This window comes from Pontibacter virosus (assembly GCF_003096355.1).
GTDB lineage: Bacteria > Bacteroidota > Bacteroidia > Cytophagales > Hymenobacteraceae > Pontibacter > Pontibacter virosus.
In genome coordinates this window covers 115,344-168,275 of the sequence record NZ_QEKI01000008.1, presented here as the reverse complement: position 1 = coordinate 168,275, position 52,932 = coordinate 115,344, and the positions used below count along the sequence as shown (strand labels likewise).

The following is a 52,932-nucleotide window of genomic DNA, read 5'->3' as shown; positions in this document are numbered from 1 at the left end:
CCCCAACGGATTGGGCTATGATATGGCATAGCTATATTATAGCTGTGGTTATGCAGCGTTATTCTTTCCTACTCTACCATTCATCAAATTCATGATACTTTATCTCTTTCCCCTTGAGAGACTGCTCATATGCTTTGATTTCCTTGTATGTCTCCTCAACGATACCTTTTGTTTCATACCAGATATCATCTGCTGGATAGTAACAAATTCCATTTGTTAATTCAGTTAAAATCGCGCTGGTTAGTGACGCAAACCTTAACTCAAAGCTATCACCTGCGTGCCAAACGAAGGTAATAACCTTATCAAAATTTTTAAGCTTATCTTCAATTGCAGGGCTTGCAAATGGAATTTCTGTTGTTTTTTTACCTATTAACTTGTCAATAAAGCTAAGCTTTGGTTTCAGCTTTTCCTTCTCCTCTTGCAAATTAAAGTCGTCAATGTAGAGTTCAAACCCACTTATCAATTCCTTATCATTGAGAACTTCAAGGGGAGGATTTTTTAATCGAAATTTGAATGGAAGAAAGCCTGTCTGGTTCTCAAAGGAAAAGTCGGGATGTACTTCAACAACCATTTCATAGTCATTTAGCCTTTTGACAATTTGAGGTATTATGTCGTCCGATAAGTCTTTTGTATAGACGTTTATATCTAAACTCATATTTAATTTTTTATTATAAATGCCGCATAACGGATTAGCACATAAAACGAGCGAGGTATACCGAAGCTTGGCTTATGTGCAGGGTTATATCATGTACTTTTTCAGTTTTTCTCCGGTTCTTTTATTGCCATTTTCTTTAAGCCACCAATATTCAGGTATAGCGTGATGAATACGAGGATAGCTAAAGCAATTAAAGTATAAACCCCTATATCCAAGGATTTATCAATCATTCTTGTGATACCTGTTATAGTTCCCAAAGCAAGTGGGGAACACGATAATGTCAATAGGATAAATAGTTTCTCTTTATTAATCCTGATTTTAAGGAAATCTTTCAGAATCCAAGTAATAAGATTACTGATAGACATTGTGGCGATATTATACCCTATACCCCAGAAGGTAAAGCCAATAATTATAATAAGAAGAAAGCCTGCTTTACCAATGTCACTTCCTGCTTCTGGGGGAATGATATTAGATATAATCCCAAACCCGATGAAGAACCCTAAGATGATAGCAGCCTTAAAGGTAGATACCTTCTGTTTTAGCTTATTATTTAATTCTTCAAGTTGTTTCATTTCTCTTTGTATGAGATATAACGGTTCGTGTAAGCGGTGACTAGGCTAACAGCCGAAGGTACCGCTTACACCATGTTAGCCTCCGTAATTTTTATTATAATCCCATCAACTATACAATTCCATCAACCCAATTATAATAGGAACAATTAAGTTTAATGGCACCAGAAACTCACTAAGCGCTGTATCCCTTCTCACAAAGAAGCTTAAACTGGGAATAAGTAATAATACAGGAATTAATGGAAATAGATTATAAAGACTAGAGAAAGCAACCCTAGTAACTTCATCGTTAACCTTGAACCCGTATAGTCTATTTAACATAGTTGTTTTCACAACAGTCACTGTATCACCTCTATTGGTTTTTGTAAAAACTAATCCATCTACACTTATTTTCTTTCCTTCAATTGTCAGGAAATAATTGTAGGGATGGGCTGATGAACTTCTGGTTCTACTGCTTTCTATCCTTGTATCTGTTACTCGTATATTTTCTTGTTTCTTTGGCAGATAGAAGTCAGCCATCAATGTTAAACCAGCGATAACACAAGTTCCACAGTAAAGTAGATACAGAATTCTTTTAGGATTCATGTTTATTATCAAGGCTAACGGACTTGGCCATAAGGCGGCGTAGCTGGCTTATGGGTGTGGTTATGAAATGTCATTTTCTACTTGAAAAGATCTCACACTCAATCTTTAAATCACCATTAGTAGCTGACAAAGGCTCAAACTTAAAAAAGCAGGTGTCACTATACCAATCAAGCCTTTCAAAGTAAATATTGAAGTCTCCGTTTATTGTGTCAGAACGATAATATGAAGAATCACTCCATCCAAACTTCAGTATTCCTTGTCCATTTAAAGAACCAGTCATTCTTAATTCCATTGAATTAGGATGAATTGCCTGTTTATCAATTACAATAAAAGTTTCTTTTGCTCTGTCATCTAACTTCATATTAATTGTTCTTGAAGTTACCCAAAAACTATTATCAATTGATAGTAAGACGTATATGAAACCACCTATCATTATGACTACAACTATAGCACTTACTATACCTGCAATTTTTAGTAGGTTTCTATTCATTCTTATTTTTCATAACGGACTTGGCCATAAGGCGGCGTAGCTGGCTTATGGGTGTGGTTGTGTGCTGCCGGTTTTACTCGACTTTTAATTTTCTCAACATCTTTACGAATTCTTTTAAGTGACTCACCAGACTTTCATAGGTCATTTTCTTTACGTCACTTACTTTTAAAGAAGTCGCTATCCCATCTCCGTCATACTCAAACCTTACATGCCTGAATGATTGCTGAATGGAATCAATGTCTTTATCGTCCCACGTATCCAAATGGTCATAGTTTGTCTTTGCTATTACTCGAAGTCTACCGTTTTCAACTTCACAAATCATGTGGTAATTGTCAAACTGTCCCACAATAATTAGTTTAGACATGAACCATTTGCTTTCCTTTTCGGACAAGTTTTCTTTAAATCCATTTTTCAATAGCTCACCCATCGGAATGCTATTAAAAAACTCCTTGGTTCTTCGATATTCAATGTAGCTCTGTATTGTCTCTATTGTTATTGAAAATGTCGGCAGGATTAACAAAGTTGTGGCGATTCCAATAATGAAGTCAGCACTGTTATAGCAATTTCCGCTATCACAGTTGTTATAGGTCCAAATGCAAAACGCGGTCGTAAGGATTATTGCTGTCCAAACGAAAGTCCTAATTAACTTGTCTTTATTTAGTAAGATATAACCTGTCATTGATTGTTCAGATTGACCTAAGCTGGTTGCACACAACGGCCGCGTGCTTAAGATGCCGCAGCGTGAGCGAGGTAACTTAAGCATTGTGTTGTACTTTGTAGTTCTTAATAGATTCCTGTTGTTTTAGTACCCCAGCCTTTGTCAAGTTCTTTGCAGAACTCAATAGAGTGAGGCTTTAACTTCCTTGTGAACCTTTCTATTGGAAAGTCTCTTTCACCGTCACTATTGGTAATGTTTTCCAAAAATTCATACTTAGCCGCCCAGCGCACTTTTTCATTTCCTTCAACCAACATCTGTTCTGCAAAGTCAGCAAGCTTGTTTACGTCTTCATCTGTTCCACCTTTTATTTTATCAAAGGCAAATGAAGAGAATTGCGCCATTTCTAGGCCAAATTCATACTCGTCATCTTTCCAGAAATTTCTATGTTCTTCAAGCTTTGCCTTAAAATCAGGAAAGAGCTTCAGCATAATTTCTATACTATCATGTTCACTTATCATTCCTGTTTTCCATAATTTCTATAAAGTACAACGGTCTCGCCTAATAAGGTGTGCAAGGCGCAGCCGAAGCATAACTTATAGGCTTGGTTGGGGGTTGTTTTTCTTTAATGATTAGATTCTACCTTGATTAATTTATTCCAGAAAGTAGGTACACGCTCTAAATACTTTATTCCCAAATTCTCTCTTAATTCTATAAATTCCTGATAATAGTAATCATGAATTTTGGCTAAAACTTTTTCATTATGGCCAACAATCAAAATAGTATAGCCATTTTTAAAGGTGTCTTTGAATCCTTTGATGTCCTGTCTGATGATTTTCCTTTTCCGCTTTGTAAATACATTCACAATTTCAATTGATGAATCTGTGATTGTAATTTGGTTTATCTCGGTCAATATTTTATTCCAGATAAATAGGAGGCCAAGTGAAATTACCACTCCGACCAAAATGACTGTTCGGACTTCTTGACCCGTAGTTATAGCCTTTATGAGAAGTCCAACAGCTAATGCAAGCATAAAAAGCCCAAGAGCTACTATAAAGCCCGTCTGCCCAAACAATTTAAATTTTGATTTGTACATCATTATTATTTACTCTTAATTCAAAATACCCCCCAACGGATTGGGCTATGATATGGCATAGCTATATTATAGCTGTGGTTATGCAGCGTTATTCTTTCCTACTCTACCATTCATCAAATTCATGATACTTTATCTCTTTCCCCTTGAGAGACTGCTCATATGCTTTGATTTCCTTGTATGTCTCCTCAACGATACCTTTTGTTTCATACCAGATATCATCTGCTGGATAGTAACAAATTCCATTTGTTAATTCAGTTAAAATCGCGCTGGTTAGTGACGCAAACCTTAACTCAAAGCTATCACCTGCGTGCCAAACGAAGGTAATAACCTTATCAAAATTTTTAAGCTTATCTTCAATTGCAGGGCTTGCAAATGGAATTTCTGTTGTTTTTTTACCTATTAACTTGTCAATAAAGCTAAGCTTTGGTTTCAGCTTTTCCTTCTCCTCTTGCAAATTAAAGTCGTCAATGTAGAGTTCAAACCCACTTATCAATTCCTTATCATTGAGAACTTCAAGGGGAGGATTTTTTAATCGAAATTTGAATGGAAGAAAGCCTGTCTGGTTCTCAAAGGAAAAGTCGGGATGTACTTCAACAACCATTTCATAGTCATTTAGCCTTTTGACAATTTGAGGTATTATGTCGTCCGATAAGTCTTTTGTATAGACGTTTATATCTAAACTCATATTTAATTTTTTATTATAAATGCCGCATAACGGTCTCGCCTAATAAGGTGTGCAAGGCGCAGCCGCAGCATAACTTATAGGCTTGGTTGTACAAAGTAATTTTACCTATTTCTGTGGGATTCTAATTCTTCTTTTCTTATTTCAAGCAATGCGGCTTTTGAAAAGTATTCCCATTGTTTAATACTTCTATTATAGACAAGTCTAGCTTCAGGTACATAACCCATTGTCCCACCACAACCAAAAGCATAGTTAATGTTCTTTGTTATTAATCTGCCTTCGTGAATTTTAAGAACCCTTTTTACTGTGACACTCCAGTTATTAATGATAATGTCCATTGTGTCGGGACTAATTTCTTTTAAGGTTATTTTATTTAATGTCCCGCTTTTACCTTTTGTTCTTTCTATTTTTTTGATTCCTTCTCGTTCAGTAACAGGGAAAAGTATAAAGTTTGGGTATTTTACCCTCAAGCCTTCTGGCAAACTGTCGTTTAATATTAAGTGTTCCCGATTTGTTTGGTTGAAAAAAGTTTGTGAGTAGTAATCACTGATTGCTGATTCATAAAAGCTCAATAATTCTTTCCTGGTGAGCTCTTGCCCAAAGCCAAACTGACCAAGTGTCGTTAAAACTGCTATGAGAAAAGCTTTTTTCATATTTCTTATTTTGTACAACGATTAGTCCAGATGGTGTTTCGTTGGAGGTTCGCTGTGCTCAGCAAATTTCCTCCAATGGCATCTGGACAGTGTTGGTCGAGGTTGTTTTCCCTTTTTTCTCCCGGTACTGTGTGTTTTTTATTTAGGGAAAACAGCCTTTCTGGTTGGGTTATTTTCTCCGCTTATATTCCCTTCTAAGTGGCGCTTTAGCCGGAGGCAATGCCGTTAATGCTCTATTGGCGACGTTGCAGAAGGCGTCAGGCCCGGGGCTGGCCACCATCCAAAGAAAGACTAATTCAATCATTGGCCTCTCTATTGCCGGGCAACACTCTGAAAAAGAGCCACCTGGCCGAAGTCAGCCCCTTGACTTTGTCAATTCCCAACGCTAACTTCGCCCCACCAAAGTCTTGCCTGGACGCCCCCGTCCGAAAGCGCTGGCTTTCTCCCGGCACCGCCGAAGCAAGACTTCAGGCCCAAATTCCATTTATGCCTTTGGCTCTTTTCCTGATCGTTGCCCGCTTTAGTGGCCTTTGATGCCGCCCAGCCCCTAAAAAGCCTGAAAGACACGCCACTTTTGAAATCTGAAAATAATCCCAATCACGGCCAACTATAGTATATACGACAACATACGCTTATCTGCACTATGTGCGCAGTTGCTGCAGCGCGCATTCGCGCTCATTTGCTTGCTGAATCTGTTACTTGTGGCTGTGGTGCGCATGAGTCTATATCGTTAAGCTAATATAGGTGATTGCTAGAGATTATCCAACGGACTGACAATTTTATCCAGCGCATGGGTGGTGATGTGGGTATAGATCTCGGTGGTCTTGCTGCTCCGATGTCCCAGTAGCACCTGGATATACCTTAAATCTGTTCCCTGCTCCAGCAGGTGCGTGGCAAACGAATGGCGCAGGGTATGTGGCGTGGCAGGTGCTTTCACGCCCGCCTTCTCCTTACTGGCCCGGAACACGCTGCGAATGCTCTCCACCGTGTACTGCCCGCCCGTCTGCCCCTCAAAGAGCCACACCTTGGGCCTGTACTGTTTGTAATAAGCACGCAGGCTTTCCAGCAGCTTTTGGGAGAGCAGCGTGGTGCGGTCTTTCTTGCCTTTGCCCCCACGGATCAGCAGCAGGTTGCGCTCTGACTGCACGTCTGTCAGCTTCAGGTTGATCACTTCGCCAATGCGGAGGCCTCCTGCGTATAGCAGCTGCAGCATGCAGCGGTGCTTGAGGTTCTCGGTCACGGAGAGGATTTTGAGCACGTCCTGCTTGCTCAGGACCTGGGGCAGCCGCTCGGGCTTTTCGGGCCGCTCCACCTGGCCCAGCTGCACCTCGTGCCGCAGCAGCACGCGCTGGTAGTAGAATTTCACCGCGTTGATCGACTGGTTCACAAACGACACGGAATAGGTGCCGGCCTGCACCATCTGGCGGTGGTAGTGGTTGATCGCCTCTTCTGAAAAGGCATGTATGCCCTCCAGCCCGCTGTCCTTGTGCGCGTTCAGAAAGCGCAGGAGCAGGCTGTGGTAAGTGCGGATGGTACTGAGACTGTAATTCAGCAGAAACAGCTTCTCCACGTAGGGAAGCGGGCAGGCAATATAGCCGTCGCCCTTCCGGTAGCATTGTTCCCAGAGCCGGGCCTGCAGGGCCATGTCCTTCACCTGCATGGTCTGCGCCAGCCACACCTGGGCTACTCGCTCTACCTCGGTTAGCAGCGTGTGCAGACTGCTGCTTTCGGTGCGGATGACAAAGAACTGCATGTCGTGCAGCCACCTGGCCACTTTGCTTTGCTTCAGGCAGGAATAGATCTCCTGGTTGTATTGGTAGCTGAGTTGTACATACGGCCTGCCCTGGTGTTCCAGGGGCTGCAGGCGCACGACGGGACGTGCAGGCACCTTTTCCAGTGGTTCTGCCACATGCCTGTCCTGTTGCAGGATAACGGCTCCTTCCGCCGGACGCAGGCGCCTGGGCCGGAACAGGTACCTTGTGTCCACCTTGGCCAGCCCCTGGAAGTGCTGGTGCGTCATCTCAATGGCCTGGCTGCTGCGGTGCATCACAAAGCACTTGTAGGTTTTGCTGTACTTGATCCAGCCAGCCTCCTTCAGTCGTTTGGAGAGGAAGGGGTTGGGCTTGTGCCAGATACGAATATAAGCCCTGCCTGCGTGCTCCAGCGGGTTCAGGTACAGAATAGGTTTTTGATCGGGATAAGCCATGGAAAAGGAGACAGTTACTGAATGCAAAAGTAAAACCTTTCTAAACCGTAGCCGTGTTATTACGCGAGTATACACGGATATACGCGAGTACAAACGCGGGTAAGTTATGAGCCAAGCCAGAACATGCACTCAGTGCGGAACAGCCATCGTGGGCAGAAGCGATAAGCGCTACTGCTCTGACTCCTGCAGACACCTGGCCAACAATATGGTCAAGGTACAGAACCAACACGAACGCAGGATTCTCCAAATCAATGCTGCATTAAGAAAGAACCGCAGCATTCTCAAACAGTTCAGTCCGCAGGGTAAGATCACCCTCCCTCGCCAGTACCTGGAGCTGGCAGGCTTTGATTTCCGCTACCTGACACAGGTTTACCGCACCCAGAAGGGAAACACTTACCATCTCTGCTATGACTATGGATATATGCTCCTGCCTGAGGAGAAGGTGCTGATCGTGAACTGGCAGCCCTACATGGAGAAGTAAGGAAAATATTAGTTAATACCTGAGTTACACAGTTCTGTTGGATGTTTTGTTGGAGCTAGGTAATGAAAAGAGAAAAAAATATTAACTTTGTTTTTCGACTTGACAGTGATAAACTATAAGCGAATTTATCCTGTCCCCCAATTGTACCTAATCAGTCGCATACACCAACTAAAACACTGTATTTCAACACCTTGCATGTGCTTATTACTTTCTGCATCGGAAAGTAACAACCACAAGTAGCGTCATACCTACTTATTCACAAAGAACCCTGTAAATAATAAGTTTACAGGGTTTTTTGTTCTCGACACCGAATAACCTGAGTAATAGGAATGCTATTTGTAGAAAAGAATAAGAGCTTTCTGAGATAATAAAACTAGCCAAAACGAAGTACTTAGTCTCCACTCCTGTCCATACCGTCAGTCTCGTCTTTCTTTTTGGATGTATCGCGTTTGGCTTTTTTTGCTTCTGCTTTAAGGCGCTCCAGGTATTCTTTCCTTTCCTGAAATTCTTTTTGGCGTTGCTTCTTCTGTTGGTTTTCTGCCCTGGTGCTCATAATCTAATGCAATTATTGTTTAGCTAATAAGTGTAAGTGTATACATTATACCCTTAATTTTTATTTCAGATAGTTATTGTAGGTACATCTTCTCTTGCAAGAATATTTATTTCATTAAATACACCCGCCTAAACTATCGCATAAAAGGGGTTGCCTCTCAGAAGTAAGTCTATTTAACCCTTAAACAGGGCAGCCGGAACACAAGCTTCCTCCACTATTTGCTGCGCTTCCAGCAGGGCGTCCGCATAGGGCTGATACAACACTCGTTCAGGCAATTCTCCGGGCTCTTCCTCCGCGTCCCAAAGTCCTGCCCGGTGCCAGGGAGAAAGATGGTCCCAGTCGGGTCGGTCGATGATGGGGTACAGACAGATTCCCCACAAAGGTATACCTGCCTGTAAAACGGCGGCGCACTCTTCTGCGACAAATCGGATCCAGTGCGGACGGTCTATGCCCGGGTGGCTTGTTTCTGTCAGAGCGATGGGTTTTTGGTAACGGGCATAGGCCATTTGCAGCAGATTCCGCAAAGGCTGCCACCGCTCATCCTGGTGCTCGTTCACCCAGCTCAGTTGTGCGTGTGTACCGAGTTCCCACTGGTTGCTGTAATAGTAGTTGAGCCCCAGTATATCGAGGTACTCCGGCCTGCCACCCAGTTCCGGGCAAATACGACCGCACAGCATATCCACCGCCTGATACTGGTGCTCATGTGCCAGCTGTGCCTCGGCCTGCAATTCTGGCGAGCAATCGTGTGGAGCTACGATGTTCACCAGTGGCTCTGTAGTCAGTATCCGCACGTTTGGATCGGTTTCACGCATGGCCGCTACCCCCTCTATGTATGCCCGCATCAAAGCATACTTCACCTCCCAACCCTGTTTGGTGCAGTACGGCGACGTGCCCCGTACATCTCCCCCAAGCCAGGCGATAAAACTCACCTCGTTGATAGGCGTGACCACCAGGGGGCCCTCCGGGAAATGAGTGCGATAAAACTGCACAAACGCACGGCACATGGCGGCAAATCGTCTGGCAAACATGGGGTGCAGTGGTGTCAGATCATCCGGATACCCAAAATGGCAGAGGTCCCATACCTGCTGTATGCCCAAGGCCCTGCCCTGCTTCAGCATGGTGCTAACGGTGGTCCAATCGTACTGGTAAGGCGCTTTCTCCACCTGGCTCCACCGTATACCTTCACGCACGGTTCTGATATCAAAGGGAGCCAGATTTCTGTAGTCCTGCCTGAGCAGCGCGAGGTGGCCCGTCAGGGTAAGGAAGTCTACCCGGTTACCAAAGGCATTGAGTTTATCGGTGCACTCAAAACCAGCCATCCAAAAAGATTGAAAAGGACTATCCTCTAAGATTGAGTTTTCTGCCATAAGCCAAGGAAATAAGTTCTGCCTGCTACCTCACATGCAGCCGGCGGTTTGGATCATTATCTTGATCAGGTGGCTTTGCCGTTGCTCTTTGTCTCAACCTGAAGCCCTACCCCGTTTAATTTTACGCTATGCCCGTTGTGACCGATCGAAGCACCATCCAAAAAAGGTAACACTTCTTCCTGGCCGGCCAGTTTTTTGTAAAGCGTGAGAGCCTGTGCCACCACCTGGTCCATGTTGTAGTACTTGTAGGTAGCCAGCCTGCCGACAAAATGAACCCCCGGCGTAGCATCCGCCAGCTTTTTGTACTGGTTGTAAATGGCCGCATTTTCGGGGCGTGGCACCGGGTAATACGGGTCTCCCTCGGCTTGCGGGTATTCGTACACCACGCTGGTCTTGGAATGCTGCTGCCCCGTCAGGTACTTAAACTCAGTGATGCGGGTATAGGCGTGCTCGTTCGGGTAGTTGACCACCGCAGCAGGCAGGTACACCAGCGTATCCAGCGTTTCGTGCTTAAACCCGAGCGAACGGTAAGGCAGTTTGCCAAACCGGAAGTCAAAGAACTCATCCACCGGACCGGTATAGATCATCTCTTTGAAAGGTATCACGTTGAGTATTTCGTGGTAGTCCGTGTTGAGCATGATCTTGATATTGGGATGCGCCAGTAACTTTTCGAACATACTCGTGTAGCCGTGCAGCGGCATGGCCTGGAAGGTGTCGGTAAAGTAACGGTCGTCGCGGTTGATGCGCACCGGCACGCGGGAGGTCACGGATTTATCCAGCTCCGACGGATCCATGCCCCACTGTTTGCGGGTATAGTTGCGGAAGAACTTTTCGTAAAGCTCGCGACCCACTTTGCTCACCACCACATCTTCGGAGGTACGCACCGGCGATACTTCCTCCGCCACGGATTTAAAAAAATCATCCACTTCAAAGGACGTCAGACTCAGGCCATACAGTTTGTTAATGGTATCGAGGTTAATGGGCATGGGTACCAGTTGTCCGTCCACGCTGGCAAGCACCCGGTGCTCATAAGGGCGCCAGGCCGTAAACTGCGACAGGTAATCGAATACCTCCTTTGAATTGGTGTGGAAGATATGCGGCCCATACTTGTGCACCAGTATACCGTCCTCGTTGTAATGGTCGAAGGCGTTGCCGGCAATGTGCGGGCGCTTGTCAATGATGAGTACTCTTTTATCCAGCTGTGAGGCCAGGCGCTCGGCTAGTACACTGCCGGCAAACCCCGCTCCCACGATCAGGTAATCGAACATAAGATTTAAGACTATAAGGTAAGTGAGGGACTCCTGATCAGGATTTCTGCTGTTTCTTTAACTCCAGTGCCTGAGTGACCAGATTCGTCATGCTGCTCCAGGTGTTGTCCCAGGAAAGGTCGGCCATAAAACCATCCACCGCGGCCAGCCACGCCTCGTCCTGCTGCTGCAGCAGGGCATCTTCGACAGCGGTGATAAAGGCTTCGGGCGTGTCGGCAATGTGCACTAGGCCGGCCTCGCCATAAGGTCGCATCACATCCCGGATAGGTGTTGACACCACGGGCTTTCCGGCTGCCAGGTACTCGGGTGTTTTGGTTGGGCTGATAAACTCAGTGGACTCGTTGATGGCAAACGGCAGGAGCGCTACATCCCAGCCGCTCAGGTAGGCCGGCAGTTCCTTGTAGGACTTTCCTCCCAGGTGGTGAATGTTGGAGTGCTGGGGCAAAGTGGCTGGGTCGATCTTCACCACTGGTCCGATCATGATTAGTTGCCATTCTGGTCGGGCAGTTGCCAGGGCTACTAAAAGCCCGAGGTCCATGCGCTCGTCTATTACCCCAAAGAAACCGATGCGGGGGCTGGGTATACCTGCCTGATCAGCGGGTTCGGACAAAGGAGTGCGCGCCTGCGCAAAGTGTGCCTTGTCGATGCTGCTCGGAAAGGCATGGGCCTGCGGATGTTGCTTTTTCTTAGCCTCGTACAGACTCTGACCTCCCGTAAATACCAGATCAGCCTTTCGGAAAAGTGCCAGTTCGCGCTCTTTAAGCTGGGCAGGCGCAAACTTAAAGGCCGAAAGCTCATCCATGCAGTCATACACGGTAAGCGCAGGCGTAAAATGGTCCGTGAAGCCCAGGGCCATGGGGGTGTAAAACCAGAAAAGGTAATGTGCGATTTGGTGCTCGGCAAATAGTTGGTCGAGCAGGCGCCGCTGGGCTGCTTCTATTGCTTCTGCGGCCATGCCGTGGGGTATGTGTGGCACCACTAGGTGCACCTGCCCTTCCCGCTCATCTACCTGCAGGTATGGCTCCTGGCAGTCAGTGAACAGGGGCTCCTCCACAAAGAAAACACGCACGTGTTTGGCAAAGCGCGAGAGTAAATGTTGTGGCCGCTGGTACACAAAATCCCAGCGCAGGTGCGAAAGGCAAACCACATCTGGCAGGTTCTGAAACCTGGTGGATGATGCCCCGTCACTCCTTTTATTTGTGCGTGATTCGGTTTTTGTAATTGGTACAACAATAGAGTTGTCTTCGTCGGTAGTTACCGGCACAGTTGATTCAGAGTTTGTTTTAAACATAGCATTGTATTAAGGACAGTAAGGCCAGGCTACACGATAGCATATAGAATTTGCCTACCTGATGATTAGGGATTCTCTAACTACGTTATTTGTGCTAAATCAGCTTAAGAAATTATACGGATAGGCACCGGTTTTTACACTTATTTCTTCTATTGTTTATACCTACAGAAGAGCGATGTTGAATTACATTTAGCCGATTAACCAGTTTTAAGACAGAATGTCTATTTTGCATCCTGATAAAGAGGAAGGCAGGTATGGATCAATCACAGGCAGCAGCTAAAGACAGTGCAAAGGGGAATGGCATCGGCATGCGCAACGAGCGCTCGCTGCATGCTGCCCTGAAGCAATGGTACGCCCAGCCAGGCGACTGCTTTGAAGTACCTGTTGGTGGTTTTGTTATAGACCTGGTGCGTGGCGAGCAGTTGGTTGAGATACAGACCCGTAATTTCACCGCCATCCGGCAGAAACTGCAGACCCTCGTACAGCAGCACCGCGTGCACATGCTGCATCCGATCACGTTCGAAAAATGGATCGTGCAGATAGACAAGTCCGGGGGCACAACCTTGTCCAGAAGAAAGTCCACGACGAAGGGTGCGCTTACCGATCTGTTTGAGGAACTCGTGCGCCTGCCAGAGTTAATGAACCATGACAATTTCTCTATTGAATTTCCGCTGATACAGGAAGAGGAAGTGCGTTGCAAAGATGGCAAAGGCAGCAAGCGTCGCAAACGCGAAAGCCTGAAAGACAGACGATTGGTCAGTGTCGTCTCTTCCAGGGTGTTCAGCAAGAGCACCGATTTCCTGGAGTTTCTTCCACCTTCCCTGGTGCAACCCTTTTCTAACAAATGCCTGGCACAAGCTACTGGGCTGCCGATGCACCGCTGCCGCCAGATTACGTACTGCCTGCGTAAAATGGATGCGATTGTGGTCGTGGGCAAAAGAGGGAACGAGCTGCTCTACGAGTGGTAGTACGTAAAAAACAAAATTAAAGCATCCTGATAACTTCCGGAAAAACGCTATATTGTCATACCTTATACACCATAATAACCCACATACTAACGTATACCTGAATGCCATCCATTACGCCCATTACCACCGAAGAGGCTGTTTCACAGTCTAAAGAAACGCCGCGGGACTATAAAAACTATACCTCCCCGCTAATTGTCGTAACGCTCCTGTTCTTTATGTGGGGCTTCATCACCTGCATGAACGACATCCTGATCCCGAAACTGCAGGAGGTGTTTACGCTGCAGCTCTGGCAGGCCATGCTCATCCAGACGGCCTTCTTTGGGGCATACTTCATTGTGTCGTTCTTTTACTTTATGCTTTCCATTACCAAAGGCGACCCGATCCAGAAAATCGGGTATAAGAACGGCATCATCATCGGTCTGATCGTAGCGGCGCTAGGCTGCACTTTGTTCTATCCGGCAGCTGAGTTTCATAGCTATGGTCTTTTCCTGATGGCCTTGTTTGTGCTGGCCTCGGGCATCACGGTGCTGCAGATCACGGCCAACCCTTATGTGGCGATCCTCGGCCCGCCTGAAACATCTTCCAGCCGTATGAACCTGTCGCAGGCGCTGAACTCCTTCGGTACCACCATCGCCCCTATCATCGGGGGTTACCTGATCTTTGACCAGGTGGCATCTGCCCAGATAGATACCGCTGACTCTGTAAAACTCCCCTACCTGGGACTTGCAGCGCTGCTGCTGCTGTTGGCATTACTCATCAAGGTGGCAAGACTTCCACGACTGGAAGGCAGCGGGAAAATAGAAACCGGTGCAGTGGCTGTGAAGCACCCGCATCTGGTACTGGGCATCATCTGCATTTTCATGTATGTAGGTGGTGAGGTAAGTATCGGCAGTGCCTTGATCAACTACATCAAACTTCCACAGATCACCGGTTTGTCTGAATCGGAGGCGAAGCATTACCTGGCCTTCTATTGGGGCGGAGCCATGATCGGTCGCTTCTTTGGGGCTGTGGCACTAAGTACTTTAAAGCGCGCGGGTAAGTTTGCAGTTATGGCCCTCATTGCGGTGGTTACTTTCGTGACGGTTTACGCGCTGTACGACCTGAACCAGGCGCTGATCATCCTTGGTTTGATTGCGCTGAACGTGGTCGTGTTGATGCTGGCTCGCTTTATACCTAACCGCACCGTAGGTTTGTTTGCCATGGCCGTGATCGCACTGCTGCTGATCGGCGTGTTGGCGGAAGGTTCGCTGGCCATGTGGGCGATCATCGCCATTGGTCTGTTCAACTCCATCATGTTCCCAACCATTTTTGACCTGGCCATCAAAGGGCTCGGCCGCCATACTAGCCAGGGTTCTTCGCTCTTAGTTATGGCTATCGTGGGCGGTGCCATCGTGCCGCCACTGCAAGGCCTGTTCGCCGACGTAACCGGCGACCTGCAGCTTTCCTTCATCATCCCGATGATCTGTTATGCCTACATTGTATACTATGGCTTTGTGGGGTATAGAGTGAAGGAGGTATAGGTATAACCGACAGACATTAAATTTCAAAAAAAGAGACCGTGGGATAAACCTGCGGTCTTTTTTTTGTCTGAATCAGGATTTACAGGATTTTTAGATTGACAGGATTTTCGCGCATGATTGTCATGCCCCTGGCGACTTCGAAGGGAGACTTTTTCGTTACTGCTTTCCCGTCTGTCATCCTGAAAGGATCTTGGTTGCAGGGGGTTAAGGCAGTTGCTATAACACACTCTTGCCCCTCTCTTTATAGAGGACCCTACCCCGATGGAGAATTTCTGCTACTACCACTACCGGGTTAGAAGCGTTGTAGCTGCTGCAGAGCTCTTATGCTCTACCGGGTCCAACCACCCCTGCCCCTCCTTATCCAAGGAGGGGAGTTTTGGCAACTACCAGTTCGGAGGTCTAGGCACTGTTGAGAACTACTGCTGGCAGGTATAGCAAGACTAACTTGCACCTCAGCTATGGAATAGATTACATCAGCCCGGTGCACCAGCGACTATTTTGTGTTGGGGGTGAAGGGGTCCCCCTGTCAAGAACGGTCAGCGAGTGGGGGTAGGGGCCCTCGATTTTCATCAAGGAAAAAAGTGAGGCCCGCCCGGCCAGGGCAAGCTATGAAACAGAACAGAATAGGTATAGCTATACAGACGCTACGCCAGGTATAGGCATACCAGACCAAGGGGCCGGATGCCCCACCATAGCCGTCACGAGCGTGGACGCTCGCGCCCTTGATAATACTTATCCTCAATAATACCTATACCTCATTACGGCGCTACAGAAAAAAACTTCTTATTCGGCTTACTACCCATGTAAAAGATAATCTTCCCACCATTCATAATCTCGTCGTGCGTCAGGTAAGTACGATTCACAGGCTTCCCATTCAACTCCATTTTCTGCACATACACATTCTTATCACTCTGGCTTTTCACATCGATGGTGAAGGTCTTACCGTTCTCCAGGTTGATCGTGGCGGACTTGATCGCCGGACTAGTAATGGCGTACTGATCCGAGCCGGGAGCGACCGGATAAAAGCCCAGGGCGCTGAAAATGTACCAGGCACTCATCTGCCCGAAGTCGTCGTTGCCGCCCAGGCCGTCGACTGTTGGTTTGTACATGGCTTTGAGCACCATGCGGGTGCGCTCCTGTGTTTTCCAGGGCTGGTCGGTCCAGTTGTAGAGGAAAGGCACGTGGTGCGAGGGCTCGTTACCGTGCACGTAGTTGCCGATGATGCCTTCTCTGGTGATGTCTTCGGTATTCTCGAAGTACTTGTCCGGCAGCTCCATCGTGAAGAGCGAGTCCAGGTGCTGGGCAAAGCGGGTCTTCCCTCCCATCATGGCAATCATCTGCGCCGGATCGTGCGGTACGTAGAGGCTGTAATTCCAGGAGTTGCCTTCGATAAAGCCCTGTCCGTGCGTGTCCAGCGGGTCGAATTCTTTCTTCCAGGTGCCGTCGCTCAACTTAGGTCTCATAAAGCCGGATTTGGAATCGTACACATTCTTGTAGCTTTCGGCACGCTTGCTGAATTCTTCGTAAATGTCCTGCCGGTTCAATTTCCTGGCCATCTGCGCAATGCACCAGTCGTCGTAAGCGTACTCCAGCGTTTTCGATACGGAAGAGCCGTTCTTGTCCTCCGGCACGTAGCCCATGTCCATATAGTACTCCAATCCATCGTAGTAGCGGGTGCGGGCGGTCTGCACGCAGGCATCCAAGGCGCGGTTCGCATCAAAGTTTCCGTTTCCTTTCATCACGGCATCCGCAATAACGGGCACGGAATGGTAGCCGATCATACACCAGTTTTCGTTGGCGTAGTGCGACCAAACGGGCAGCATTTTGTGTACGCTCTGGTCGTAGTGCGCCAGCATCGACTTGATCATGTCGTTGTTGCGGGCGGGCTGCAGGATGTTGAACAGCGGGTGCAGCGCCCGGTAGGTATCCCAGAGCGAAAAGCTGGTGTAGTTGGTAAAGCCGTCGGCCTGGTGCACGTTCATGTCAATGCCCCTATACCTGCCGTCCACGTCCATGTAGGTGGTGGGTCCCAGAAAGGAATGGTACATGGCGGTATAGAAATTCACGAGGTCATCCTTACCAGCATCAACCACCACTTTGCTGAGTTCTTTGTTCCAGGCGGCCTGCCCTTCACGCTTCACCCGCTCAAAGTCCCAGTGCGGAATCTCGGCTTTCATGTTAGCCAAAGCGCCTTCGGTACTCACCGGTGACAAGGCAAATTTGATCTTGATCTTCTCTCCTTCCTCGGTCTTGAAATCGAAATAGGCACGGATCTTTTTGCCGGCGAACTCGGGGAAGTTTTTGGTCTGGTCGAACTTGCGCCAGAAGCCTTTGTATACCTGTGCCTCTGCAAAATCCTGGTTGCCATACTGGTGGAAAGGCTTGCTGAAGGACATCGCAAAGTATACGGTGCGGGTGCGGGCCCAGCCGTTGGTCTGGCGGTAACCAGTGATCAGGGTATCGTTCTCCACGCGCACAAAAGTCCAGGTGGTTTTACCGTCGTAGTTGTAGATGCCCGACATCAGATCAAGAATGATGTGCGCCTCGTCCGACTTCGGGAAGGTATACTGGTGCATGCCCACGCGGTTGCTGGCTGTGAGCTCTGCCAGGATATTGTGGTCGTCAAGTTTCACCTTGTAGTAAGCCGGTTCTGCTACTTCGTTTTTATGCGAGAAAGCCGAGCGGTAGCCGCTCTCCGGTATGTCCGCTGTACCCGGATTCAGCTGCAGTTTGCCGCTGGTCGGTGCGATCAGGAAGTCGCCCAGGTCGGAGTGGCCGGTGCCGCTGAAGTGCGTATGACTGAAGCCGACAATCGTTTTATCGTCGTACTGGTAGCCGGCGCAGTACTTGTACACGTCCTTGTTATACTTGCCGTTCACCTCGTAAGGAATGGTATCAGTATCGGGGCTCAGCTGCACCATGCCAAAAGGCACCGTAGCACCCGGATAGGTATGGCCCATCTTGGCGGTTCCGATCATGGGGTTGACATACCTGACCAGATCAGGGGTTGAGGACTTCTTTTGTGCAAAGGCCAGAATAGGTATAAACAGGAGAACGGAAAGGGCTATACTTCTCATAGAGTGGACTGTCTGTTCGGAAATCAGGTTAAGATGACGTGTTTAAAGTTATGGTTTATTTTTAAAATATAGCCCCTTGCTTTGCCAGAATAGCTGATTCGGTTGAATCTACCAGAAGTGCGGATTCGGATTTATCAATCCGAATCCCAATAGAGGGGCCCTACCCCCGGGAGGGCTGTTTCATTCTAAGAAATCAGGCAAAGAAACATGTTGTCATTCTGTTAAGAAACTTGGTTGAAATAGAGGGCACCTACCCCCGGAGGTTAAGCCGATCCTACTTGCGGGGGTAGGGGCCCTCTTTACCAAGATCCTTACAGGATGACAAAAAGAGAGAATGAAACGGCCCTGCCCTTGAGAGGAGCGGGAGCGGTGTTTAAAGCTGCGTAAAATTGTATATCGGTCTACTACTGGCATTTTAACTCCGAACATGACACCCCTACTGACCTATGGTCGCAAGTTTCGAACTCCCGTTCTGACTTGTCCTCAAAGAGATAGTTTTCGGAATCCATCATCACTGTTGTTTTACCTGGTGTTCAAAGGCTGTATTTGCACCCACCTGAGCAGCGCTTAAGCATAGTACAGGCAAATTGACTAAATTGCACCTTTGCTTTTCTTTACCCTGCATTTTAAACTTAGTCGCCTGATGGATTTTATTTCGCTTGATTTCGAAACGGCCACACCGCAACGTGACAGCCCCTGTGAGATAGGTATAACCGTGGTACGAGACAGGCGCATCGTCGAGACGCGTTCCTGGCTGATCAAGCCTTTGTATTACCCGAACTTCAATTCCTTTAACATCGCCGTGCACGGTATCCGGCCCGCTGACGTAAAGGACCAGCCTGATTTCGCAGAGCTCTGGCCGCAGCTGAAACCCTACCTCGAAAACCAGTTGCTGATCGCCCACAACGCTAGTTTCGACATGAGCGTGCTGCGCAAAACACTCATCACCTATGGCATTCCGCTGCCGGAGGCACGCTATACCTGCAGCTTGAAGTTTTCGAAGAACATCTGGAAAGGGATGCACAAGTACGACCTCAAAACACTCTGCAACATGCACCGCATTGATTTTCTGCATCACCGCGCCGCTTCCGATGCCGACGCCTGCGCCCGCCTCTCACTAAAGGCCCTCGACCTGACGGGTACGAGCTCAGAGGCAGAGTTTGATGTGCGCATGGGGAGCAAGATCAGCCGTGTCTGATCGCTAATGTGAAGTCACCCGGCGGCAGTATTCCCCTAAAAGGGAAAAGACCCGTACTCCCCACTTTCCTTGGCGGCCAGCAGTGGGCGTCCATCCAGGTATAATCAGGCCGAATTCCGCTCGGCGTTGATGATACCAAATGAGCAGCGCATCACCAACTTCTCGTATACCTGTTTTTCTTGCGGCGTTGCCCCCTGTTCTTCCAGACTCCGGATGCGGGCCAAGGCATACTGCTGAATCGTGATGAGCGGTAACTCGATGCGTTGCCGCAGCCGGATCGAGAGCTCATCCATGGGTTTATCGGCCATCAGTGTGTCGGCTCCCGCCAGCAGGAGCACGTATTTTTTCGTCCGCTCAAACTCCTCGTATATCTGCTGCCAGAGCGGGCCGTATGTGGGATGCTCCGCCAGGTAGGCCGTCACCGGAAAAAAGCACTTCTTCATGGCCATCTCGGAGTTGTCGAGCAGGGTTTTGAAGAACAGCGAGTGTTTGTAGAGCTGCTGCAGTTTGGGCCAGTCCCCTTTCGCATGTAACGCCTCCAGCGCTCTGCCCACGCCGTAATAACCCGGCAGGTTCTGTTTCAGCTGACTCCAGGCGCCCACATAGGGCACGGCGCGCAAATCATCCAGGTTGAGCTTGCCGGATTTGCGCTTCGAGGGGCGACTCCCGATGTTGGCCTCACCGTAGTAGCGCAGCGGACTCACATAGGTGAGGTACTCCAGGAAAACCGGATTGTTCTTCAGTTCGACATAAGCGTCGTAGCTCACTTCGGCGAGCTCCTGCAGCAGCTGGTCTTCGTCGGGACTGAGCGTGGGCTTTTTGCGGTTGAACAGACTGTTGCTGATGCCGGCATGCAGGAGCTGCTCCAGGTTGAAGCGGGCTGCATCCACGGATCCAAAGTTGGAACTCACCGTCTGGCCCTGAATGGTGAGCTGAATCTCTTTGTTAGCGATGTTGTTGCCCATGGAGGCGTAAAACTGCTGCGTTTTGCCGCCACCTCGTGCCGGCGGACCTCCCCGCCCGTCGAAGAAGATCACCTCCACGTCATACTCCCGGCTCACCTGCGTGAGCGCCTCCTTGGCTTTGTAGATGCTCCAGTTGGCCATCAGGTAGCCGCCGTCTTTGGTGCCGTCGGAGAAGCCGAGCATGATGGTCTGGGTGTTGCTGCGCCGCTGCAGGTGCTCCCGGTATACCTCATTTTCATAGAGCTGGCGCATAACGGCCGCCGCCTCCCGCAGGTCCGTAATCGTTTCGAAGAGCGGCACGATGTCTACGGTGAGGGCCTCGGCTTGCCAGCCATTCAGGCGGAACAAGGTATAGACCTCCAGCACATTGAGGGCACTGGTGCAGTGGCTGATGATGTAGCGGTGGCATCCCTCCTCCCCGTTGCGCTCCTGTATGGTCCGGATAGCGGTTACAGTTTGCAGCGTGTCCTGCAGCAGCTCATCGTCTGAGAACAGATCGAGGTCTTGCAGACTATCTGCTATACCTGTCAGGGCAGCAATTTTCTCCCCATCAGGCAGCTGCGCATAGTCTTTTGGCAGCAGGTCGGTGCGCTGCGAAAGCTCCTCAAACAGGTGGCTGTGCACAGAGGAATCCTGGCGGATGTCGAGCGTGGCGAAGAACAGGCCGAAGAGCTCCACTTTGGTGATCAGTGCCTCCACTTGTTTTAAAAACAAACTGTTATGCTCCTCCAGTAGCAGCCTGCCTATCTCCCGCAGTGAAGTGAGAATATCCTCCTGCTTCAGATCCAGGGTATAGCCGGGCACAAACAGGTGGTTGTAGAGTTTGGCCTCCAACTCCTTCAGCAGATCTTCCACGCCCCTGAAAGTCAGGCGGCGCCTGAGCAGGCGTATGTCTGCATAGTAAGCCCTGATAGCCGCAACCCGCAGCGCATCGGCCACCTGCAGCGTAGTGTCTGCTTTCACAAAAGGATTGCCGTCGCGGTCCCCTCCCGGGCAGAAGCCCATCCGGATCAGTTTAAAGCCCGGCCGGATTACCCCCGGAAACTGTGCCTCCAGGTAAGAAATAATGTCGCCGGAAGCACGGTAAAAAACATTCTCCAGAAACCAGATCAGGCTGACGGCCTCCTCATAGGGAGTGGGTTTCTCTTTCTTGAAGAAAGGCGTTTTGCCCAGCTGCCGCAGGTATGAGTGCGCCTGCGAGGTATTGTCAGTCGCAAGTGCCTGCGACAGGTCGTTGATGATGCCCAGTACATTGCTCGGGTAAAACTGCGTAGGGTGGGCCGTGAGGACCATGCGCACCGCAAACTCCTGCAGCTTGCGGGCCAAATGCTCCTGTGCCTGCTCGTGCAGCACCGCAATGCTCAGCTGGTTCAGGGTGCCTGCGCCGTGCATGTCGTGGGTGTCGCGGAAGGCCGCCTCTTCCAGGGCATCGAACAGCACCACCTGCCGTTCTGCATACTGCACAAAACGGAAGAGCAGGTCGTGCTGCTCCTGCTCGGTGCGGTAGTTGGTGTACTGCGCAAAGAAGCTTTGGATGATCTCCTGCGGACTCTGCTGTCGCTGGTAGCCGTCCTCACAATGCAGTACCAGCAGCGAGAGCAGCACGCCTGTTTTTTCCACCCGGTGGAAAGGCAGCGACGAAAACAGACTGTTATACATTTCATAGCGCGTGCCAACCAGGGTGGAGAAGGCTTCCAGGTTGGTGTCGGCGCGCAGGGTACTTTGTGTGTTCATAGTTTCAGGGGATCAGTCGTAAAATTTTCTTAAGATAAGAAATTTTGATTGGAGGGTACAGGTATGCAGCTTATAACCTTTGGCAAGTGCCTGCATCAGGGCCTAAACCAGGCTTCGCTTTTTTGTCGCAAATTGCCCTTCATTTGTCTGTTTACACCCCCTTCTTCCAGCCCTGTCAGTTTATTATTGTACTAGTCAGAGCAGGGCAGACGAGCGGCCTGGGCTATTAGGTTCTGGCGCAGCAGCAACATGAATTCAATTGCTTCTTCCTGTATTCCATTTGATTTTTATATGTACATTCATGCTGCACTTTGTCAATCCTGATCACTAGTTAATCATTTCAAAATAAGCTAAATACTATGGAAAACACTTCAAAAACCACGTCCGTAACCATCAGCGCAAACGTGCAGGCTCCGGTTGCGAAAGTCTGGCGATGCTGGACAGATCCGCAGCACATCACTAGATGGAACAATGCCTCCGATGACTGGCATACCCCACGCGCAGAAAACGACCTGCAGGTGGGTGGCACGTTCCTCTCCAGAATGGAGGCCAAAGACGGCAGCATGGGCTTTGACTTCAACGGCACTTACACCGATGTGCAGAAACACAAGCGCATTGCCTACGCCCTGGAGGACGGCCGAAAAGTAGAGATCAAGTTTGAGCCGGCTGGCAATGAAACCCGTGTCACGGAAATCTTTGATGCAGACCCAAGCCATTCGGTGGAGATGCAACAGGCGGGCTGGCAGGCCATTCTGGATAACTTTAAAAACTACGTAGAAGCTGCTGCCAAGCCCCGCACGCTGCACTACGAGATCAGCATACAGGCGCCCGCCGAAAAGGTATACCGCACCATGCTCGACCCGGAGCAGTACAGGGCCTGGACCGCCGTGTTTCACCCGACCTCGCATTACAAGGGCTCCTGGGAAAAAGGCGCTAACATACAGTTTCTGGGTCTGGACGATAAGGGCGTTGCCGGTGGCATGGTCAGCCGAATAAAGGAGAACATTCCGAACCAGTTTATCAGCATCGAGCACCTGGGTCTGGTGCAGGGCGACACGGAAATTACGAGCGGACCGGAAGTAGCCGAATGGGCGGGTGCGCTGGAGAACTATACCTTTACCGAAAAGCAGGGCGAAACGCTACTGGCCGTTGACGTGGACACGAACCAGGAGTATGAAGCCCACTTTTCGGAAACCTGGCCCAAGGCGCTGCAGAAAATAAAGGCCCTAAGTGAAACCGGATCCTAAACTTTTAACCCACAAAATAAAACGATGGCAACAGTAAGCACCTACCTCAAATCACGAACCAGACCGAGGAAGCCTTCCTTTTCTACAAATCCGTTTTCGGGACCTAGTTTATCGGGAGCATTTCCCGTTTTGGCGACATCCCTCCTTCCGAGGACATGCCGCCTATACCTGAAGCAGACAAAAACCTGATCATGAACATCGGTTTGCCGATTTTGGGCGGACACCTGCTCATGGGAACGGACGCGCCTGAATCGATGGGCTTCCGGCTAACGAAGGGCAACAATGTGTACATCACCCTGCACCCCGACTCCCGCGAAGAAACGGAGCGCCTGTTCAAGGCGCTTTCGGAAGGCGGCAAAGTAGAACAGGAACTGCAGGATATGTTCTGGGGCGACTACTACGGCAGTTGCGAAGACAAATTCGGCGTCCACTGGATGTTCAACTGCGATCAGAAATAACAAAATACAAAAGAGCCACTCTTTCAGTTATGGAAGGCGGCTCTTTTGCTAGTTCTCTTTGCTATTGCACGTAAGTATAGCTTTCGCTTATGGCTGGCACCAGTTCGGTTGGACAGCCTCCTAGGTATAACATTTACTTTAGATAGCTAATAGCGACTTAATTTTAAAATATAAGTCTATCAGTAAATCGCTATATTGTCGGGATGAAACAGATGAGCACCGTCCCAAACACTCCGGCACTCAAGATCTACCTGAAGAAATTTACGAAGTTGCGCCAGGGCGTGACTCAATATGGCAAAGCCCCACACAAACCGGTTCTGTTGCTGACTTTTATAGAGTTATTTGAGAAAGGCGAGCTTTCAGAAAACAGGATATACATTTCACCGGAGCTGGTGGCGCAGTTTAAGGAGACTTTTGCACTACTGGTGAGGACAGCGCACACAACTGACTTCTCTTTGCCTTTTTATCACTTGGCAACCGAAGGATTTTGGAGTGTTAGAACAAAAACGGGTAGAGTTCTCCAGGTACACATTAGAAGCATCCATACCCTTAGTGAAGTAGTGGATTTCGGTTACTTTGCTGAAGACCTCTATACCTTACTTCTAGACACAGCGTCTCGCAATATTTTGAAGACTGCTATACTAGACCACTATTTCCCCAATACAAAAGCTGAGTATCTTAATACTAAACAAGGTGGGTACATTCAAAACCTGCAAAGCTATCTCCTTAACGAGAGTCCTGCCATCTATACCTTGGCATTGAATGAAACTGACGAAGAAGAAGCTTTTATACGAGGCGGGATGTTCAAAAAACTTGTCCCGCAAGTTTACAACCATACCTGCTGTATTTCAGGTATGCGTTTGGTTTCCAATCACGGATTTTCTATGATTGATGCTTGTCATATTGTTCCTTTCAGCCTCAGTAAAGACGACAAGATCAATAATGGTTTAGCCCTATGTCCTAACCTTCACCGTGCCTTTGATCGCGGACTTATCTCAGTAGATGAAAAGTTAAAAGTGCTGGTTTCAAATACAATTGCAGAAGACTTATCAAACAACTATGCCCTTTTGCATCTTAGAGGCAAGCCACTAACGTTGCCTTTTGGTGAAAAGCATTTCCCGAACGCTTCAAACCTTGCCTGGCACCGTCAGCATGTATTTAAAAATTAAATCTTCTCATAATTTTCTTACCCAGCCTAACCCTTAGAGAATGCTCAAAGAAGGTATTTACGAACAGCTTATCACCACTGCTCTAAAAGACAAAATTGATACTTTATCAGCTGAAAAGTTCTTTATAGCCCAAGTAGAAATAGATAAAGAAGAAGCTGCTAAGATTCTTTCTGAATATTTGATCGATTTGATTCAATTAGCATTGCGGGAGCTAAAGAAGGATGATTTGAGGAAACAGGTACAGTTCTGCAATGAGATCATTCAGTTTGTAGACGAGAAAATAAACCTGGAGGCGAGTAATAGTCTGATTTATCATGAGGGGTATATACTCACTGCTGTATTATCTAAAATTGGCAAAACAGATAAACAATTATTCGACGACCTGAACCGTAAAATTCCTCAGACTGGTTTATCAGTGAGTAACTTATTTACAGGAAGTAACTCCGATATTTCAATTGATACAGAAATAGAGCGCGACATTTTATCTGCGGACAAAATCTATTGGATTGTATCATTTATTCGTTGGTCAGGCCTACGTATTTTTGAACGTGCTCTCAGAGAGTTTACGAACCGTGAAGGTGCTGAGCTTCGGATTATCACGACTTCATACATGGGTGCTACAGAAGCGAGAGCGTTAGATTTTTTATCAAAGCTGCCCAATACGCGCATTAAAATTTCTTACCAGACAAAAATTGAACGATTGCACGCTAAGGCCTATATTTTCGAACGAAATACAGATTTTAATACTGCATTCATAGGTTCCTCCAATCTCTCAAAATCCGCTTTAACCAAAGGCCTTGAATGGAATTTAAGGGTAACTAGCCAAGAGAACCCTCACATAATAGAAAAGGCTAAAGCCACCTTCGATCATTATTGGAATAGTATCGACTTCGAAGATTTATCAATAGGTGGTATTGCTAAATTTAAAGAAGCTATTAAGAATGAAAAGCAGCGCGATAATGTGGTTTCGTTAACAAATTATTTTAAGATAAACCCCTTCCCTTTTCAGAGAGAGGTATTAGAGAAATTAAAGGTAGAAAGGGAGATTCACAGTAACTTTAGAAACCTTGTTGTAGCTGCTACAGGCACAGGTAAAACCATTATTTCTGCCTTCGATTACCAACGGTTTTACCTGGCACAAAAAGGCAAAGCCAACTTATTATTTATTGCGCACAGGAAAGAAATTTTAGAGCAAGCTATTGCTTCTTTTAGAGCTGTCCTAGGTTCTGGGTTTAACGACTTTGGCCAATTATGGGTAGGAAACCATGTACCGCAGGATGGGGACTTACAGCATCTTTTTGTTTCCATTCAAACTTTCTATTCCCAAAAACATTTCTTCCAAGAGAGGTTATCAGCTGATTATTATGATTTCATTATAATAGACGAGGCACACCACAGCCAAGCGGAAACCTATCGAATCATCTTTGATCTATTCGAGCCAAAGATTCTACTTGGACTGACGGCAACACCAGATCGGATGGACGGCAGGAGCCTGCTGCCAGATTTCAATGATAAAATATCAGCTGAAATAAGGCTAGCAGATGCGCTTACCTTAAAACTGCTCAGCCCTTTTCAATATTTCTGTATCTCCGATGAAAAAAGTGTAAACCTTAAAAACGTGAGGTGGGAAGCTGGCAGGTATAACACCACTGATCTTACAGCAGTACTTTCGACCAAACAAAGAGCGGCTTTGATTCTAGATGCCGTTGAATATTACCTGACAGATCCATTTGAATCGAAAACCCTCGGCTTCTGTAGCTCAAAGGCTCATGCTCAATTTATGAGCGACGCGTTTAATGCAGCAGGCTACAGAGCCGTTTCTCTAGTAAGTGGAAACGGAAATAATACAGAAAGAGCAACAATTCGGCAGCGGCTAATAATAGGTGAGGTCAACTTTGTTTTCGTCGTTGACATATTTAACGAAGGTGTTGATATACCTGAAATTGACACTGTGATGTTTCTACGCCCAACAGAAAGTTTAACAGTATTCCTGCAACAGTTGGGTCGCGGCCTAAGAATTTCAGAAGGAAAAGAATGCTTAACGGTACTTGACTTTGTGAGCCAAGCGCACGTTAACTATAACTTTGCCGATAAATTTAGAGCATTAGCCGGCAAATCAAGATTTAACATTCAGAAAGAAATCGAGAACAACTTCCCGCACCTCCCTCCGGGCTGTAACATCAGGATGGAAAAGCATGCAAAGGAGTATATTTTAGATAATATTAGAAGTGCGGTTTTTAATCTCCGCAGATTACGACGTGAAGTTGCCAGCTTTAGGCATTATGCACATCAGGAGCTGACATTGGCTAACTTTCTAAGGTATCACCAATTGGATATCCGCACCATCTACAGTACAACTACTTGGTCTGAATTAAAAAGAGATGCAGGAATTTTAAATTACGAGATAGTTAGATATCATACCCAAATAGAGAAAGGTTTAAAGCGAGTTGTACAAATTGACTCCCCTTCTTATTTACAGTTTATTACCAATCTTGTTGAGCATGATTTTGATTACACTGATACTGACGGACTAGACAATCAGTTCGCCCTAATGTTTTACTATGACATTTGGCAAAAAGGAATAGGAGAGTATGGCTTTACTAATATTAAAGAAGGGCTCCAGGCAATTGGAAACTATACTGTTCTTAAAAGTGAATTGAGAGAAATCATTTCCTATTTAAGAAGCCAACTTGAACATACTACCAAAGCAGTAACATTAGGTTATCCGTTAGCACTAGAATTACATGCTCGTTATTCAAGAGATGAAATATTGTGTGCTTTTGGTAAAACTACTCCTGAAAGGGCATTTCCTTCACAGGAAGGTGTGATCAATATACCTGCTCTTAATACAGAACTCCTGCTCGTTACCCTTAACAAGTCAGACAAAGACTTCTCTCCAAGTACCCAGTATGAAGACTATGCTATTAACGAAAAGATATTCCATTGGCAGTCACAAAACAAAACAGCTCCTGAGAGTCCTGTAGGTATTTCCTACATCATGCACCGAGAGAATGAGAAGCGCCTTCTGTTGTTTGTGCGGGAGGAGAAGAAAGACGCATATGGTTTTACGAGTCCTTATTACTTCTTAGGTCCTGTAGATTATGTGACACATAAAGGGTCTAAACCTATGAGTATAAATTGGGAATTACACGAACCAATGCCCGCTTTCTTGTGGAAAGGCGCCGCTAAAATGGCAGTGGGGTAAATTCAACTAGACTTAACTTAAAGAAACATTACAGGATTGAAGCTGATCGACAAACTCGCCTGGATCGAAATCCGGGACGGTAAAATACTGAGTACCCGCAGCAAGGGCAGAACCAAATACTATTTTCCTGGCGGGAAACGCGAAGCGGGCGAGAGCGACTTCGAGGCACTGTCGCGTGAAATAAACGAAGAGCTCAGCATTTCTCTGATCGAGGCCAGCACCCGATTTCTGGGTATATTCCAGGCGCAGGCCGATAGCCATCCGGATGGAGTGCAGGTGCAAATGACCTGCTATACCGGTAACTATACAGGCAAAATTGCCGCTGCCAGTGAAATAGAAGAAGTGGTGTGGTTTACCTATCAGGACAGAGAGGCCGTGTCGCCTGTTGACCAGATCATTTTCGACTGGCTGAAAGAGCGGAAGCTTCTCCAGTAACCTACAGCACTTTCTAAAACTTCCCCCACCAGACACAGCTTCTCCCCCGCACTTGCCGTACATTTGCGGTATGCTGCAGGAGTTGAGACAATTTTTCAGGAGTACCGACTTTGTAAAGGCGCTGGTGATCACCTTTGGTGCCGCTGTGCCTGTTTCGCTGGGGCTATGGCTTGAGCAGGTGCCCTACTTCCTAAGCGTCGCCATGGGTGTTGTGCTGGCTTCGGGGAGTGATGTGCCGGGCAGCCGAAAGCATAAAACCGTCGGCATCCTCGTATCGGCTGCTATTGTCGTGTTGGCCAGTATAGCCATTGGCCTGGCATCGGTGAGTCTATACCTGCTGCTCCCGGTGCTGGCAGTGCTGGTGTTCACCATCTCCTTCATCTCTGTTTATGGCTTCCGGGCATCGTTGGTATCGTTTGCCGGCTTGATGGCCATTGTGCTGAGTTTTGTGCACGCGCATACCGGTGCCGACATTTTTATACACGGCCTGCTGCTAGGGGTTGGCGGTCTGTGGGCCCTGCTGCTTTCACTTGTCTTCCATTCGCTGCTGCAAAGGCGACAAACCGAAAACCTGATCATTACCTGTCTGCGGCAGACAGCCCGTTACATACAGCTGCGTGGCAAGCTGACAACCGAGAGCCCGGACCAGGAGGCGCTGCAGAAGGAACTCTACAACCTGCAGGTGAAACTAAATGAGACGCACGAGGCCTTGCGCGAAGTGCTCCTGCACGAAAGACAAAGCTCCGGCACCTCCAACTACCACCGCAAGCAGCTCCTGATCTTTATTGAGCTGATCGACATCCTGGAACTATCGCTAGCCAACCCGGCCAATTATGAGCGGGCTAGAGCACTGTTCGGGCAATCCGTCAGGGTGCTGTTGCCTTTCATTAAGCTGGTTTTTGAATTGTCTGCCAAGCTGGACGACCTGGCCGACAGCATGCAACAGGGGCTTGCCCTGTCAGCAGAGAAAGACCTGGAGCCCTTGCTGCAGAAGTGCAACGACAGCATCCGGCAATACGTGGAAGAACTGAAACTGCCCCAGGCCCGGGAGGGGGCGCTCCTGCTCCACAACCTGCTGGACTACGAAGAAAAGCTGCTGCAAAAGATCACCTCCATCGAGCGGGTATACCTGGACCTGGAGGAGCAGCAAAATATTGGCCTACAAAACAGGGAAAGACGGCAGTTTATCACCCAGCAGGATTATGATGTGCGGATCTTACGGGATAACTTTTCCCCTGAGTCTCCCATCTTTAAGCATGCCGGCCGACTGACCATCGCGATGCTGCTGGGCTATGTGCTGGGCATCATCTTTCCGATACAAAACGCTTACTGGATCCTGCTCACGATCGTGGTCATCCTGAGGCCCGGCTATACCTTAACGAAGGAGCGGTCGAAGCACAGGCTTTATGGTACTTTGCTTGGTGCCGTGATAGCAGGCGCGGTGGTGCTTCTGGTGCAGAATGTATACCTGTATAGCGTGCTGGCGCTGGTTTCGCTGGTTCTTTCTTTCGCTTTTGTGCAGCGAAACTACCGCACCTCCTCTATTTTCGTAACTACCGGCGTTATCTTTATCTATGCCCTCATCTCTCCGGATGCCTTCGACGCGATCCAGTTCCGGGTGATCGATACCCTGACAGGCGCTGCCATTGCTACACTAGCTATCTCCTTTTTGTGGCCTTCGTGGGAGTTGCTAAGCATCAAAGGAAATATTGTGAAGGCCCTGCACGCCAACCGCAGCTACCTGGCCGAGATAGACAGGTATAGTCATCAAAAATCGAAGAACACCACAACCTACAAACTCGCCAGAAAAGAAGCCTTCCTGCAAATGGGCAATCTGAATGCGGCTTTCCAGCGGATGAGCCAGGAGCCGAAGTCTGCGCAGCAGAAGCTGATGGAGATCTATGAGATCGTCGGTCTGAACCATACCTTCCTGGCGGCTGCGGCTGCGCTGGGCACCTTTATCCGGGACAATAAGACTGAGGCTGCCTCGGAAGACCTGCACCTGATCATCAAATCGATAGACGCCAACCTGGCACAGGCGCTGCAGACCCTGCAAGAGGAGGCAGAGGCAGAAGAAGTGATGAAGAAAGAGCTGGTGGAAGCTTACGACCACCTGGAGGGCAGGTATAACGAACTGGTTGCCATACGCACCCGCGAGCTGGCCGGCGCCACGTACAAGCCCATCGCCCCCGGCTTCCTCAAAAACCTGAAGGAAGCCCGCCTGATTTCGGATCAGCTGAAGTGGCTGCACACCATCTCCGGTAACCTGAAGCATGCGGTGGAGGGACTGGCCTGAGGTTTGTGAGCTGCCTTTGCTCTTACGTATAAAGGGGCGGCAATTCAGGCACATTTCCCCTATCTTGCGTTTAATTATTATTAAAACAAATAACACCCATGCCCCACCAACCCCACTACTCCCCCATGGCCCGGCAGTTGTTCGGCCAGTTCCTGGACCAGGAAATAGACCGCGACAACCTGATCGGGCGTTTGCAGGAAATGGAACTGCAGCTGCAGGCGGATGCCGACGAGGAAAACGAGGACGAAGACGAAATTGAAAGCACTCGGTCGCTGCGCATCCGCATTTTTGGAGGCGACACATTGGGCATGAGCATCAGCGAGATAGAGCAGGACCTACAGGAACCCACCCACCCCAACGCCCAGATTCTGATGCGGGGAATTGCCTTCGGTTTGGCGGAAGATGAGCTGGAGGTGCATTACGAATAAAAAAATTACGTACCTTTATTCTATACCTTAAATCTATACCTATGGCAAAGTCACAAGACGCAAAAAAGGATGTAAAGAAAAAGCCGGCCAAAACTCCAAAGGAAAAGCAGGCGGCTAAACTCGAGAAGAAAAAGAAAAGCTACGACTAACACATACGCCCTGTCCCACTAGGCAGGTATACCCACACTATTTTGAAAAGCAGTAGCCATAGCGGTTGCTGCTTTTTTGTTTTCCGTAATGCCCGATGCTATACCTAAAATTGCGTGGCTTATTTATATAGCATATATTTAATATTTATACACTACACCCATTTTCAAACCACACCGCTTATGAAGCAACTTTTACTTCTTGTCATTTTTCTTTCGCTCCCATTCGTCCCTGCTTTCGCACAGTTAATTGAAGAACTGGATGAAATGCCACCACAGCAGATACAGCTGGAAATGTACTACACGCTTATCGAAGAGAAAGGGAAATTTGGCCTCGCTGATTACGATGGAAAGGTCGTAGTGCCCGCCAGGTATACCTCCGTGGCGTACAAAGGATATGAGCCTCACATCAGAGTGGAACTGGACGGAAAATTCGGGCTCATGGATACGGAGCAGAAGCTGCTTCTGCCGATCCAGTACAGCAAACTGGAGGTATTCTTTCAGCGCACCGATGTATTCTATGTGGAGTACCAGGTGGAGGGGAAGCGCAAAACGGATATCATCACGGAAACAGGGAGCAGCATCCTGCCGGCAGGGGCCGTATTACAGGGCTACCATGGCGCTGAGATCATGATCACGGTAAACGGCAAAGAAGCTCTGATTGACGGAGAAAGCGGCTCCTACTTGCTCAAACCAATTTATGACAGTGTGGACAGCCAGGGCCCGCGCTACCTGGTTTGCCAGAACGGTAAATGTGGGTTCATCGACAAAAAAACACACGAAGTGCTCGTGCCGCTTATCTACGATGACGAGTACACTTATTACAGAAACGGCCTGGTCATCCTGGTGCTGAAAGGCAAAGCGGGTGTAATGGACGAGCAAGGAAATACAGTGATCCCTTTTGAGTACGAGAAGATCAGTTCGGGGAGCGACAACAAGATTTTCAATGTAAGAAACGCAGCTCAGAAGGAGGCACTGTTTACAGCGGAGGGCAAACAGTTTACAGCCTGGTACGACTACATTACAGATGACATCGGCAAGCAGTTCTATTACTACCGCCAGGATGGTCCTGCCAAAGACCAGTATAAGTTTGGGTATGTAGATAAGTCGGGAAAAGACTTAACAGGCCCCGTTTTCGATAAACCCGTTATGTTCTATGCTTCTGACAACTGCATTGAACTGAAGAAGGACGGCCAGACCGTATACCTGACCAGGGAGGGGAAAGTAGGAACGAAAAAGTGTGATTAATTGAAAGAAAGGAAAGCCGTATACCTGGAAACAGGTATAAAATAACACCGGGTATACCTTCTGTTCTGGCTGATCCAACTATTCCATGGCTGCAGCATATATTTCTGCTTCCAGTCGGTTGAAAATACAGGACAAGCTGTATATTTACGTAGCGCTATACCTCGCTGTTTTTTAGCCCCTTACCAGCCTATGAAGCAACTTTTACGTCTGTGTTTTGGCATTCTGTCGTGCCTGTTACTTGCCTGCGATTACAGTCCCTCGGGCAGCCACTTTGAAGAGATCAACCCCAACCAGCAGGTTCTGGCTGATATCACCCTGACCGATCAGCAGGACACCATTTTTGTGCGGGGCGACCTGAACCTGTATTTTAACGTGTTTTTGCCCGACCGTGAGTACTATGGGCACACGCTGGAGTTGGGTGATCAGATGCTCTCGAACGGGGATAGTAAAGGGGGCGCCTATTACTTTCAATCCGAGAAGTATAGCGATGGCTTCCACACGCTCAGGTATACCGCCTACATCCGATCGGGTACCGGCAGTCTGGCCGACAAGTACAGAGCCGAGGCTATTCAGGTATCGCGTACCTGGGTTGTGCAGATCTACAACAGCGCTCCTACTGCTCCCGCAGTCACACACATTGCTCCTGAAGACGGTCAGTTGCACATCACATCGGAGCCTTACACCGGCCTGCTGTTCAAGAGCATGGACCTTGTCAGGCAATTGTCGGATTTTCCGCCGCACATACTGGCAAGCACTACCGACCCGAACACAACTTCCTGGACAGACGATAACTATATCGGTGGCCCGGTAACCTATTGGATCGTGGTGCACCTGGATGAGAAAAAGTACTCAACGGGCACCGCAGGAACCGCCGCCTCCTACCATTACCCAATGCCTGCCATCCTGAAGGCATCTTATGAAGTGGACAACCAGGTGAAGATCACGTTCAGCTCGACTCCTTTCAAGAGCTTTAAATCCTATGTGCTCTCGTCAGACATGGGGTTCTTTGAAACCTATGACAGAAATGATACGGTAGTTACCTTTCCAGACCCTGGTTTCGGGCGCGACCTTCCAAGCACGCTAAGGACTTATACCAAAGCGTCGTTAAGTTATTACGATAATTGGTATGCCTCCTACAACACCATACCTGGTCGCGGCACGGCCTGGGGGCCTTTTGAAGATGCCACCATCCTGCGCAGTGCGGCCACAGACCGCTTCCTTATCTGGCAGGCGGGCACGCTCTATCTCTATGACGCCGCCGCTATGCGCGTGCTGCAGCAGCGGGACGTGAGCTACCAGTCCATGGATCACGGGCTGGCGAAGAGTGCCCTGTCCGTGGACGGCCGCTATGCCTATATCGTGCTGAATGATGTCATTCACAGAATCAGCCCGTCGACACTCCAGACGCTTGAAACCTACCAACTGCACGACCTGCTCCCCTATACCGATTACAACAGTTTCGGCATTGGTGTGAGCAACAACCACAGGCTGATGATCGCGGCCCAGAACACAGCCACGGGTATGGACACTGTCTACCTGGTGGACATGGAGCGACGCAAGGTGCTGACGCGCATCGGCAAAGAGATCGGGGCTGCCTACAGCGAACTCAGTTCGGATGGGCGGGCCATGCGGGTGAGCCAATCGATTTACCTGGAACAAAGCAATGGCACCTGGCAGGATCAGGCCCACGTTACGCAGGATACATATGCCTTTGCTTTTCACCCGACCAAACCGCTGTACGCCTACAAAGAAGGGCAAAAGATCACGCTCTATTCAACCATAACCGGAGCCCGGCAAAAGATCATAACGACCGAGAAAGAGCTCTTTCAATATGAAATAGACGCAGGTTCGAGCCACCTCTTTGGGTACGAAGAAAAAATGGCCCGCGACCGCAACCTGTACGTCTACAACCTTGACACAGGGCAGCGACTGCGCAAGCTGAAACTGGCAGACGGTGTTATTGCCTTTGTGTACAAAGACCGGATTTTTTCTCACGAGCGTTTCATCCAACTATAAGCCATGCGACACCTTCTTCTTACATTGCTGGCAGGTATACTGCTGACTGGTTCCGCACTGGCGCAAGGCGGTTTATATGTGTCGCCGAGGTTGGGCTATGGCACATTTCAGATGTCGCTGATGAAAGAGTTTCAGCAACGCATCATCTACGAAACGCAGGTAAACGCCCTGGCAACCGATAGCTTCAGCCCTTATTTTCAATATGGACTGGGCATCTCGACAGATCTTACGGAACTGACCAGGGTCGGGACATTTATAGAGCGCGGCTCTACTGGCGGGCGTGTGGCTTACGAGGATTATTCGGGCGAGATCCGGGTAGACAACCTGGTAAATTATACCGCATTTGGTTTCCTGATCAATACCCGGAAGCCACTTGGCAACAGTGGCATCAGTGTGATGGGTGGTATAGAAGTGAATGGCTTTTTAAGCAGGCTGCGCATGTTGTCCTACAGCCGTATTTATGACACACGTGATTCTTCGGAGAGTGATTTCAACTCCTTCGGTTTCGGAGTGAAGCCATACATAGGACTGCAGCGCCCCTTCTTTAACATGCCGGTAGAGTTGTCGGCAGGTTACCTGGCAGGCATGAACGGACCTTTTCACCTACCCGGTCAGCAGGATAGCTACCTGACCCTGAACAACTCAGATAAAAAGCTGAAGCCCGACTGGAACGGCCTGCGTATAAACCTGACTATTTCTGTTCCGATCATGAAGTAGCGCAGCGGCCTTAGCGGTGATCGGTATACCTGTTGGCAGGCAAGGCCTCCTGTAGCATTTCGATTTCACCTGGTTTGAGTCTGGCAGCCTGCGCAACCAGCAGTGCGTCCTCCAGCTGTTCCTCCGTGCGAATACCCAGCACTGCCGCACTAACCGCCGGGTGGTGCAGGGTATAGCTCACCGCTACCTCAGCGGCCTTGCGTTCCGTACCTGCCAAAGTTCGTATGGACTCGGCCGCCTGCTGCACCTGCTCTAAGGTATAGCCCAGGTATGGCTTGGCTTGTTTTCCGGCCAGCAGCCCCTGCGCCAGACTGCCACGAGCCAGCACCCCTATACCTTGCGCCTGCAGCAGTTCCAACACTTCCTCCTCGGGTCTGCGATCGAGTAAACTGTACTGCAGCATCACGCTCGCGATGTGGGATCGCTTCACAAACTCCCGAATGACATTAGGCCGGATAGATGAGATGCCGTACTGCCGGATCTTGCCCTGTTGTTTGAGCAGCTCGAAGGCTTCGATGGTTTCCTCGATCGGGTCGTTGATGGTGCCGCCGTGCAACTGGTAGAGGTCGATGTAATCGGTTTGCAAACGCCGAAGACTCTCTTCCACGGCCTGCAGGATGTAACTTTTTGTTGGATTCCAGTCCCAGCCGCTCCCATCCGGTCGCCACTGGTTTCCGACTTTGGTCGCAATGATCACCCGCTCGCGCATTCCGGCAAACGCTTTTCCAACCGTTTCTTCGTTAGCCCCTTTGTCGTACAGGTCAGCTGTATCAAAGAAGTTGATCCCCCGCTCCAGCGCCCGGTGCAGGAGCCTGTTATTTGCTGCTTGGTCATTGCCCAACGACATACAGCCAAAGGCGATTTCACTGATGCGCAGGTCTGATTTACCTAGCTGTTTGTAGTTCATGGTGGTTGAGATTTGGGTGCTTGATTACTATAGCGTGGTTGATGGGAGAAGGTTGGGGAGAAACCTCCCCATGCCCCTCCTAAAAACAGGAGGGGATTTTTTGTCAGAATCAGGATTTGTAGGATTATTGGACTTGCAGGATTCCCGTGCACGATTGTCATCCTCCTTCAAAGGGGGACTTTTCCAGCTACTGCTTTCCTGTCTGTCATCCTGAAAGGATCTTGGTTGAAATAGAGGGCCCCTACCCCCGGAGGTTAAGCAGTTGCTATGACCACACCCCTGCCCCTCTCTTTAAAGAGGGCCCTACCCCCAGAGGGGAATCTCCGGCTATTGCTCAACTATAGGTATAAGCTTTATAGTTGCAGCAGAGCTCTTACGCTATACCGGGTCCAACCACCCCTAACCCCTCCTTATCTAAGGCGGGGAATTTTTAACTGCTATTTTACAGATATAGACTTTGTAGTCGTAGTTTCATCTGCACGATTGTCATCCCCCTACTCCCTTCGAAGGGGTGCTTCTGACGCTGCCAATTCATAGGTTTAAGCGCTGTAGCACAGACTACTGGCAGTTATAGCAAGAGTAACTTGCACTTGAGCTATGAAACACATCACCTGAGCCAGGTACACAAAATGACTATCCACTGTTTGAGCGTTCAGCGAGTTTGGATAGTCTTGACTTTTTTGCCTACTTTTTGTGTCAAGACAAAAAGTAGGGCCCGCCCGGCTAGGGCAAGCTATAGAACAAAACAGTTTGCTATACCGATAGCAGCAGCTACGCCAGGTATAGGTATAGGCATACCAGACAAAGGGGCCAGAGGCCCCACCATAGCCGTCACGAGCGTGGACGCTCGCGCCATTACAGGAGCAACCGCTACGCCAGTTACAACCCGGCCTAAGGCACAACCATAAGTTACATTAAACCTTTACTTACATCGTACCTGATATTACAAAACTTCAGTAATCCCCATATAAAAACCCGCATTATCAATATAGAGAATAACTAATTTTCCAGAATAAAACGTAAGTTTATACCACCAACACAAACACTAAACCTAACATGAGTCAATTAACCATCAACAGCCTGGAGGAACTGGAATCGTACCAGGGGAAAGAATTGGGCGTATCGGAGTACCACACCATCACGCAGGAGCAGATCAAGAAATTCGCAGACGCTACCCTCGACCATCAGTGGATCCACCTCGACGAGAACCGCGCCACCATCGAAACCCCCTTCCGGTCAACAATCGCACACGGCTACCTCACAGTATCGTTGCTGCCTTACTTGTGGGGACAGATCGTGAAGATCGGGAATGTGAAGATGCAGGTGAACTACGAAATAGAAAGTCTACGCTTCAACCAGGCCGTGACCGTGAACAGCCGGGTGCGTTTGCGTGCTAAGATGCTTTCTGTTAAAAACCTGCGCGGCATTGCCAAAACCCAGATCGAAGTTACCCTCGAAATCGAGAACAGCCGTAAACCTGCTTATACCGGCGTGGTGACTTTCCTGTACCACTTTAACGACTAACCGGCCCTTTGGCGGGTCACCCAGACAGATAGCTTATGAGTTCTTTAGCAGTAGAAAAACTTCGCGCAGCCTTCCCGGCTTTGCAGGAATCCGGTGATAAAAAGCCATTCATCTATTTCGATGGCCCCGGTGGCACCCAGATGGCGCAGCAAGCGATTGACGGGATGCTGGCCTATATTACGGGTGGCATGGCCAACCTGCACGGCGCCTTCCCGACCAGCGTGGGCACCGACAACCTGCTGCTGGAAGGCCGCAAGGCGATGGCGGATCTGCTGCATTGCGCTCCGGAGGAGGTGGCTTTCGGTCAGAACATGACGACGCTGGCCTTCAGCATCGCCCGAAGCCTGGGTAACTTCTTTTCTTCTGGCGACGAAGTAGTAGTGACTGAAATGGACCACCGCGCCAATGTGGACCCTTGGGTTACGCTGGCTGCTGACAAAGGCGCGAAAGTTCGGTTCTTGGAGCTGAACACCGAAACCTATATCTTGAACCTGGATAAGCTGGATGAATTGATCACCGAGAAAACGAAGCTCGTGGCGGTGGGGATGTCGTCGAACGTGACGGGAACGGTGACGGATGTGAAGCGAGTGATTGCGCGGGCTAAAGAGGTGAATGCGATTGTAGTGCTGGATGCCGTACATGCCGTGCCGCATCTGCCCATCGACTTCCAGGAACTGGCTTGCGACGTGCTGCTCTGCTCAGCTTATAAGTTTTTCGGTCCGCACATCGGTATAGCTGTCATCGCGGCTTCGCTTTTTGAGAAACTGCAGGTATACAAACTGGCCCCTGCCCCACAGCAGATACCCGACAAACTCGAGACGGGTACGCAAAACCACGAAGCCATTGCCGGCCTGATCGGAGCTATCACATTTATAGAAAAGCTGGGCGAAGGCAAGACCCGAAGAGAGCGGCTGACATCCGGTATGCATCGTATCGAAGAGCACGAGCAACAACTGACGGCCCGGCTTGACAGTTTCCTGCGCCAGGTGCCTGGTCTCATTCTATACCGTGCTCCGGAAGGAATCTACAGAACACCAACCTTCGCCTTCACACTTCCCGGTATCAAAGCCCGCGAGGTGACGAGCTGGTTTGCCGAACACTACAGCATGTGCATCGCCGACGGCCACTTCTACGCCAGCACCATGGCCGACAAACTTGGCGTAAACCCCATGGGCGGCTGGGTGCGCATTGGCCTGGCGCCTTATAATACCCTGGAGGAAGTAGCCCTGTTTGAGCAAGGGTTGCGGGAGTTCATCGAAACAAAAGTGAGCAGATAAGCCATCTACTACTTTATTTCAAAAGAACTCTCGTTGATCCCCAGCTTATTTTTAGAGTGCAACTCCACGGGGAAGCCCCAGAGATAGCGAAGGTGCGCCATGGTCTGGCGGGCGCTTTTGGTTTCGAGCTTGCGATCCTTCTGCATGTAGTGCGTCAGGTATAGCTTGCTGGTCTGGTGACGGTCTACGCGGGTTACCTGGATGTTAGGGATGTGGCTGGAGCGGTCGTACTGCGCTGCCAACTGCTCGCGCACGCGACGGTAGCCTCGTTCATTGTGAATGGCACCTATCTCAAACTCAGGCTCTCCTTCGTTGTCAATGATCGTAAACAGTTTCATGTCGCGGATCACTTTTGGAGAGAGGTACTGCAAAATAAAACTGTCATCGCGGAAGTTTTCCATCACGTAGTGCACCTGGTCCAGCCAGTTTTTGCCGATGAGGTCCGGAAACCAAATCTTGTCTTCCTCAGTCGGCTCCTGGCAGATACGCTTGATGTCCATGAAAATATTGAAGCCCAAGGTATAGGGGTTGAGCCCGGAGTAGAACTTACTGTTGTATTCCGGCTGAAAAAGCACGCTGCTGTGACTTTTGATAAACTCCAGCATAAAGCCGTCGTTGAGGTAGCCCTCCTCAAACATCTTGTTGATGATGTGGTAGTGTACGAATGTTGCAAAGCCCTCATTCATGACTTTGGTAGCACCCTGCGGATAGAAGTACTGCGACACCTTGCGGACGATGCGCACCAGTTCACGCTTCCAGGGTGGCATGGTCGGGGCGTATTTCTCAATAAAGTACAGAATGTTTTCTTCTGGCTCCTTTGGGAAGCGCCCCTCGTCCAGAGTACCTATTTCCAGTTCGGCTGTGCTTTGGGGCAGGGTGCGCCAGAGTTCGTTGTAGTTTTCGTGCCGGATCAGCGTGAGTTTCTTCAGACGTTCATTCTCCTCCAGCGCCGACAGCTTTGAGGGTTTCCGGTACTTGTCGACGCCATAGTTCATGAGCGCGTGTGCAGCATCCAGCACTTTTTCTACCTCCTCTTCGCCGTGCTCCTCTTCGCAACGCAGCACATACTCCCGCGCAAAAGCCATGTAGTCGACAATGGAATCGGCTGAGGTCCAGTCTAGAAACATGTAGTTATTTGCAAAAAAGGCATTGTGTCCCTGGCAGGCGTGAGCGATCACGAGCAGCATCATGCAGGTGGAGTTGTTCTCCATATTGTAGCTGATGCAGGGGTTGGAGTTGATCACCAGTTCATACGAAAGCCCCATGCGGCCCTTGGTATAGTTGTTCTGGTTAAGCACGAAGTCCTTCCCAAATTTCCAGTGCGGGTATGAGGTGGGAAGGCCCGTGAGCGCATACGCGTCCAGCATCTGCTCTGAGGTCACGACCTCGATCTGGTTCGGGTATATTTTCAGTTTCAGATACTCCTGCCCGATCCGGCTGATCACCTCGTCCGCCGCCTGCAGCGTTTCATAATCCCAGTTCGGATCACAAAACATCGCCCGGTATTTTTCTTTGTCTGTCATGGTGCTTGATGTATTTTTTGTCTGAATCTTCATATAGTGCCCCTACCCCCAAAGGGGAATTTATCTTCTCTGTCTGTCATCCTGAAAGGATCTTGGTTGAAGGGAGTCAGGCAGTTGCTAAAACACACCCTTACCACTTTCGGAAGGGGGATTCTCTTGATTACCAACTCTCAGGTACAGGCACTTTAGTTGGCCGTATACCTGTACCAGCTTATCATCCCCCTACCCCCTTCAAAGGGGGACCTTTGACCTTGCTAATTGATAGGTATAAGCTTAGTTGAGTCCATAAAGGCAGTTACTTTGATCTATTGATATAAGAGAGATTTACACCTGCAGATGTCCCCCTTTGAAGGGGGCTGGGGGATGATAATCGTGCCCGAGAATCATGCAAATCCTGATTCAGACAGTGCTCCGCTTCTTGAACAATCCCTGGAAAACAGGCCAGATCTCGTAGGGTTCGTATACCTGCCGTATCGCAAAGGAGTCGTCGTCGCTGATGCGGTTGTATGCCTGCCACAGGTCACTTTCGCGCGGACTGTTGCTGATCTCAACGTAGGCCATGTACTGAATCGCAGGCAGGATATTCTCCAGTAAAAGCTGCTTGCATTCGGTGGCATCCTGCTTCGACCACACGTCGCCATCAGAGGCCTGGCAGCAGTACACGTTCCAACTCTCGTCGTAACGGGTTCGCATGATCTGCTCCATCAGTTTGAGCGAGGGCGCCACCACCGTACCGCCACTTTCGCGTGAATTGAAAAACTCCTCCTCGGTCACTTCCTTGGCTTCGGTGTGGTGCCGGATAAAGACCAGCTCTACATTTTTATATTGTCGGGTCAGGAAGATGTAAAGGAGCGTGAAGAAACGCTTGGCGATATCTTTCTCGTGCTGCCCCATGGAGGCAGACACGTCCATGATGCAAAACATCACCGCCGATGTAACAGGTATAGGCACCCGCTCAAAGTTGTTGTAGCGCAGGTCGATGTCCTCGAAGAAAGGCAACGTATTGGCTTGTCGCCGCACTTTCTCCATCTCTTCAGCGAGCGTAACTTTAAGCTCAGGGTCGGTCGCCAGCGACAGCTGCTCCTCCAGCAGCGCCAACTTCTTGTCCAGCACGCCCTTCAGGGCCAGTCGACGCCCAAGCGACTGTTGGTAACTGGTCTTGATGTTGAGGCGGGAAGGAACGCTGTCGCGGGTATAACCGGCACGTCGCATCTCAAAATTATCGGTGCTGTCCATCAGTTTCTTCACCATGTGGGGCAGCGCCAGGTCGTCAAAAAAATACTTCAGAAACTCCTCCCGCGACAGCACCACGGTAAATTCGTCCTCGGTCACCTCCGGACTGTTAGACCCCTTGCCCCTTCCGCTGCCTCCGCCACCTCCTTTGGGTTTCGGCACGCGATCGCCTTCGCTATACTTGTCGTTGCCGGGGCGTACAGTTTGCTTTTTACCGGTTTTGGGGTCGTGGTGAAAAGTAGGTTCCTCAAGTCCGCGCACAGGCACCTTCACATTACCACCGGTACTGCTGTCCTTGATGCTCTCCTGTGAGATGATGTCAGGTATAGCCTTCTTGATCTGGTTCTCAACCCGCCTCAAAAACTTCTGCCGGTTACCAGTAGACTTCCCTTTGTCGTTCTTCCGTCTGTCGATGATGTGGGACATGTGAAAAGAGTTATGAGTTATGAGTTAAAAGTTGGCAAGAAGTTGAATAAGATCACCTGAGTCATCGGTAAGCTTAGAAGCATGAGATCAGTTAGATTAATTGATAATGTTCCCGAAACACACTTTCAACTCTAAACTTTTAACTCTTAACTAATTTATGCCATAGTTTTTCTCACCCGCATGAACCAATCTACCAGGATGCGGATCTGCTTGTCGGTGTAGCCGCGGTCGCGCATGCGGCGGGTGAAGTCGCGGTGTTTCTTCTCGTCTTCCTCGTTTGACTTTACGTTGAAGGAAACGACCGGCAGCAGATCTTCGGTGTTGGTGAAGATCTTCTTCTCGATCACGTTCTTGATTTTCTCATAAGAATCCCAGCGTGGGCTTTGCCCACCGTGGTTGGCCTTAAAGCGCAGGAAGAAGTTCGTCACCTCGGAGCGAAAATCTTTCGGGTTGGCGATTCCAGCCGGCTTCTCGATCTTCTCGAGCTCTTCGTTCAAAATACTGCGATCGAATATCTCTCCGGAGTCCGGGTCTCGGTAATCGTTGTTCTGCATCCAGTGGTCGGCGTATACCACGTACTTCTCGAAGATGTTCTGCCCGTAAGAGCTGTAGGACTCAATGTAGGCCTTCTGGATCTCGTCTGAAATAAACTCGGCATACTTGCTGGCCAGTACCGATTTGATCAGGTGCAGGTATTTACTTTCTGTTTCTGGCGGCAGCATCATTTTGATCACCTCCTGCTCCAGCACATAAAGCAAATGCACCGGGTTGGCAGCAATTTCCTCGCTGTCGAAGTTGAACACTTTAGATAGTATCTTAAAGGCGAAACGGGTGGATATACCTTGCATACCCTCGTTTATACCTGCATCGTCACGGTATTCCTGTATGGATTTGGCGTTCGGATCGGTTTCGCGCAAAGTCTCACCGTTGTACACCCGCATCTTGGAGTAGATGCTGGAGTTCTCTGGCTCCTTCAGACGCGACATGACCGAAAACTCAGCCAGCAGCTCGATGGTCTTCGGCGCGCAGGGTGCCTCTTTCAGAGAGCTCTCCCGGATGAGTTTTTCATAGATTTTGATCTCCTCGCTAACGCGCAGGCAGTACGGTACCTGCACTTTGTAAATACGGTCAAGGAAGGCTTCGTTCTTTTTGTCGTTGAGGAACTTAGCCCACTCCGATTCGTTAGAGTGCGCCAGGATAATGCCGTCAAAAGGTATAGCGCCGATCGGTTCGGTGCCTTTGTAGTTCTTTTCCTGGGTGGCGGTGAGCAGTGGATTGAGCACCTTGATCGGGGCCTTGAACATCTCGACAAACTCCAGCAATCCCTGGTTTGCCAGGCACAGTCCACCTGTATAAGAGTAGGCATCCGGGTCGCTCTGCTGGTAATCGGCCAGTTTACGGATGTCGACTTTACCTACCAGAGTAGAAATATCCTGGTTGTTTTCGTCGCCGGGCTCGGTCTTGGAAATCGCGATCTGCTCCTGAATGGACGGGAAAAGCCGCACCACCTTGAAGCGGTTGATGTCACCGTCAAACTCACGCAGCCGCTTGGATGCCCAGGGGCTCATGCAACCGGGTATGTAGCGGGCAGGTATAGCGTATTCTTCTTCCAGTTCTTCGGCATAGTCGGCAAACAGCCCGAGCGGACTCTCAAAAACCGGACTAATCTGGTCGTCTGCCTTTAGCACGTAGATGGGGTTCTGCTGCATCAGGTGCTTAAGCTTTTCAGCCAAAGAACTTTTGCCGCCACCCACGGGGCCCATCAGGTATAGGATCTGCTTTTTCTCCTCGAGGCCCTGCGCCGAGTGCCGGAAGTAAGACACAATCTGCTCGATGGTGCTCTCCATTCCGTAGAAATCGCGGAAGGCGGGGTAGATCTTAATTTTTTTGTTGGAGAAGATGCGGCTCAGTTTGGGGTCCTGGCGCGTGTCTAGCATTTCCGGCTCTCCGATGGCGTCGAGTATACGCTCAGCGGGCTTGGCGTACATTTTCGGGTCTTTCCGGCACTCCTCAAGATAAGCAGCTACTGTCATCTCATTCATGGAGGCACTGTAATTGGTCTTGATCTTTTCTAAAATGTTCATAGGGCGTATTTTTAGAGAATCATTTTAAACCTGAGCGCAATAAGCAGTAGCCCCGAAAAGAAGAGCCCGTTTACTGCCCGTCAGCTGAATGTGTCATCATTTGAGTTATTTTATGGTCTGCATGCCTTATTAAAAAGGAATGCCGCTATGCTTGTTTGTCTGGCACCTGCGCTATGGCCAGGCCTTTGGTATATTCTGAGGCTATATGCTCGCGCACAGGTATGCGGGCAGGAAACGTGTACGCGTACACATCAAGCAGGGGCGCTGCTTTCCATTGCCCGGAACAGGGGAAGAGTGGCTCGGCGACAAAATGGGCTGTCCCCTGTGCCCTATGTTATGTTATACGTAGATTTTCGCTTTTCTATGGTCAGGCACAACCCCTCTATAGTTGCAGAACAGTGAGCCCGGATTTTAAATTCAAAATCGGTAATATTTTATAACTTCACATCTATACGTATTTTGTACAAAATTGTCTATACCTATACCTGTTGTTGCAGGCAAGGCAGCTCTGACCCATTACACAGCCATGTACGAAGATAACTTTAATCCACGCCGTATGCCACTTTTCCGGAAGGGCCGCGAGATCTATGAACTTACCGTCAAGATCGCAGATCTGATACCTGAAGATGATTCCCGGCTCTCCAGCAACAAGGCGTTTATGCTGGAGGATGCGGCGCTGCTGAGCGTGAAGGTGGCAGGTGCTGAGGGTGGAGACCTGTACGACATCCGGATGGAATGCGCCACGCTGATCCGCAAGGCAGCCCGTGACCTGCAAAACCACTGCAACACGCTCACCATGTTTGGCTTCGAGCACATGCATTACCTCCACCTGATCAGGGAGGCGCTGGAAGAGTACCGACTGCTGTTTATAGCCTGGGTAAGAACGTTTGACACCTGGAACTATGCCGTGGACCGCTGGGGCCTTTTCAATCCGCCCGGTGTGCAGCCCGATGATCCTGATCCTGCTGAGGGAAGGGATGGTTTATGATAAAAGAATGCAGCCTTCTGGCACAGAAAGAGTATAAAAGATAAACGAAGCGGAGCATGGCGGACGAAATGGAATTCTGGGATGAGGACAGGTACATGGAACTGAACACCTACTTCAGAATAAAAATACAGGGCATGGTCGACTCAGATCCTTACATCCGGGATTTGCAGAAATCGGAAAGCGGGCTGCAGTTAACCGACCTCATCAACCGCATGTCGGACCGTGACCAGAAGCTTTGGGAGGAGTTTATCAAACTCGATCGCATTAAGCTGCACCTCGACATGCAGAACCACCTGGAAGGCAAGGGCACCCCCTACTCTCCACGCCACGGCTTTGGAGGTGTGTCTTCTGAGGCTGATGACAGTGCTTCTCCCTGGTGAGTTTTGGGGGCCGGATAAGTACAAGACACTGCATAATATTCCGAAACATTTTGACAGAATGTCGTTTATACAAAAGGCGGATCGAAAAGTGGGTTAAAACATTGTTAATTTACCATATATCGCATCATTCCATTTCATTTTAAATACATTTTTCTATAATTTCGCTTCATTAAGAGACAATTCACGGACATATAAAAAATACAGGCATGTCAGAACACGCTGAAATAATTTTAGAGGGGAAGTCCTACAAGTTCCCGGTTGTAACTGGTACCGAGAATGAGAAAGCAATTGATATAGCTGCTTTGCGATCGGAGTCAGGCTACATCACCCTGGACTCAGGTTATAAAAATACAGGTGCCACTAAAAGTGCCATCACTTTCCTGGACGGAGAGCAGGGCATTCTGCATTACAGAGGTTACCCGATTGAGCAACTGGCTGAGAAGTCAAACTTCATTGAAGTAGCCTACCTGCTGATTTACGGCGCACTGCCAACTACACAGGAACTGGAGGACTTCAGTGGCAAGATCAAAATGCATACCCTCGTGAATGAGGACATGCGCAAGATTCTGGATGGCTTCCCGTCTACAGCACACCCAATGGGCATCCTTTCTGCCATGATCAGCTCCCTGACGGCTTTTTATCCGGAGTCGCTTAACCCGAACCAGTCGAAAGAAGAGATGGACCTGTCTATCATTCGTTTGATGGCCAAAATCTCTACCATTGCTGCCTGGTCTTACAAAAACTCAGTAGGTCACCCAGTAAACTACCCAAAAAACAAGCTGGACTATTGCTCTAACTTCCTCCACATGATGTTCGCCTTCCCAACGGAAGATTACGAGATCAACCCGGTGGTAGTAGACGCGATCAACAAGCTGCTTATCCTGCACGCTGACCACGAGCAAAACTGCTCTACGTCCACTGTGCGTCTGGTGGGTTCAGCCAACGCAAGCCTTTACTCTTCTGTGTCTGCCGGTATCAGTGCCCTGTGGGGACCGCTGCACGGTGGTGCCAACCAGGCCGTGATCGAAATGCTGGAGCAGATCAAAGCGGATGGTGGCGACTCGAAGAAATTCATCGCGAAAGCAAAAGACAAAGACGATCCTTTCCGTCTGATGGGCTTCGGTCACCGCGTTTACAAGAACTTCGACCCACGTGCTCGCATCATTAAGAAGGCTGCTGACGAAGTACTGACTGCCCTAGGCATCAACGACCCGATCCTGACCATTGCCATGGAACTGGAAGAAGCGGCGCTGAACGATCCGTATTTCGTGGAGCGCAAGCTATACCCGAACGTTGACTTCTACTCAGGCATCATCTACCGTGCACTCGGCATCCCAACCGACATGTTTACGGTAATGTTCGCCCTGGGCCGTCTGCCAGGCTGGATTGCACAGTGGAAGGAAATGCGCGAGCAGAAAGAGCCAATCGGCCGTCCGCGTCAGATCTACACTGGTGAAACAGAGCGTAACTACGTGGATATCGAGAATAGATAATATAGAAGTAAATTATAATGAAAACGGCCCGCTGCAGATTTGCAACGGGCCGTTTTCTATTTATTCATTTCCAGTTCGAGGGCTTGGTGGGATGAACGCCTAACCTTAGAGCACTCGCATCTCAATGCGGCGGTTCTGGCTGCGATTTTCGTCTGAGGTGTTTGGCTTGACCGGGCGGTTCTCGCCATGACCAACGGAGGTGATGCGGTCTTTAGGTACTTTGTTGCTGCGCAGGTAGTCGGCTACGGAGCGGGCACGACGCTCGGAGAGCACCTTGTTATCGGCGTCAGAGCCAATGTCATCGGTGTGACCAGATATTTCGATCTTGATAGCCGGGTTTTGCTGCATGAACGTGATGAGCTTATCCAACTCAGTTTTGGATTTACGCTCCAGCTTGTACTGCCCCGTGTCGAAGAACAGATTGTTGAGCACGATAGCAGCACCGGATTTGACTGGCTTCAGGTATACGTCCAGCGCCACCGGGTCTAGCGACTTGCGGGAGGTATAGTCAAAGCTTAGGCTGTTCATCAGGAAGCCAGGCGCTGACACGTAGAGCGCGTACTGCTGACCCTCGGAGAGCACGATGGTATACTCTCCTGATACCTTGTCGGAGTTGACCTGCTGCACCAGCGAGTCAGCACTCACATCATAAAGCTGCACCACGGCAGCAATCGGTTTTTTAGTATCGGCATGGAATACGCGGCCCTGGGCATAGGTACTGGTTACTTTGCTTCTCCAGTTTTCCGGTACATCCAGTTCATACAATTGTATGGTTGAGGCACCGGCTTCCGTCATTTCCTGGCGGGAATAGTAGCCTTTTTTGTTGTCGGCTGTGATGAAGAGCGAGCCTTCGTCGGCGTGTGTGTTGAGCGGGTAACCCATGTTCTCGGGTGCGCTCCATTTGCTTTTGTTGTCCTGCGTGGTCATAAACACATCAAGGCCGCCCATGCCCAGGTGTCCGTCGCTCACAAAATAAAGGGTGCTCCCACTCACGTGGATGAAGGGGGCCATGTCACGGCCTTTGGAGTTCACAGGTTCGCCCATGTTCTCAGGCTTCTGCCACGAGCCGTCTTCATTCAGCCGGGTCACCCAGATGTCTTCTTTGCCTATACCTCCCGGCCGGGTGGATGTAAAGTACAAGGTACGACCGTCAGCGGAGAGGCTGGGCTGGGAATCCCATGCCTTGGAGTTCACCACGGTGCCCATGTTCTTGGGTTTGCTCCACTCGTCCCCACTCCTGAAAGAGATGTACAGATCGCAATCGCCCTGACTGTCAGAACGGTTGCAGGAAGTGAACACAATGGTCTTGCCGTCACCGGAAATGGTAGCGGCTCCTTCGTTGGCAGCCGTGTTGATGGATGGTGAAATAGAGCTTGGTGGGCTCCATTGGTTGTCGCGGTACTGGCTGACAAATATGTTTTCGTCCTGATCAGGGCGGTGACCAGCACGAGCTGTAAAGATCAGGTGGCGCTGATCCGCAGTGGTGGAAGGAAAGTACTGCAGCTCGAAGCGGTTGACATTGCCGGGCAGTCTGACAGGATTGAAGCTCACCGGTTTTTTCATGGCCTCAGCAGCAAACTCAGCAGACTGGATCTGCTGACGGGCAAAGTCTGTCATACGGCCATTCCGGGGCTTGCCGCGCAGGAAAAGCTCAAAGTTCTTACGAGCGTTTTCATAGTCGCCCCGCTCAAAGTAAAGGTCTGCCAGGTCGAAGTAACTGTTCATCAGGCCGGCATTAAAGGGCTTGAGGGCCAGGCCTTTCTGTAGATTTTCAAACACTTCCGGCTTGTTGCCCATGGATCGGTGCAGATGCGCGATTTTGAGGTATGCGTCAGCATATTTTGGATCCCGCTCAACGGCCTCGTCCAGGTAGGCGAGCGCCTTGTTAAAATCTCGCGCCTGTGCGGCTTCTTCCGCTTTGTAGTAGAGTGTGACTGCTTTTCTGGAATTAGAGGCCGGTCTGCCTTGTGCCAGGCACGTGGTCGCTGTACTAAAAGTAATTAGAGTCAGAAGAAGCAGTGGCTTAAGCATAGCTTTTTACGGAATATCCATGTACTTGTGGGTCTGCAAGGACACACGCCATTGGGGGTTGTTTTTAACGTATTCGACAATAAGTGGCATCAGCTGCCCGGCTTTGCTCCACTCTGGCTGCAGGTATAGCTTACAAGTAGCTCCTACCCTTGCTGCATGCTCTTCTGCCCATGCAAAATCCGATTTGTTAAATATAATGACTTTTAGCTCATCTGCAAAAGGATAGACAGAAGCATCCGGCGCTTTAAACTTCTTTGGAGACAAACATACCCAGTCCCAGTGACCGCTTAGCGGGTAAGCTCCGGAAGTTTCGATCATGGTACGTATACCTGCGTCCTGCAATCCGGCTGTTAGCGGGTGGAGGTTGTAAAGCAAGGGTTCGCCTCCTGTTACTACGACGGTTTTGCCCGGAAAGGTTTTAGCCGTTTCAACGATTTCGTTTATAGGTGTGAGTGGGTGCAACTCAGCGTCCCAGCTCTCCTTTACATCGCACCAGTGGCAGCCCACATCGCAGCCGCCGAGTCTGATAAAATAAGCCGCCGTACCCGTGTTACCACCCTCTCCCTGAATGGTATAAAAAGCCTCCATCAACGGAAGTTCGCTGCCATCTTTAGGCACTGTATGAATAGAGGCAGTCTTGTATGCTTTTGTCGTTTCCAAATCTGTATTCCAATGGTTATACCTGTAGCTTCAGGTATAGACCTAATTAAATTTAGGTCGGCTGTACCTATCCAAAGTATAAGGCTCACCGAACTTGCAAAGTTAGCTAAAAAAGCAACAAGGTATACAGGGTGTTCCGTTCCGGTATCTTTGATTAGGGCTCCTACCCTTGGAATTTATAAGACTGGAAGATTAGCAGGGTTTTAAGATGGAATAAAAGCTGACACTATACCTAGTTAATTCTCAAGTGCTTCGGTAACTGGAGTAGATACTAAAAAAATGGGCAGGCCTTTGGCAAGCCCACCCATTTGATATAAATATACTGTAAATCCGGTGAATGCTGATTCAGACTAAGCGTATACCTCTTTTCTTGCCGCCCTGAGCGTGTTCTTCAACAGCATCGCAATGGTCAGGGGACCAACACCACCAGGCACGGGAGTGATATAACTACACTTCGGCGCTACATTGTCAAAATCAACGTCGCCACGCAGTCTGTAGCCAGATTTGCGGGTAGAATCTGGTACGCGGGTTGTGCCCACGTCTATTACCACGGCGCCTTCCTTCACCATGTCAGCCTTCAGCAGACCTGGCAGGCCAACTGCTGCAATGATAATATCAGCCTGGCGAGTGTGGTAGGCCAGATCAACGGTGTTGCGGTGGCAGAGGGTTACAGTGGCATTGCCCGGGTATGCGGCTTTGGCCATCAGGATGCTCATAGGGGAGCCGACAATGTTGCTGCGGCCGATCACCACACAATGTTTGCCGTTCGTTTCGATACCGTAGCGCTCGATCAGCTGCAGGATGCCATAGGGCGTGGCAGGCAGGAAAGAAGTCAGACCGGCGACCATACGTCCCACGTTAGCCGGGTGGAAACCATCCACATCTTTCTTCGGATCTACTGCTTCGAGTACCTTCTGGGTGTTGATGTGCTTTGGCAGGGGCAACTGCACAATAAAGCCATCCACTTCTTCGCTCTCGTTGAGCTCCTGAATCTTGCTGAGCAGTTCTTCTTCGGTCACATCGTCGTCGTAGCGCACCAGTGTAGAGCCAAAGCCGACGCGTTCGCAGGCCAGCACTTTGTTGGTCACATACGTAACCGACCCTCCGTCATTGCCTACCAGTATCGCCGCCAGGTGGGGCACTTTGCCGCCTTTAGCTTTAATTTCGGCAACTTCAGCAGCAATTTCTTGCTGAATGGTTTCGGATGTTTTTTTACCGTCGAGCAGAATCATGTTAATAGTTGAAAGTTATGAGTTAATTATTCTGAGTTGATGTTTGATAAAATACCTACTGACAAAGGGAAGATTTGCTTCCAAATAAATCGATTGTTCCTGGTCAATGCCTCCTCTATCAGGGGAATAAAGTGACAAGCCCCGGCGTGCGGGGGCACGTCGGGGCTTGCTAATGTTAGTCGAGTTTGAGCACAGCTAAGAAGGCTTCTTGCGGAATTTCCACGTTGCCTACCTGGCGCATGCGTTTCTTTCCTTTCTTCTGTTTCTCGAGGAGCTTGCGTTTACGTGAAATGTCACCGCCGTAGCACTTAGCCAGTACGTTCTTGCGCAGGGCCTTCACCGTTTCGCGGGCGATGATCTTCTGCCCGATGGCTGCCTGTATGGCGATTTCGAACATCTGACGCGGCAGCAGCTCACGGAGCTTCTCGCAGAGGCGCTTGCCCCAATCGTAAGCTTTGTCGCGGTGCACGATGGCACTCAGCGCATCCACTTTCTCGCCGTTGAGCATCACGTCCAGCTTCACCATGTTCGACTGACGGAAACCGATCAGCTCGTAGTCAAGCGAGGCGTACCCTCTGGAAATGGTCTTCAGTTTATCAAAGAAGTCGAATACGATCTCGGCGAGCGGCATTTCAAATGAAAGCTCCACGCGGTCGCTGGTCAGGTAGGTCTGGTTTTTCAGAACACCACGCTTGTCCATGCACAGCGTAATGATCGGGCCCACATACTCTGCCTTCGAGATAATCTGTGCTTTGATGAACGGCTCCTCGATGCGGTCGATGTAATTTGGCTCCGGCATTTCGGAAGGTGCGTTTACCTTCAGCAGTTCGCCTTTAGTAGAGTAAGCGTGGAACTGCACCGAAGGCACGGTCGTGATCACCGTCATGTCGAACTCACGCTCCAGACGCTCCTGCACGATTTCCATGTGCAACATTCCCAGGAAGCCGCAACGGAAACCAAAACCAAGGGCGGCGGATGTTTCCGGCTCCCATACCAACGAGGCGTCGTTCAACTGCAGTTTCTCCATGGAGTTGCGCAGTTCTTCGTATTCGCTCGTCTCTACCGGGTAGATACCAGCAAATACCATTGGTTTCACATCTTCGAAGCCCTGTATACCTACTGCCGGACGGTCAACGTGTGTAATGGTATCACCTACTTTTACCTCTTTTGCGTTTTTGATACCTGAGATCAGGTAGCCTACGTTACCGGCAGCCATTTCCTGGCGCGGTTCCTGGTTCAGTTTCAGTACACCGATCTCGTCGGCTTCATACGTTTTGCCGGTGTTAATGAACTTTACCTTCTCCCCTTTTTTGAGCGTACCGTTGTAAATTCGGAAGTATACCTCGATGCCTCTGTAAGAGTTGAAAACCGAGTCGAAGATAAGCGCCTGCAATGGAGCGGCAGGATCTCCTTTCGGAGCAGGAATACGATCACAGATCGCGTTCAGGATATTTTCTATACCGATGCCGGACTTACCGGAAGCCAGGATAATGTCTTCCTTATCGCAGCCGATCAGGTCGATGATCTGGTCGCTAACCTCCTCGGGCATGGCGTGTGGCAGGTCAATCTTGTTAAGCACAGGTATAATTTCGAGGTCAGAGCCAATGGCCAGGTATAGGTTCGAAATAGTCTGTGCCTCTATACCCTGTGATGAGTCCACGATCAGCAACGCGCCCTCACAGGCGGCAATGGAGCGGGACACTTCATAAGAAAAGTCAACGTGGCCTGGTGTATCGATCAGGTTCAACACGTAGTCCTCTCCCTTGTAGCGGTAGTTCATCTGGATCGCGTGACTC

The 52,932-nt window shown here is 49.3% G+C and carries 44 protein-coding genes (1 of these 44 cut by a window edge); 19 read left to right on the top strand and 25 right to left on the bottom strand.

Annotated features, from left to right (window positions below; translation table 11 throughout):
- Window positions 1–73 precede the first annotated feature (73 nt).
- From C8E01_RS13570 to C8E01_RS13520, 10 genes are all read right to left on the bottom strand, one after another.
- On the bottom strand, window positions 74–655 hold the full coding sequence (locus C8E01_RS13570; protein WP_116543974.1) for a hypothetical protein: 582 nt from the start codon (window positions 653–655) through the stop codon (window positions 74–76).
- 101 nt (window positions 656–756) lie between these two features.
- Window positions 757–1,227, bottom strand: coding sequence for a hypothetical protein (locus tag C8E01_RS13565; RefSeq protein ID WP_116543980.1), 471 nt, complete (start codon window positions 1,225–1,227; stop codon window positions 757–759).
- A 105-nt stretch (window positions 1,228–1,332) separates the two neighbouring features.
- Window positions 1,333–1,809 (bottom strand): hypothetical protein, encoded by a 477-nt coding sequence (locus C8E01_RS13560; protein ID WP_133242769.1) that lies wholly within the window; start codon window positions 1,807–1,809, stop codon window positions 1,333–1,335.
- Window positions 1,810–1,879: 70 nt separating this feature from the next.
- Entirely contained in the window at window positions 1,880–2,299 is a 420-nt protein-coding gene (locus C8E01_RS13555) for a hypothetical protein (RefSeq protein WP_116543978.1), read from the bottom strand.
- Between the two features lie 73 nt (window positions 2,300–2,372).
- Window positions 2,373–2,819, bottom strand: a complete 447-nt coding sequence (locus C8E01_RS13550; protein WP_133242768.1) for a hypothetical protein — start codon at window positions 2,817–2,819, stop codon at window positions 2,373–2,375.
- Between the two features lie 263 nt (window positions 2,820–3,082).
- Window positions 3,083–3,445, bottom strand: coding sequence for a DUF7674 family protein (locus C8E01_RS13545; RefSeq protein ID WP_133242767.1), 363 nt, complete (start codon window positions 3,443–3,445; stop codon window positions 3,083–3,085).
- Window positions 3,446–3,579: 134 nt separating this feature from the next.
- Entirely contained in the window at window positions 3,580–4,053 is a 474-nt protein-coding gene (locus C8E01_RS13540; RefSeq protein ID WP_116543975.1) for a hypothetical protein, read from the bottom strand.
- A 100-nt stretch (window positions 4,054–4,153) separates the two neighbouring features.
- Window positions 4,154–4,735, bottom strand: a complete 582-nt coding sequence (locus C8E01_RS13535) for a hypothetical protein (protein WP_116543974.1) — start codon at window positions 4,733–4,735, stop codon at window positions 4,154–4,156.
- Between the two features lie 101 nt (window positions 4,736–4,836).
- On the bottom strand, window positions 4,837–5,385 hold the full coding sequence (locus C8E01_RS13530) for a hypothetical protein (RefSeq protein WP_116543973.1): 549 nt from the start codon (window positions 5,383–5,385) through the stop codon (window positions 4,837–4,839).
- A gap of 751 nt (window positions 5,386–6,136) precedes the next feature.
- Complete coding sequence (locus tag C8E01_RS13520; protein WP_243409571.1) at window positions 6,137–7,591, bottom strand: tyrosine-type recombinase/integrase; 1,455 nt, start codon at window positions 7,589–7,591, stop codon at window positions 6,137–6,139.
- Window positions 7,592–7,697: 106 nt separating this feature from the next.
- Here C8E01_RS13520 and C8E01_RS13515 point away from each other — a divergent pair, with 106 nt between their 5' ends.
- Complete coding sequence (locus C8E01_RS13515) at window positions 7,698–8,072, top strand: hypothetical protein (protein ID WP_116543971.1); 375 nt, start codon at window positions 7,698–7,700, stop codon at window positions 8,070–8,072.
- Between the two features lie 391 nt (window positions 8,073–8,463).
- Here C8E01_RS13515 and C8E01_RS21680 read toward each other — a convergent pair whose 3' ends face one another.
- The 4 genes from C8E01_RS21680 to C8E01_RS13500 all read right to left on the bottom strand — a co-directional run bounded on the left by C8E01_RS21680 (window position 8,464) and on the right by C8E01_RS13500 (window position 12,551).
- Complete coding sequence (locus C8E01_RS21680) at window positions 8,464–8,625, bottom strand: hypothetical protein (RefSeq protein ID WP_165820638.1); 162 nt, start codon at window positions 8,623–8,625, stop codon at window positions 8,464–8,466.
- A 173-nt stretch (window positions 8,626–8,798) separates the two neighbouring features.
- Window positions 8,799–9,992 (bottom strand): glycoside hydrolase family 1 protein, encoded by a 1,194-nt coding sequence (locus C8E01_RS13510; protein WP_116543970.1) that lies wholly within the window; start codon window positions 9,990–9,992, stop codon window positions 8,799–8,801.
- 65 nt (window positions 9,993–10,057) lie between these two features.
- The gene (gene glf / locus C8E01_RS13505; RefSeq protein WP_243409570.1) at window positions 10,058–11,260 is read right to left on the bottom strand and encodes a UDP-galactopyranose mutase; all 1,203 of its coding nucleotides are present in this window, start codon (window positions 11,258–11,260) and stop codon (window positions 10,058–10,060) included.
- 37 nt (window positions 11,261–11,297) lie between these two features.
- The gene (locus C8E01_RS13500) at window positions 11,298–12,551 is read right to left on the bottom strand and encodes a glycosyltransferase family 1 protein (RefSeq protein ID WP_116543969.1); all 1,254 of its coding nucleotides are present in this window, start codon (window positions 12,549–12,551) and stop codon (window positions 11,298–11,300) included.
- A 254-nt stretch (window positions 12,552–12,805) separates the two neighbouring features.
- Between C8E01_RS13500 and C8E01_RS13495 the strand changes: the two genes are divergently transcribed.
- Window positions 12,806–13,519, top strand: a complete 714-nt coding sequence (locus C8E01_RS13495) for a hypothetical protein (protein ID WP_116543968.1) — start codon at window positions 12,806–12,808, stop codon at window positions 13,517–13,519.
- Window positions 13,520–13,620: 101 nt separating this feature from the next.
- Window positions 13,621–15,039 carry a sugar MFS transporter gene (locus C8E01_RS13490; protein WP_116543967.1) on the top strand — a complete coding sequence of 473 codons (1,419 nt, stop codon included), beginning with the start codon at window positions 13,621–13,623 and terminating at the stop codon, window positions 15,037–15,039.
- Between the two features lie 758 nt (window positions 15,040–15,797).
- On the opposite strand, the gene C8E01_RS13485 is transcribed toward C8E01_RS13490, so the two are convergent.
- A complete protein-coding gene (locus C8E01_RS13485) occupies window positions 15,798–18,116 on the bottom strand; it encodes a GH92 family glycosyl hydrolase (RefSeq protein ID WP_116543966.1) in 2,319 nt (772 codons plus the stop codon).
- Between the two features lie 643 nt (window positions 18,117–18,759).
- Between C8E01_RS13485 and C8E01_RS13480 the strand changes: the two genes are divergently transcribed.
- On the top strand, window positions 18,760–19,314 hold the full coding sequence (locus C8E01_RS13480) for a 3'-5' exonuclease (RefSeq protein WP_116543965.1): 555 nt from the start codon (window positions 18,760–18,762) through the stop codon (window positions 19,312–19,314).
- Between the two features lie 104 nt (window positions 19,315–19,418).
- On the opposite strand, the gene C8E01_RS13475 is transcribed toward C8E01_RS13480, so the two are convergent.
- Complete coding sequence (locus tag C8E01_RS13475; RefSeq protein ID WP_116543964.1) at window positions 19,419–22,013, bottom strand: phosphoenolpyruvate carboxylase; 2,595 nt, start codon at window positions 22,011–22,013, stop codon at window positions 19,419–19,421.
- A 359-nt stretch (window positions 22,014–22,372) separates the two neighbouring features.
- Between C8E01_RS13475 and C8E01_RS22110 the strand changes: the two genes are divergently transcribed.
- The 10 genes from C8E01_RS22110 to C8E01_RS13425 all read left to right on the top strand — a co-directional run bounded on the left by C8E01_RS22110 (window position 22,373) and on the right by C8E01_RS13425 (window position 35,378).
- Entirely contained in the window at window positions 22,373–23,260 is an 888-nt protein-coding gene (locus tag C8E01_RS22110; protein WP_116543963.1) for an SRPBCC family protein, read from the top strand.
- A 155-nt stretch (window positions 23,261–23,415) separates the two neighbouring features.
- A complete protein-coding gene (locus C8E01_RS13465) occupies window positions 23,416–23,718 on the top strand; it encodes a VOC family protein (protein WP_317046910.1) in 303 nt (100 codons plus the stop codon).
- A 203-nt stretch (window positions 23,719–23,921) separates the two neighbouring features.
- Window positions 23,922–24,887 (top strand): HNH endonuclease, encoded by a 966-nt coding sequence (locus C8E01_RS13460; protein ID WP_243409569.1) that lies wholly within the window; start codon window positions 23,922–23,924, stop codon window positions 24,885–24,887.
- A 40-nt stretch (window positions 24,888–24,927) separates the two neighbouring features.
- Window positions 24,928–28,092, top strand: coding sequence for a DEAD/DEAH box helicase (locus C8E01_RS13455; protein ID WP_116543962.1), 3,165 nt, complete (start codon window positions 24,928–24,930; stop codon window positions 28,090–28,092).
- A gap of 36 nt (window positions 28,093–28,128) precedes the next feature.
- Window positions 28,129–28,527 (top strand): NUDIX hydrolase, encoded by a 399-nt coding sequence (locus tag C8E01_RS13450; RefSeq protein ID WP_116543961.1) that lies wholly within the window; start codon window positions 28,129–28,131, stop codon window positions 28,525–28,527.
- A gap of 52 nt (window positions 28,528–28,579) precedes the next feature.
- Window positions 28,580–30,823, top strand: coding sequence for an FUSC family protein (locus C8E01_RS13445; protein ID WP_243409568.1), 2,244 nt, complete (start codon window positions 28,580–28,582; stop codon window positions 30,821–30,823).
- Between the two features lie 98 nt (window positions 30,824–30,921).
- Window positions 30,922–31,251, top strand: a complete 330-nt coding sequence (locus tag C8E01_RS13440; RefSeq protein WP_243409567.1) for a hypothetical protein — start codon at window positions 30,922–30,924, stop codon at window positions 31,249–31,251.
- A 329-nt stretch (window positions 31,252–31,580) separates the two neighbouring features.
- Window positions 31,581–32,645, top strand: coding sequence for a WG repeat-containing protein (locus tag C8E01_RS13435; RefSeq protein WP_116543958.1), 1,065 nt, complete (start codon window positions 31,581–31,583; stop codon window positions 32,643–32,645).
- Window positions 32,646–32,834: 189 nt separating this feature from the next.
- On the top strand, window positions 32,835–34,661 hold the full coding sequence (locus C8E01_RS13430) for a YncE family protein (protein WP_116543957.1): 1,827 nt from the start codon (window positions 32,835–32,837) through the stop codon (window positions 34,659–34,661).
- A gap of 3 nt (window positions 34,662–34,664) precedes the next feature.
- Window positions 34,665–35,378 carry a hypothetical protein gene (locus C8E01_RS13425; protein ID WP_243409566.1) on the top strand — a complete coding sequence of 238 codons (714 nt, stop codon included), beginning with the start codon at window positions 34,665–34,667 and terminating at the stop codon, window positions 35,376–35,378.
- Window positions 35,379–35,388: 10 nt separating this feature from the next.
- Here the strand turns inward: C8E01_RS13425 and C8E01_RS13420 are convergent, their stop codons facing one another.
- Window positions 35,389–36,285 carry an aldo/keto reductase gene (locus C8E01_RS13420; RefSeq protein WP_116543956.1) on the bottom strand — a complete coding sequence of 299 codons (897 nt, stop codon included), beginning with the start codon at window positions 36,283–36,285 and terminating at the stop codon, window positions 35,389–35,391.
- Window positions 36,286–37,018: 733 nt separating this feature from the next.
- Window positions 37,019–37,141 carry a hypothetical protein gene (locus C8E01_RS22080; protein ID WP_262509645.1) on the bottom strand — a complete coding sequence of 41 codons (123 nt, stop codon included), beginning with the start codon at window positions 37,139–37,141 and terminating at the stop codon, window positions 37,019–37,021.
- 200 nt (window positions 37,142–37,341) lie between these two features.
- Between C8E01_RS22080 and C8E01_RS13415 the strand changes: the two genes are divergently transcribed.
- Both C8E01_RS13415 and C8E01_RS13410 read left to right on the top strand, forming a co-directional pair.
- The gene (locus C8E01_RS13415; RefSeq protein ID WP_076666409.1) at window positions 37,342–37,809 is read left to right on the top strand and encodes a MaoC family dehydratase; all 468 of its coding nucleotides are present in this window, start codon (window positions 37,342–37,344) and stop codon (window positions 37,807–37,809) included.
- A 35-nt stretch (window positions 37,810–37,844) separates the two neighbouring features.
- Complete coding sequence (locus tag C8E01_RS13410) at window positions 37,845–39,086, top strand: cysteine desulfurase-like protein (RefSeq protein ID WP_116543955.1); 1,242 nt, start codon at window positions 37,845–37,847, stop codon at window positions 39,084–39,086.
- A gap of 8 nt (window positions 39,087–39,094) precedes the next feature.
- On the opposite strand, the gene C8E01_RS13405 is transcribed toward C8E01_RS13410, so the two are convergent.
- From C8E01_RS13405 to C8E01_RS13395, 3 genes are all read right to left on the bottom strand, one after another.
- On the bottom strand, window positions 39,095–40,609 hold the full coding sequence (locus C8E01_RS13405; RefSeq protein WP_116543954.1) for a SpoVR family protein: 1,515 nt from the start codon (window positions 40,607–40,609) through the stop codon (window positions 39,095–39,097).
- Window positions 40,610–41,008: 399 nt separating this feature from the next.
- Window positions 41,009–42,268, bottom strand: coding sequence for a YeaH/YhbH family protein (locus tag C8E01_RS13400; protein ID WP_116543953.1), 1,260 nt, complete (start codon window positions 42,266–42,268; stop codon window positions 41,009–41,011).
- 155 nt (window positions 42,269–42,423) lie between these two features.
- On the bottom strand, window positions 42,424–44,352 hold the full coding sequence (locus tag C8E01_RS13395; protein ID WP_116543952.1) for a PrkA family serine protein kinase: 1,929 nt from the start codon (window positions 44,350–44,352) through the stop codon (window positions 42,424–42,426).
- Between the two features lie 526 nt (window positions 44,353–44,878).
- Between C8E01_RS13395 and C8E01_RS13390 the strand changes: the two genes are divergently transcribed.
- The 3 genes from C8E01_RS13390 (at window position 44,879) to C8E01_RS13380 (ending at window position 47,213) form a co-directional block, all read left to right on the top strand.
- Complete coding sequence (locus C8E01_RS13390) at window positions 44,879–45,340, top strand: hypothetical protein (RefSeq protein ID WP_116544004.1); 462 nt, start codon at window positions 44,879–44,881, stop codon at window positions 45,338–45,340.
- Window positions 45,341–45,396: 56 nt separating this feature from the next.
- A complete protein-coding gene (locus C8E01_RS13385; RefSeq protein WP_116543951.1) occupies window positions 45,397–45,720 on the top strand; it encodes a hypothetical protein in 324 nt (107 codons plus the stop codon).
- Between the two features lie 206 nt (window positions 45,721–45,926).
- A complete protein-coding gene (locus C8E01_RS13380) occupies window positions 45,927–47,213 on the top strand; it encodes a citrate synthase (RefSeq protein ID WP_116543950.1) in 1,287 nt (428 codons plus the stop codon).
- A gap of 105 nt (window positions 47,214–47,318) precedes the next feature.
- Here C8E01_RS13380 and C8E01_RS13375 read toward each other — a convergent pair whose 3' ends face one another.
- The 4 genes from C8E01_RS13375 to lepA all read right to left on the bottom strand — a co-directional run.
- Window positions 47,319–49,244 (bottom strand): OmpA family protein, encoded by a 1,926-nt coding sequence (locus C8E01_RS13375; protein ID WP_116543949.1) that lies wholly within the window; start codon window positions 49,242–49,244, stop codon window positions 47,319–47,321.
- A gap of 6 nt (window positions 49,245–49,250) precedes the next feature.
- Window positions 49,251–49,904 (bottom strand): 7-carboxy-7-deazaguanine synthase QueE, encoded by a 654-nt coding sequence (locus tag C8E01_RS13370; RefSeq protein WP_116543948.1) that lies wholly within the window; start codon window positions 49,902–49,904, stop codon window positions 49,251–49,253.
- Between the two features lie 350 nt (window positions 49,905–50,254).
- On the bottom strand, window positions 50,255–51,136 hold the full coding sequence (locus C8E01_RS13365) for a bifunctional 5,10-methylenetetrahydrofolate dehydrogenase/5,10-methenyltetrahydrofolate cyclohydrolase (RefSeq protein WP_116543947.1): 882 nt from the start codon (window positions 51,134–51,136) through the stop codon (window positions 50,255–50,257).
- A gap of 175 nt (window positions 51,137–51,311) precedes the next feature.
- Window positions 51,312–52,932, bottom strand: partial view of a translation elongation factor 4 gene (gene lepA / locus C8E01_RS13360; RefSeq protein ID WP_116543946.1) — the 3' portion only. It continues 164 nt past the right edge of the window; only the last 1,621 of its 1,785 coding nucleotides appear in the window; its start codon lies beyond the right edge, outside the window; it ends in the stop codon at window positions 51,312–51,314.

What these genes read in the sequence shown, in the direction of transcription:
- C8E01_RS13440 (WP_243409567.1), top strand. Translation starts at nt 30,922, where the DNA reads ATGCCCCACCAACCCCACTACTCCCCCATGGCCCGGCAGTTGTTCGGC.
- C8E01_RS22080 (WP_262509645.1), bottom strand. Translation starts at nt 37,141, where the DNA reads ATGGCGCGAGCGTCCACGCTCGTGACGGCTATGGTGGGGCCTCTGGCC.
- C8E01_RS13520 (WP_243409571.1), bottom strand. Translation starts at nt 7,591, where the DNA reads ATGGCTTATCCCGATCAAAAACCTATTCTGTACCTGAACCCGCTGGAG.
- glf (WP_243409570.1), bottom strand. Translation starts at nt 11,260, where the DNA reads ATGTTCGATTACCTGATCGTGGGAGCGGGGTTTGCCGGCAGTGTACTA.
- C8E01_RS13465 (WP_317046910.1), top strand. Translation starts at nt 23,416, where the DNA reads ATGCCGCCTATACCTGAAGCAGACAAAAACCTGATCATGAACATCGGT.
- C8E01_RS13365 (WP_116543947.1), bottom strand. Translation starts at nt 51,136, where the DNA reads ATGATTCTGCTCGACGGTAAAAAAACATCCGAAACCATTCAGCAAGAA.
- C8E01_RS13515 (WP_116543971.1), top strand. Translation starts at nt 7,698, where the DNA reads ATGAGCCAAGCCAGAACATGCACTCAGTGCGGAACAGCCATCGTGGGC.
- C8E01_RS21680 (WP_165820638.1), bottom strand. Translation starts at nt 8,625, where the DNA reads ATGAGCACCAGGGCAGAAAACCAACAGAAGAAGCAACGCCAAAAAGAA.
- C8E01_RS13565 (WP_116543980.1), bottom strand. Translation starts at nt 1,227, where the DNA reads ATGAAACAACTTGAAGAATTAAATAATAAGCTAAAACAGAAGGTATCT.
- C8E01_RS13425 (WP_243409566.1), top strand. Translation starts at nt 34,665, where the DNA reads ATGCGACACCTTCTTCTTACATTGCTGGCAGGTATACTGCTGACTGGT.
- C8E01_RS13535 (WP_116543974.1), bottom strand. Translation starts at nt 4,735, where the DNA reads ATGAGTTTAGATATAAACGTCTATACAAAAGACTTATCGGACGACATA.
- C8E01_RS13495 (WP_116543968.1), top strand. Translation starts at nt 12,806, where the DNA reads ATGGATCAATCACAGGCAGCAGCTAAAGACAGTGCAAAGGGGAATGGC.
- C8E01_RS13510 (WP_116543970.1), bottom strand. Translation starts at nt 9,992, where the DNA reads ATGGCAGAAAACTCAATCTTAGAGGATAGTCCTTTTCAATCTTTTTGG.
- C8E01_RS13555 (WP_116543978.1), bottom strand. Translation starts at nt 2,299, where the DNA reads ATGAATAGAAACCTACTAAAAATTGCAGGTATAGTAAGTGCTATAGTT.
- C8E01_RS22110 (WP_116543963.1), top strand. Translation starts at nt 22,373, where the DNA reads ATGGAAAACACTTCAAAAACCACGTCCGTAACCATCAGCGCAAACGTG.
- C8E01_RS13530 (WP_116543973.1), bottom strand. Translation starts at nt 5,385, where the DNA reads ATGAAAAAAGCTTTTCTCATAGCAGTTTTAACGACACTTGGTCAGTTT.
- C8E01_RS13490 (WP_116543967.1), top strand. Translation starts at nt 13,621, where the DNA reads ATGCCATCCATTACGCCCATTACCACCGAAGAGGCTGTTTCACAGTCT.
- C8E01_RS13430 (WP_116543957.1), top strand. Translation starts at nt 32,835, where the DNA reads ATGAAGCAACTTTTACGTCTGTGTTTTGGCATTCTGTCGTGCCTGTTA.
- C8E01_RS13415 (WP_076666409.1), top strand. Translation starts at nt 37,342, where the DNA reads ATGAGTCAATTAACCATCAACAGCCTGGAGGAACTGGAATCGTACCAG.
- C8E01_RS13410 (WP_116543955.1), top strand. Translation starts at nt 37,845, where the DNA reads ATGAGTTCTTTAGCAGTAGAAAAACTTCGCGCAGCCTTCCCGGCTTTG.
- C8E01_RS13435 (WP_116543958.1), top strand. Translation starts at nt 31,581, where the DNA reads ATGAAGCAACTTTTACTTCTTGTCATTTTTCTTTCGCTCCCATTCGTC.
- C8E01_RS13485 (WP_116543966.1), bottom strand. Translation starts at nt 18,116, where the DNA reads ATGAGAAGTATAGCCCTTTCCGTTCTCCTGTTTATACCTATTCTGGCC.
- C8E01_RS13500 (WP_116543969.1), bottom strand. Translation starts at nt 12,551, where the DNA reads ATGTTTAAAACAAACTCTGAATCAACTGTGCCGGTAACTACCGACGAA.
- C8E01_RS13545 (WP_133242767.1), bottom strand. Translation starts at nt 3,445, where the DNA reads ATGCTGAAGCTCTTTCCTGATTTTAAGGCAAAGCTTGAAGAACATAGA.
- C8E01_RS13570 (WP_116543974.1), bottom strand. Translation starts at nt 655, where the DNA reads ATGAGTTTAGATATAAACGTCTATACAAAAGACTTATCGGACGACATA.
- C8E01_RS13460 (WP_243409569.1), top strand. Translation starts at nt 23,922, where the DNA reads ATGAAACAGATGAGCACCGTCCCAAACACTCCGGCACTCAAGATCTAC.
- C8E01_RS13400 (WP_116543953.1), bottom strand. Translation starts at nt 42,268, where the DNA reads ATGTCCCACATCATCGACAGACGGAAGAACGACAAAGGGAAGTCTACT.
- C8E01_RS13540 (WP_116543975.1), bottom strand. Translation starts at nt 4,053, where the DNA reads ATGATGTACAAATCAAAATTTAAATTGTTTGGGCAGACGGGCTTTATA.
- C8E01_RS13380 (WP_116543950.1), top strand. Translation starts at nt 45,927, where the DNA reads ATGTCAGAACACGCTGAAATAATTTTAGAGGGGAAGTCCTACAAGTTC.
- C8E01_RS13390 (WP_116544004.1), top strand. Translation starts at nt 44,879, where the DNA reads ATGTACGAAGATAACTTTAATCCACGCCGTATGCCACTTTTCCGGAAG.
- C8E01_RS13475 (WP_116543964.1), bottom strand. Translation starts at nt 22,013, where the DNA reads ATGAACACACAAAGTACCCTGCGCGCCGACACCAACCTGGAAGCCTTC.
- C8E01_RS13385 (WP_116543951.1), top strand. Translation starts at nt 45,397, where the DNA reads ATGGCGGACGAAATGGAATTCTGGGATGAGGACAGGTACATGGAACTG.
- C8E01_RS13405 (WP_116543954.1), bottom strand. Translation starts at nt 40,609, where the DNA reads ATGACAGACAAAGAAAAATACCGGGCGATGTTTTGTGATCCGAACTGG.
- C8E01_RS13480 (WP_116543965.1), top strand. Translation starts at nt 18,760, where the DNA reads ATGGATTTTATTTCGCTTGATTTCGAAACGGCCACACCGCAACGTGAC.
- C8E01_RS13395 (WP_116543952.1), bottom strand. Translation starts at nt 44,352, where the DNA reads ATGAACATTTTAGAAAAGATCAAGACCAATTACAGTGCCTCCATGAAT.
- C8E01_RS13560 (WP_133242769.1), bottom strand. Translation starts at nt 1,809, where the DNA reads ATGAATCCTAAAAGAATTCTGTATCTACTTTACTGTGGAACTTGTGTT.
- C8E01_RS13420 (WP_116543956.1), bottom strand. Translation starts at nt 36,285, where the DNA reads ATGAACTACAAACAGCTAGGTAAATCAGACCTGCGCATCAGTGAAATC.
- C8E01_RS13375 (WP_116543949.1), bottom strand. Translation starts at nt 49,244, where the DNA reads ATGCTTAAGCCACTGCTTCTTCTGACTCTAATTACTTTTAGTACAGCG.
- C8E01_RS13455 (WP_116543962.1), top strand. Translation starts at nt 24,928, where the DNA reads ATGCTCAAAGAAGGTATTTACGAACAGCTTATCACCACTGCTCTAAAA.